The organism is Chloroflexota bacterium (assembly GCA_016219275.1).
In the GTDB taxonomy this organism is placed as follows: domain Bacteria; phylum Chloroflexota; class Anaerolineae; order UBA4142; family UBA4142; genus JACRBM01.
Genome location: JACRBM010000073.1, coordinates 1 through 42,515 on the forward strand (window position 1 = coordinate 1; position 42,515 = coordinate 42,515).

A 42,515-nucleotide genomic window follows, 5' to 3' on the forward strand; every position below is an offset into this window, starting at 1 on the left:
ACTCACTTTTTGTCATTCTGAGGAGCGGCTCTTGAAAACACGCAACCAAGTGAATTCAAACAAGCGACGAAGAATCTCGCCAGTTGCTTGAGCGATCCTTCGCTTCGCTCAGGATGACAAAGCGAGTTTTGCGCTTTTGCCTTTTTTGGCACGCGATGAGCGGTAGTCGCGGCGATGTGATCAAAGCGTTTGCAGAAGATTTCAACAAGACCAACAAGCATGGGATTACCGTCAAGCCCGAATTCACCGGCTCGTATGCCGAGACGGTCACTAAAGCGCTCGCGGCATACAAGACCGGTAAGCCGCCGCACATTGTGCAAGTGTACGAAGTCGGCACGCAAACGATGCGCGATTCCAAAGCGATTATCCCGATCCACACGCTCAATCGCGGCGATGTAGATTTCGGCGATGTCGTTCAACCGATCGTCAAGTACTATAGCGTCGGCGGTCAAGTCGTCTGCATGCCGTTCAACAGTTCGACGGCGATGTTGTACTACAACAAAGACATCTTTAAGAAAGCCGGACTGGATCCGAACAAACCACCCACGACCTTTGATGAAGTGTACGACTACGGAAAGAAAATCGTGACGAGCGGCTCGGCAAAGGGCGGTATTTCGTTCGGTTGGCCCGCGTGGATTTTTGAACAGATGTACGGCACGCACAATCAGTTGTTTGCGAACCAAGACAATGGACGAAGCGGTCTCGCGAACGAGGTTTATATCAACAACGCGTTCGGCGTCAAGGTGCTGACGGAATGGCAAAAGTGGTCGAAGGACAAGGTGCTCGTGTACGGCGGTCGCGAGTACGATGCGAACGCGCCGTTCCTCGCCGGCGAGTTTGCGATGCTCGTCCAATCCACGTCGAGTCTCGGCGGCATTCAAAACAGCGCCAAGGGCAAGTTTGAAATCGGCACGACATTCTTGCCGCGAATGCCCGGTTATCCAACTGGCAACACTGTCGTCGGCGGTGGTTGTCTGTGGGTGATGAAAGGTCGTTCCGATGCCGAAAACCTCGCGGCGTGGGAATTTCTCAAGCATGTCAACAAACTGGACAACCAGATCACCTGGCACAAAAAGACCGGCTATTTCCCGGCTACGAACGTGGCGGTGCAATCGCTGATGAATGAGGGTTGGTTCGCCAAAGAACCAAACTATCTGACCGCGTTCATGGAAATTCTGGTCGGCGTGGACACACCCGCCGGGCGCGGTGTTCTGCTCGGTAACTTTGTCGAGATTCGCGATGTCGTCGGCGCGGCAATCGAAGAAGCGGTTGTGAATATGAAAGACCCCAAGACCGTTCTCGACGCGGCGCAAAGCAAGACGAATCAAGTTCTCAAAGATTACGCCGAAGTCAACAAGTAGTCCAATAGTGCGATAGTTATCTAGTGCGATAGTTGGGTGACAACTATCGCACTAGCCCACTATCGCACCATCGAACTAAACTATGCAAACGCGTTTCCCCAACAAAATTCTCCCCTATCTATTGCTCTCGCCGAGCGTGATTGTCGTGCTCATCTTTTTCGTCGTGCCGAGCGCGCAGAGCATTTACGCCAGTTTCTTTCGCAGTAACATTTCCGGCACGCGCCAGATTTTTGTCGGCTTGCGGAACTTTGAGCAGTTGTTCACGACGAGCGAGTACCTGAATTCCTTGCAGGTCACGTTGCTCTTTGCGCTTTTTGTCGTCGTCGTGGGCTTGTCGCTCAGTCTGTTCATCGCGATGGTCGCGAATCAACGCCTGCGCGGGTTTACGATTTATCGCACGCTGTTGATTTGGCCCTATGCGCTTTCGCCGAATATCGCCGGCACGATCTGGGCGTTGATGCTCGAGCCGACGATTGGGATGGCGACGAACGCGATCAACACGCTCGGTCTTCATTTCGATTGGCGCGGTAACGCCACGCACGCGTTGTTGTTTATCGCGCTGGCGGCGACCTGGAAGATGCTGGGTTACAACATCATCTTTTTCCTCGCCGGGATTCAGGGCTTGCCGACTGAAATTCTCGAAGCCGGTTCGGTAGACGGCGCGAATGCCTGGACGAAATTCTGGAAGATTACGTTTCCGTTACTCTCGCCCACCACATTTTTCCTGTTGATCATGAACACGCTCTATGCGTTCTTTGAAGGGTTCGGCTTGATTCACGTCACGACGAACGGCGGACCGGGGTACGCAACCGACTTGCTGGTCTACAAACTGTATCGCGACGGATTCATCGCGATGAACACGGGGTTTGCGTCGGCGCAATCGGTGGTGTTGCTCTTTATCGTCGCGTCGTTGACGCTGTTGCAATTCCGCTACGCCGGACGGCGCGTATTCTACGGAGCATAACGTTATGAGCATCATCCGATTGACTCGCGCCACGCTCGCCCATGCCGTTATGTTAGCGGCGGTCCTGCTGACGCTGTTCCCGATGCTGTATGCGATTTTGGTAAGCACGCAGACGGCGCAAGAGTACTATCGCTTTCCGCCGAATCTCCTGCCCGGCACGGGCACGCTCCAAAATTATCAGATCGCGTTCGACCGTGCGGCGCTGTTGCGGCTCGTGTTCAACACGACCTTTATCTCGCTAGCGGTCGCGGCGGGCAAAATGATCTTGAGCGTAACGGCGGGGTTTGCGTTCGTGTATTTCGATTTTCGCGGCAAGATGTTTTTCTTTGGCTTGATCTTTCTCACCCACATGTTGCCGGTGCCCGTCCGCATCGTGCCGACGTTTCAATTGATGGATCAATTCGGCTGGGTCAACACCTACTGGGCGCTGACGATTCCGTTTTTTGCCAGCGCGACCGGCACGTTGCTCTTTCGCCAACTGTATATGACGATTCCCCCATCGCTCGCGGACGCCGCGCGCATAGATGGCGCGGGACCGCTACATTTCTTGTGGAGCATCATCATCCCGATTTCGCGAACGAATTTGATGGCGCTGTTTCTGATCGAGTTCATTTACATGTGGAATCAGTACCTGTGGCCCCTCGTGATTGCGAATGCAGAAACGACGCGCGTGATTCAGGTCGGTTTGAAGCAATTGATCGCGACGGATGCGGCAGTGGATTGGAACATTGTGATGGCAGGCACTGTGGTCGCGATGGTTCCGCCGCTCATCGTCTTGCTGCTGACGCAAAAGAGTCTCGTGACCGGTCTGTCACTCTTTGAAGAAAAGTAAAGGCGCGGCGCGCACACCGTCGTCGTCCTCCCCGGCGTCACGCGGCGCGAGCATCCGGCGAGCGCGCCGGTCAAGCCGGATTTCGGGTTGGAGCGTGCGCGCGGGGTTTTGGAATTATTGTAGCCGTAGGGAGAAACCTTGCACAGGTTTGCAAACCTGCGCAAGGTTGCCTTGTACCTTGCCTTGTTTGCGCGCGACGTTTGTGCTATAATCATCCCAGACGACATCCTTGGAGGTCGCGGTGGATTCCGAAGCTCTGCTCGTTCGACGCAAAATCATCGGCGTGTTAATCCGCGCCGCGCGCGAAAAATCGCATCGCACGGTGCAACAGGTCGCGCAACGACTCGGCGTCACTGCCGCGCGCGTGCGGCAGTACGAAAACGGCGCGCGCGATGTAACGCTCCCCGAATTGGAATTACTCGCGCTCTTTTTCGAAATGCCCCTCAGTTATTTTTTGGATGCGTCCTCGCTAGTGCAAGAGGAATCGCCTTTTCCGCCCACGCAAGAAGAAATTCGCAAACGCAAAATCGCGCTCGGCGCGAAACTGAAACAGGCGCGGGTTGCCGCCGGCAAATCGAAGGAAGAGTGCGCCGAACTGCTGGGATGCAAACCGGGCACCATCGCGCGCTATGAACGCGGGCTGGGCGACGTATCGGTGACGTTGCTGGAACTGCTCGCGGAATTTTTGGGCGTCAAGCTGTTTTATTTTGTCGAAGATACTAAAACTGTCGAACGCGGCGGTGTGCTCGATCTCGAAAAACTGGCGCGCTTGCCGAAAGACGTGCGCGGTTTTGTGCTCGATCCGTCGAACCTCGCATACCTCCGGATGGCGATCAAGTTTGGCGATTTGCCGACGAACAAACTGAAAGAACTGGGCGAAATTTTGCTCGTGGTGCACTAGCGGTTGTTTTAGGAAAATAGTTAACCTTGCGAAGGTGTATTAACCTTCGCAAGATTTTTGGAGTATGCTGTGTCCGCGCAGGCGCTGTACGAACAAGGCAAACAATTGTACGATGCCGGCTCGTTGCACGAGGCGATGGCAGCGTTTCAACGCGCGCGCGCCGAATTTTTGACAGCGGGCGAATTGGCGCAAGCCGCCACCGTCGGCAACGACCTGGGCGTCGTGTACTACCTCTCCGGTCGCGGCGCGGAAGCATCGCAAGTCCTCGAAGATACGCTCGCCCAGTTCGAACGTCTGGGCGATGCGCGCGGGCAAGCCAAAGCCGCCGGTAATCTCGCGCAGGTGTTGAATCACGCGCACGCAACCGAGCAGGCGGAGCGGTATTACAAACGCGCCGCCGACTTGTTTCACCAACTCGATGATCGAATGCTCGAGTACGACACGCATCGCGCGTTGAGTCACATGCTGTTGATGACCGGACGTTTTCTCGAATCGCTCGCCGCGTACGATCGCGCGCTAGCGGCAAAGGGTGGCGCGGGTTTCCTGCGCGCGATCATCCAGATTCCGTTGCGAATCATGGGCGTGCGGTAATCGTGAAATCAAGACCCGAAGGGTCGCTTGCGAGCAACCCTTCGGGTCTTTTCTATTTCACCGTGAATTCTACTTTGCGGTCGAGTGTGCCGTTCACGAAAATCTCGACGCGGAATTTGCCGGGGGGCCAACTCCCGGAGGGCTGGAGCGTGAAATCAATGTTGCGCGTGCCATCGGCGGTCAGTTCGGTTTGATCAATCAGCGTGTTCGGCGGCGCAACGGTTCCAACATCCGTCGCGTACCACATCGCTTTGACTTTTGTGTTTGCCGACGCGTTTTGAATCGCGACGATCGCGTGGAAGGTGGCGGTTGGATTGAACTCGGTTGTTGGGTTGATCGGATCGCGTGTGTCCGATCTTGCATCGGTCGCCAGGGTTACACTTTTGACGATGCTAGACGACTTGGGCGCAGGAGTCGGCGCGAGCGGTGCAACCGTGAAATTCACGACGCGATCTAGCGCGCCGTTCACAAACACTTCGACGCGATATTTGCCGATGGGCCAAACGGTCGTGGGTTTGAGCGTGAAATCAATATTACGCGTGCCATCCGCCGTGACATCGGTTTGATCAATCACGGTGTTGGGCGGGGCGGCAGTGCCGACATCGGTCGCGTACCAGACGGTTTTGAACCGGGTATTTGCCGGCGCGTTCTGGGTCGCGACAATCGCGTGGAAGGTCGCGCTCGGTTGAAATTCGGTCGTCGGGTTGATGGGGTCTTTGGTGTCCGCTTTAGCATCCGTCGCCAGCGTCACACTGCGAACCAACGTGGACGGTTTTGCCGCCGGCGTTGCGGTGACCGCACGTGGTGTTGCTGTTGCGGGTACAGGCGTCGTGGTTGGCGGACGCGGCGTTGCCGTTGGTGGTACTGGCGTCGGTGTGGGCGCGGTCACGGAAAATTGGAGGGTGCGCTCAGTTTTGCCGTTGAGTTGCACATCCACTTTGTAGCTGCCCGGCGGCAAACGTCCCGCGTCCGGCTTGAACGTAAAATCAAGATTGCGCGTGCCGTCCGCTTTCAGTTCGAACTCGCCGATCTTGCTATTCGGCGCGCCGGCGTTCCCAATGTCAATCGCCGTCCACACTACTTTGACCGACGTGTCTTTTGGCGCATCCTTGATCGAAATGACCGCGTGAAAAACGGCTTGGTCGGGCGGAAACGCGTCGGTGATGCCGACCGGGTCAACGTTGTCGCCCTTGACTTCGCGCGCCATCACGCCGTTCGTGATGCTCGCGGTCGAGAACGAAAATTCGCACGCGAGCGCGGGCAGCGCGAGAATCGCGAGTAAGATCGCGAACGCGCGAAACGCATACAAACGACGAAACATAGCTTGTCCTCCTGGCAAGTTGGAAACTTGCGTTTCAATTTTGCGCGCGATTGTAGCGAAAGAGACGCGCGCTGTCAATGGGTGAAATAAAAAAACCTTGCGAAGGTTCTCAACCTTCGCAAGGTTGATCGTGTTCTATTCTTCGTCTTCTGCTTCCTCTTCGCCCGCGCGTTCCTTCTTTGCCTTTTCAATAATCTGGGAGGCGATATGACTGGGCACGGGATCGAGGTGGCTGAATTCCATCGTAAAGTACCCGCGACCCTGGGTCATCGAACGGAGGTCGGTCGCATAGCGTTGCATTTCGGCGAGCGGCGCTTGCGCGGTGACGACGCTCCACGCGCCTTTCTGATCCATGCCTTGCACACGCGCGCGTTTCGTATTCAAGTCGCCGAGCACGTCGCCCATAAAGTTTTCCGGCACGGTGATGACGAAATTCATCACGGGTTCGAGCAACACGGGACCGGCAAGCGGCATCCCGCTCTTGAACGCCTTGTGCGCCGCCAACTTGAACGCGATTTCGGACGAGTCTACCGGATGGTACGAACCGTCGTACAACACCGCGCGAAAATCAATCGTCGGAAAGCCGGCAAGCACACCCTTGTTGAGAATTTCGCGCATCCCTTTTTCGACTGCGGGGATGAACGAGTGGGGCACTGCGCCGCCAAACACTTCTTCGGTAAATTCAAACCCTGTGCCGCGCGGCAACGGCTCGAACCGAATCCAGGCATCGCCGAACTGACCGCGCCCGCCAGTCTGTTTCTTGTGACGACCTTGCACTTTGGCGGTCTTGGTGATGGATTCTTTGTACGGAATTTTCGGCACGCCGGTCAACAACTCGACGCCAAATTTTTGTTTCAAGCGACGCACCGCGACATCCACGTGCGAATCGCCCATGCCCGACATGATCGTTTCGTTCGTGTCGTGCTCGCGATACACGCGCAACGTCGGGTCTTCTTCGACGAGGCGTTGCAACGCCGTGCCCATCTTGTCGAGGTCGGTCTTGGTTTTTGGCGTGAGCGAAACCGAGTAGACTGGATTGGGGTACGCCACCGGCGACAACGCGAGCGCGTGCGCCTTGTCGCAGAAGGTATCGCCCGTCGCAGTCTCTTGCAGTTTTGCGACCGCGCCAATGTCGCCCGCGTTAATTTTCGCGACCGAAATTTGTTCCTTGCCGCGTAACACGTAGAGTTGACCGATGCGTTCGGTCGCGCTCGTGCGGGCGTTGAAGGTACTCGAGTTCGATTCCAGCGCGCCCGAGTAGACGCGGAAATAGGTGAGCTTGCCAACGTACGGGTCCGCCATCGTCTTGAACACGAACGCGGCGAGATTACCGGTTTCACTCACGGTGAGTTTCTCGTCTTTTTGCGTCGCGAGGTTCTTGGCGGTGACGGGCGCGCCTTCGAGCGGCGCGGGGAGATAATCGGCAAAGAATTTGAAAAGGTACTGCACGCCGATGTTCTGGGTCGCCGACGCGCACAAGACCGGCACGAGCGTGCCCGCGCGGAGACCCAGTTTCAAGCCCAGGCGAATTTCGTCCTCGGTCAGTTCTTCGCCGTTCAAAAATTTCTCGATCAACTTGTCGTCCGCTTCCGCGGCGACTTCGGTCAGTTTGACGCGTTCATCTTCGAGGCGCGCGGACAAATCGCCGGGCACCGCGCCTTCTTTTTCGCCGATGAATGCTTTGCGATTGACGACGTTGACTTCGCCTTTGAAATTCGCTTCCTTGCCGACCGGAATTTGCAATGAGACGACGCTCTTGCCGAAGCGTTCGCGCAATTGCGCGAGCACGCGATCATAATCCGCATTCTCGCGGTCGAGTTTGTTGATGATGATGATGCGCGGTAGTTTCATTTCGTCGGCGTACTGCCACACTAACTCGGTGCCTACTTCGACACCGCTCACCGCGTCCACCATCACGACGACGCATTCGGCGACGCGCAACGCGCTTTTGACTTCGCCGGCAAAGTCCATATAGCCGGGCGTGTCTAGCACATTGATCTTGTAGCCGTTCCATTCGCAGGGGACGAGCGAGGTGTTGATCGAAATCTTGCGGCGTTGTTCTTCGGGGTCAAAATCCGAGACGCTGGTGTTGTCGTCTACCTTACCGAGCCGCGTCACGGCGCCAGTGTTAAAGAGGAGCGCTTCGGCGAGCGAGGTCTTGCCAGAACTCGAGTGTCCTACCAAAACGATGTTGCGGATCTTGTCCGCCTTGTACTCATTCATAGGGCTTCACTGCCTCCATAAAAAGGTTACAAACAAAGGCAGAAGGATAAAGGATGAAGGATGAAACACTATTGTTTTTCATCCTTCATCCTTCTGCCTTCATCCTTTGATGAACATTATACCACAACATCAAAACCGCGCCAAAATGTTGCTTTCACTGGGCGAACGTGATAAACTGCGGGCGGTTGTTCGCGATCAGCGCGTACATCGTTAGGAGTTCGAGATATGGTCGAAATCGTTAAACGCAAGAGTTTCAAAAATCGTGATGCTTGGCACGCGTGGCTGGCAAAGAATTACGCGCGCGAAACTGAACTGTGGGTCGTGCTCTACAAAAAGAATAGCGGCAAGGCGAGTGTCTCGTACGATGAAGCCGTCGAAGAAGCGTTGTGCTTTGGCTGGATTGATGGTATCGCCAAAGGCATTGACGGCGAGAAATACGCGCAGCGATTTTCGCCGCGCCGCAAAGGAAGTATTTGGTCAGAGTCGAACAAAAAACGCGTCGCGAAAATGATCGCGCAGGGACGAATGACGGATGCGGGACTTGCCAAGATTCACGAGGCGAAACAAAATGGCGAATGGGACAAGGCGACGATCCGCGAGGACACGACGAACATTCCGCTCGAACTGAAACGCGCGCTCGCGGCAGACAAACAAGCGCAACAGAATTTTGACAAACTCGCGCCATCGCACAAGCGGCAATTCATCTATTGGATTACCGAAGCCAAGCGCGAAGAAACGCGTGCGCGGCGCATCGCGATGACAATTCAAATGGTGAAACAGAATCAAAGACTGGGGATTGATACGCGGATGAATCCGAAACAAAAGACGAGTGATGCGTGATGCGTGATCAGATAGCAGTACGCTCAGCGCGCCAGCGCGCGATTGAACGCGAAATCAAACGATTGGAACGGCGACTTGTTCCCTTGCGAATCTTGAGCAACCAAGTGTCGTGGTTGCGCGTCGGCACCTTTTTTGCCGGGCTGGGCGCGGCGGTAAGCATCGGCGCGCAAGTAAACGCGCTCGCCGGGTGGAGCGTGTTTGCCGTCGCCGCGATGATTTTTCTCGCGGTCGTGTTGTATCACCAACGATTGGAACGCTGGGTGGACACGTTCACTACATCGCGCGCGATTCGTTCCGACCAACTCGCGCGGATGACGCACGACTGGGAGCACATGGCGAACTTGACGTTTGCCCACGCGCGCGCGAAAACACTCGCGCTTGACCTCGATCTCACCGGACCGCGTTCGTTGCACCATTTACTTGACACGACACTGTCGCGCCAAGCGAGTCAACTCCTTGCCGATTGGCTGACCCAGGATCATCCGGCGCTCGAGCAAGTTCACGCGCGCCAGAGTATCGTGCGCGAGTTGGTTTCGTTCGCGCGCTTGCGCGAACGATTTGGGCTTACGTTTCGCCTGGTCTTGCGCGAGCCGTTGGAGGGCGAGAAACTGGTGCAGTGGTTATCGGTGGCGTTTGACGCGCATCGTTTGAAATGGGCTTTGCCTGCCGCGACCGGACTGGTCGCGCTCAATTTTATTCTCGTCGCCTTGAACCTTTGGGCTGGTTTCCCGGCATACTGGATTTTCTCTCTTTTGTTCTATCTGGCGTTTTACATTTTCAATCAAGCGTGGCTCACCACGATCTTTGGCGCGTTATCGCGGATGTCCGCGGAACTCGACCGGTTTAGCGTGATTCTCAATTTTCTGGAGAATGTTCCACTTGGCTCGCGCGAGCATCTCGCGCGCTTGTGCGCGCCGTTGTGCGATGCCGCGCATCCGCCATCCGCGTACACGCGCAAACTCAGACTCGTCGCGGTCGGCGTGGGTCTGCGCATGAATCCCGTGTTCGGGCTGGCGCTCAATCTCATCGCGCCCTGGGATTTCTTCTTTGCGTATCTCACGGTTCGCTCCCGCGCTCAGGTCGTCGAGTTGTTCCCGACGTGGATGCGCGTGTGCTACGAGTTGGACGCGTACATGGCGCTCGCGAATTTTGCATACCTGAATCCCGCGTACACGTTTCCCGACATCACGCGCGACGCCCAGCCGATTCTCGCCGTCCAAAACCTGGGTCATCCTTTAATTCCGCACGCGCAGAGCGTCCGCAATGATTTTCTGTTCGACGCGCTGGGCGAGTTGGCGATTATTACCGGCTCGAACATGGCGGGGAAAAGTACGTTTCTCAAATCAGTCGGTATCAACCTGTGTCTCGCGTATGCCGGCGCGCCGGTCGTCGCCACGCATTTTCGCGCGTTCCCATTTCGATTAGCGACCTGCATCCACATCACCGACTCGATCACCGATGGGTTCTCGTACTTTTACGCGGAGGTCAAATGCCTCAAGCGTTTGCTCGAAGAACTGAAAACGCGCGATGATTCGCCGTTGCTGTACCTGATTGACGAGATTTTTCGCGGCACGAATAATCGCGAACGATTCCTGGGTAGTCGTGCCTACATTCAAGCGTTACTCGGCGAGAATGGCGTTGGGCTGTTGGCGACGCACGATCTCGAACTGGCTGGGCTTGCCGAGCAACGTCCGCAGGTACGCAACTATCATTTCCGCGATGAGGTTGCCGACGGCAAATTGGTGTTCGACTACAAGATTCGCCGCGGTCCCTGTCCGACGACAAACGCCCTCAAGATCATGCGGATGGAGGGCTTGCCGATTCCAACCGGTTCGTGAATAAAAAATATACGACGCGGACCGATACCTTCGCCAATTAATTTTTTCATCCGCGAATCTCGCGAATCTTCGCGAATTTTTTGTTTCATTCGCGTTATTTGCGGATCAATTTGTGATTTTGACGAAGGTATTGGCGGACGAGTGCAGATAAAAAACTGATCCGCGTTCATCCGCGTTCATCCGCGTCCCATATTGCTTTTTTCGATAGGTGAACCAAGTTCCTATGCCAAACCGATCCTCTCGCGCGCACAGAACGCGCGGCACGTACACGCTCGTCATCCATCTTTCGCGCGCCCAAACGATTCGCGTCGGCGCGCTCAGCGAGTTCAAGTTTCCGCGCGGCTATTATCTCTACGTCGGCAGTGCGATGAACGGTTTGGCGCAACGCCTCGCGCGCCACGTTCGCCCCGACAAGAAAATGCACTGGCACATTGACTATTTGCTCGCGCACGGGCGTATCAAGGAAGTGTGGGCGCATCGAAGCGAAGATCGCTTGGAGTGTTTGTGGGCGCAAGCCGCGCTCGCCATGCCGGGCGCGCGCGTCATCGCGCCGCGTTTCGGCGCGAGCGATTGCAGTTGCGCGACGCACTTGATCTATTTCGCGAAACGTCCCATGAATTTGTCCGACGACTGATGCTGGTTTCAGGTCTTTGATTCGCTCGCAAGCGCGTGATATAATATCAACAGTCAACGAGGTCACCAAGTCTGAAATAAGCCGCTTTCTTGGTATCGTCATGTGCAGTATGGCGAATTCAATGCAGAGATCGCAATCGAAACCCTGGATATTCTGAAAGGTGATTTGCCGCGTCGTGTTCTAGGACTCGTGATTGAGTGGGCTGTTTTGCATCGTGCGGAATTGCGGCAAGACTGGGAACGCGCACAGGCAAAACGCGAGTTGAATTCGATTGAACCGTTGACATAGGGAGATAAAAATGCACCGAGTAATTAAAGTTCTGCCACAACCAGCATGACTGTGCGAATTCGTTTTGCCGATGGGTTAACCAGGCATCTCGATCTGCGTCCGTTCATCGGCGAAGGAATCTCCGCGCCATTGGCAAGCTGGGATTATTTCAAGCAAGTCACTGTCGAAGAAGGAGGCGGGATCACCTAGCCCAATGGCTATGATTTCTGCCCGGAGTTTTTGCATGATTATGTTCCAGAGTTGAATCCGGCATAGTATCTCATTCGTTCGCTCTGGGATTATCTGGCGACTGACGACGGTGGGCTGACGACTACTTTTGCCAAATCGCGCCGAGTGTGCTAAACTATCAACCGTAATCGCCCCTGTAGCTCAGTGGATTAGAGCAGTGGCCTCCGGAGCCATGTGCGGGAGTCCGAGTCTCCCCAGGGGTACACGCAAAACCCGCTTTCCTTTTTTCAGGGGAAGCGGGTTTGTCAATTTTTATCGGCGGTCAGTGGTCGGCGGTCAGTCATCAGATGTGCCCCTGCCGAATCAGATTCCACAACGCGGCATAACCAATTGGCAGTGGAAGCCAGAACGCGAGTGCACGCGAAATCAACAGCGCAGTCATCGCGATGGCTTGCGGCATTCCGGCGGTTGCCGCGAGCAGAACGATGCCCGACCCCATGATCGCAACTTCACCCGGCGCGGCGCTCAACGTCGTCAAGAAACTCGCCGAAGTGTAAACCAGGATCAGCACGTCCCAACCGATTGTCGCATCCACCGCGCGAAACGCGGAATAGAGCGCGAGCAAGCCGGCAAAATTCCGCACCACATTCATCGCGAGCGAAATCGTCGCGGGGAGCGGATAGCGCACCGCGAGCGTCATCCCATCGTAAAAATCGCCGATCCATTTGAGCACGCGTTCCGGGTGAAATACCGCGCGATGCAGCACGCGTCGCGCGAGATGATCCAATCCGCGCGCACACCACAACGCGACGCGCTCGACCCAGGTTCGTCGCGTGTAAAGATACAGTAGTACGACGACGAGCAAGATGCCGCCAATCGGCAACGCGCCGATATAGCGTTCCAGCGGCAACGCGGCGCGCGTAGACGCGAACAGCGCGATACCAACGAGCAGGGTCGGCACGCCGACGATCAACCCATTGATATTCTCGATGAGGAAAATCGCGGCGACCGAGCCGGTCGTCACTCCATGCCGCCGCAGACAGAGCAATCGCACGAGCATTCCCGGCGCGCCGCCGGTGGACACCATGCGATTCGCCGCCGCGCCGGCAAAGAACGCTTGCACCAGCGGCGACAGCGGCACGTGGCGCTCGAACATGCGCGCGAGCGCGCGCGTCGAGTTCGCACTCGCAACATAGCGCAGGACCTCCGCGCCGATGGCTAACGCGATAAATCCTGGGTTCGCGTGACGCAACGCGGCGAGCACACGATCCACCCCGACCAAGTGTGGCACCAGCAGAAACACGATCACGGCGACGATGCCGAGTTGAATCCAATGGCGGCGTTCGACCCAGTGTCGTCGTACGGTAATGCTCGGATTATCCATGACCCTCGTATCGCCTCAAGTACGCCACCGCTTCGCCGCGTTCTTCGTCCATCACAATTTCCAGGTGACGACCATTCGCGACCGTGGGAACTTCAATCACTTTGATGTATTCGGCATACGCCGCATCGCCGGGCAACAACGGCGCTAACACATTGGGCGCTTGCGTAAAGAACGCGCGATTGAACGACGTGCCTGGCTCGTGCGGGAATAACGGCAGTGGATAGATGTGCGCCTCCACCAAATCTTGGAAAAAGTGCGTGCCGTATGACACATCGGGAATGCCTTCCCCACGCGGCAGCGCGATCTCGACGAGCACGCGCGTGTTGTTGATGTCCGCGTACCCCACTTTGAGACCCAGGTCCATGTTCGCACTGCCCCAGCGCCCCGGACCCATCAAGATGAACGTTTGTCCTTCGAGCCGTTGATTCAAGCGTCCGATCACGCGCGCAAGTTCGAGTTTCAATGTGGGGTCGCCGAGCTGGCTGTACTTTTCCGGATGCACGTAGACGATGTACCGAATCCGCTGCACGAGTCCTTGGGGGACGAGCCGATTCGTCGAAAAGACCTGGTCGGTTTCCGGAATGTTCGCGGGCAGTTCGATGCGGGTTCCCGTTTCGTAACTTGTATGCGGACGGCACTGCAAGATGTGCACTCGCACGCGCGGCTTGTCCGAGTTTTGCAAAATGTCTGCTGTGAACTCGACATCCACCGGGAACGCGTACTCGCGTTCCAAACGCTGGAGTAAGGTTTTCATCACCGTCACAAAATCAGTTTTCTGCAAGAGACCATCGAACGTGAGCAACAGATTTTCCGCGCCTTCGAGCAGCGGGTCCGCAAACAGCGATTGAACGTAATCGCCCTTGTCTACCGAAACCAGGTACGGCAGGGCTTTGTCGTCGGTTGAAAAGATGGACGCAATCGGACTGGTGGTCAGGATGTTGTTTTCGAGATCAATCAAATCAATGAAGCGTTGCGAATGCTTGCGTAATTCATCCGCGCCGACTTCGGGGCGCAAGCGCGGGTGGCTGAGCGCGACCATGCGCGGGAAATCCGCGCCGACGCGTTCGACCGCGCGCGTGCCCAAGCCCCAGACCAGGCGCACAAAGCCATCCTCGCGGCGGATTTGCGGATTCCACCGGAACGGATTGCGACTGTACGCCACGCCCGCGAGCGTGGGAAACAAATACCGGCCGCGGCGCTCGCCTTGCACTTCTTGAATCAAAATCGCCATGCGCTCGTCGTAATCAATCAAGCGCATACGTTTGCGATACGCCAGCGCGTCTGGGTTGAGCGCGCTCGCGTAGGTGCGTTTGATCGCCGTTGCCAACGCCGCAAAATTTTGTTCGAACGTGCCTTGATTCGGGCAAAAGAAACTATCGTACTTGCCGGCGAAGGAGGTGCCGAAATTGTCTTCGAGCAAACTCGACGAACGGACGATGAGCGCGCGCTTGCCCACCTGCGCGAGCAACTCTCGCAATGGCTCGCTCATTTCTTCCGGCAAACGCGATTCGAGATACGCCTTGACAATGGAAGGATACTCGGCTTCGATTTGTTCGAGCGGCTTGTACTTTTGATCCACGGAAAAGAGCAAGTTGTTGTGCGAGTTGAACTCGTACAACATACTTGACCCGATGTACCACGAGTTCGGTAAAACGATTGCCGGCGCGTGCGCGCCGCTTTGTTCTGCGACGCGTTGGAGAATCTTCCATGCCAGCAACATCCCTGCCGCTTTACCGCCGATTTTGCCGTCGCCGATGCGTCGCTGACGAATCTCTTTCAAGTCGTGAATCGTGAACCATTCCTTCGCAATGCGGATGAATCCCAGGTGATCGGTCATCAATGTTTTGAGGACGACGACGACCATTTCTTGGATGTGGTGTTGCGCTTGCGCGCGCTCGCTCTGCGGCAGCGCCTCGTAGCGTTCGCCTTGCGCGAGGACCATATCAATCGGCGCGAGTTCCGGGTTGAAGGTCAGAAACACTTTTTGGCTTGGGTTGCGCTCGGCGACGATGCTCTGGACGATTCCTTCGAACAATTCGTGGGGCAGATTATACGCAAAGTAGAAATCGGTGAGATAGTCACGTGTCTGTTGCTTGCGCCGTTCCCACACATCCGCCGGTTCTTGGATCAGCGGGTTATCGAGACCTTCGAGGCGTTGCGTTTGCTCCGCTTTGGTGCGGACTTCAGTTTCGAAATTCGTCCGAGTGATCACGCCGCGTGTGAACAACTCCTCGCGCATGCGCGCGCGAATCTTCGGCGCGAGAATCGGATACTGGGTAATTTCCAAATACAATTTGAGTACTTTGGGTACTTTGAGTGAATCAGGAGGCATTGTGTCTTGCTCCGGCTAGAAGAATGTAACAAGGATACAGACGCTCACCTATTTCCTTGTCAACCTGTGTCCTTGTCTACTGCCATTACAATCGCGTAATCAACACCTTTTCGATTTTCGGTCCGCTCATGCCGGTGATCGTCAATTTGAGATTCTCGAATTTGAACTGCTCGCCTTCTTTCGGAATGTGGCGGAGCGTGTGCAACACAAACCCGGCGACGGTTTCGTACCCGTCGCTTTCGGGCAGGTGAATGCCGAGTTGTTCGTTCATTTCTTCGACTTGCATCTGCGCGTCCACTTGCATCGTGTGCTCGTCAATCGTCTCGACGAGCGGGTCTTCTTGTGCGACCTCGTCGCTCAAGCGTCCCACGATGCGTTCGACCAAATCTTCGAGCGTGACCATGCCGGCGGTGCCGCCAAATTCGTCAATCACAATCGCGATGTGAATTTTCTGCGACTGCATCTCGGCGAATAGGCGTCCGACGCGTTTCGATTCCGGCACGTAGAGCGCGGGTCGCACATGTGCGCGTACCGCCGCGTCAAGCGCGCGCGCGCCCTGGGACGCAATCGCGCGCAACACATCTTTGATCGCGATAAAGCCGGTGATGTTGTCCGAAGTTTGCGCGTAAATCGGGTAACGCGCGTGACGCACCTCGCTGAACGTTTGCAGAAATTCGGCGATGGTCGTGTTCTCTTCGACCGCGGTCATTTCGTTGCGCGGGATCATCAACTCGCGCACCAACCGATCTTCGAACTCGAACACGTTGTGCAACATTTTTTCTTCGTGTTGCTCCAACTCGCCGGATTCGGTGCTCGCGCTGACGAGCATTTTCAATTCTTCGATGGTGTGCCCCATCTGCGCGTCGGTCGGCAATTGCAGATGAAACAAACGCAAGATCGTCGCGGCGCTGTGGTTCAACAGCCACACGAACGGACGAAAGATGTTTCCAAAAATCAACGTGGGTAAACCGACCGCCAACGCGATGCGTTCAGTGTAGCGCAACGCAATCGCTTTGGGTAGCAACTCGCCAAGCAGAATCACCAAATAAGTGATGATGAGAAACGTGACGACGGACGAAAGTCCGGGAATCGCAATGCCAGCAAATATCGGCGCGATCATGCTTTCCAGCGTCGGCTCTGCGATCCACCCCAATCCCAGCCCCGCACCGGTGATGGCAACCTGTACGGTCGCGATAAAACCGGTCGGATCGCGCAACAAGGTTTGCACCACGCGCGCGGCGGAATCGCCTTCCGTTGCGAGTTGTTCCACGCGGGTACGCCGCACACTGATCAATCCGATTTCTGCCGCGACAAAAAACGCGTTCGCGAAAATCAGTGCGCCAACACTGGCGAGTTTGAGCACGATAAAAAGCGGCTCGTCCATTCCTCCCCCAGTTACTTGCTTGCTTGCCCAACTTGTGTTAGTTTAGGTCTTGAATATTTTTACCACGGAGTACAAATCTGTGTTCTCCGTAGTACGATGATCGAGTGTATCTTCACTTACATTTTACCACAAGGGTTTCACTTTGAGCAAAGCATCCGCGCCGGGCAAAATCATTCTTTTTGGCGAACATGCGGTCGTTTACGGACGCCCGGCGATTGCTATGCCGGTACTTCAGGTGCGTGCCGAAGCGACTGTCACCGTAACGCGTGATGACGATGTGACGATTGACGCGCCGGACATTGCGCGCGCGTTCACACTGCGCGGCGCGGCGGACGACGATCCGCTTGCCGCGATCATTCGCGCGACGTGCACGCATCTCGGCGTCGCGTCGGGCGGATTCAACGTGCAAGTTCGTTCGACGATTCCGGTCGCGCGCGGGTTGGGGAGCGGCGCGGCGGTGTCGGTTGCGGTCGCGCGCGCGCTTGCCGTGCATTTCAGGCGCGATGTATCACGCGACGACATTTCCACGCTCGCGTATAAAGTCGAACAATTGCATCACGGCACGCCGAGCGGCATTGACAATACGGTCATCGCGTTCGAACAACCGGTGTACTTTGTGCGCGGTCAGCCCATCGAATCGTTTCGCGTCGCGCGACCATTCACGATAATCATCGCGGACACCGGCGTTCCCGCACTGACCAAAGTCGCGGTTGGCGATGTGCGCCGCGCGTGGGAACAAAATCGCGTCGAGTACGAAACCATCTTCGACCACATCGGCGCGATTGCGCGTGATGCGCGCGCGGCAATCGAGCAGGGGAATGCGGACGCGCTCGGCGAGTTGATGAACGCGAACCAGGCACTCTTGCGCGCGATTGACGTGTCGTCGCCGGAAATCGAAACGCTCGTGGACGCGGCTCGGCGCGCGGGCGCGCGCGGCGCGAAACTCTCCGGCGGCGGACGCGGCGGCAACGTCATCGCGCTCGTGGACGGGGTTACCCAAGACGCAGTGGTGCGCGCTTTGCGCTATGCCGGGGCGCGCGATGTAACGGTGACGCGGGTGGAATGAAGATGCCGCGACTTTCCGTGATCATCCCCGCGCTCAACGAAGCGCAAACCTTGCCGCAACTTCTGCGCGCGTTGAGAATGCAAACGTGCGCGCCGGACGAAATCATCGTCGCGGACGCCGGCTCGACCGATGGCACCATCGAGTTGGCGCGCGAGTACGGCGCGCACGTCGTGCCCGGTGGCAAGCCCGGCGCGGGACGCAACTCCGGTGCACGCGCCGCGACCGGCGACGTGTTCTTGTTTCTCGACGCGGATGTGCTGCCCGCGCGCGAGTTCATCGCGACGGCGCTCGACGAATTTACCGAATCGAACTATGTAGTCGCCACGACGTTGATCGCGCCGCTTGAAGACGCATTGCCGGACAAGGTGATGGTCGAGGTGGCGAATCTCTATCTTCAAGTTGTGCAACCGTTTTCGCCGCACGCGCCCGGCTTTTGTATTATCGTCCGCCGCGCGGTGCACCAAGCGATTGGCGGTTTTGACGAAGCGATTGTGATGGCGGAAGACCATGATTACGTTCAACGCGCGGCGAAGTACGGCGAGTTTGGCGTACTCACACGCGCGGCGATTCCGGTTTCCTTGCGGCGTGTTGAAAAAGACGGTTTGTTGCCGCTCGCGTTCAAATACGCGTGGTGTGAAATGTACGCGCTTGCCGGCAAACCGATCTACTCGGTCCCGTTCGAGTACAACATGGGCGGCTTGCCGCTCGACGTGACGCGTACCGCGCGACGCATCGTTGACATCGCGCAACTGCGCGAGCAACTGGGTCAATTCGAGAACCCGATTCAACGCATCAGCGCGGTTGGCTTGGCGCATCTCGAAAAACTCGCGCAGTTCGACTGGCGCGAAATCGCGCGCGAACGTTTCCAACTGCAACTCGATCCGCCCGACGCGGCGATTTTGCATCGCTATTTGTCGCGCCGTCTTGAATTGATACGCGCGTCCGGGCGACCGTTGCGCGAGACGTTGAACAAATTGCAGACGCGTCCGATCAAGGAGAGCATTCGTTTGCTCGACCTCAATGCGTGGGTGAATGAACAGCGCGAAATGATTCGGCGTTGGACGCGGCAATGAGATAAATTTTGGGACGCGGACAAGCGCGGACAAGCGCGGATGTTTATTTTTATCCGCGTTTGTCCGCGTTAATCCGCGTCCTATTTTCAGAGAAGTTGTTCATTCGCCGTTGGCGCACCAGCGGTCGAATGAAAATCCAGACACCCCACCCTTCCCTCCCCTTTGCAAGGGGAGGGTTAGGGAGGGGTATTTTCAAGGGAACGAAATGAATTTTGAAACGTTCTTTGCCAACACCGATTTGATTCTGACCGAGGGTTCGGTCTACGAACGATTGCGCCGGCATCCGGCGATCCAGTTCGATCCGTTTCTCGCGCACGCGACGCTCGTCTACGATCCTGGGTCGGCGCAGATTTTGGAGCAGGTGCATCGCGAGTATCTCGACGTTGGACAACATTATCATCTGCCGATGCTCGCGCTCGCGGACACTTGGCGCGCGAGTCGCGAGCGCATTGAGCATTCCGCGTTTCATGATCGCGCGGTGAATCAGGACAACATACGCTTTTTGCGCGCGATTTGCGCGAGCTACGCGAGTACGGACGCGCCCATCTTTGTCGGCGCGGATATCGGACCGCGCGGCGATGCGTACAAACCGGCGGAGGCGCTGGATAAGGAGCGCGCCGCATTGTTTCACGCATACCAAATCGAAGCGATTGCCGAAACGAATCCTGATTACATTCTCGCGGCGACCTTGCCCGCGTTTTCCGAAGCATTCGGCATTGCGATCGCGATGGCGCGCGTGGCATCGCCGTACATCCTGAGTTTCGTCGTGCGCTCCAACGGACAAATTTTGGACGGTACGCCGTTACATCGCGCGATTCAGGAAATTGATTCAAGTGTCGCGCGACCGCCGTTCGGATACCAAGTGAACTGCGTGCATCCGGCGGTTTTCAGTCAGGCGCTCGTGAACGACGAGATCGCCAAACATGCGCTCGCATCGCGCGTGATTGGTTTGCAGGCGAACACGTCGTCCAAGAGTCCCGAAGAATTGGATGGATTGGCGGAATTGGATTCGGAAGAGCCAGAACCCTTCGGCGCGCTGATGGCGGGCATTCATCGCGAGTTTGGCGCGCGCATTCTCGGCGGATGTTGCGGCACAGATACGCGCCACATCGAAAGCATCGCGCGAAATGCGCGTGCGACTAAAGTCATAGACGCGTCCGCCGTTTGACGCGATAATCGGGCGAACGAAAAACCTTCGCAAGGTTGAATGCGATAATCGCGCAAGTCAACTTTACCGAAAAGGAGAACCATGAGTCAAGATAGTGTACGCTGTTTGCACTGCGGACGAACGAGCGGCGAGGTGCCTTTGCTCAGTTTGCATTATGCCGACAAGCAATTCTGGATTTGTCCGCAAGGATTGCCTTTGCTGATTCACAAACCTCAGCAATTGCCGCTGCTCGCCGGCGCGTGGACGGAGCAAGACGCGCCCGCGCCGCATCACGATCACTAGGCGCGGCAATGATCACATTCAAGTGCGCGGCGAGTTGTTATGGCGCGCCGCTCACGTTGTGCCTCGTCGCTTGTCCCAACCAGCCACACCTGGGCGAGCCGGGCGAGATCGAATGTGATGACTCGGCATCGCGCCTGGACGATTCCGGGGACGAATTGATGCGCGTGGTTTTTCTCGACGCATCGTCCAAACCCGGCGATCCGCGCGACGACTGAACGCGCGCGAATTCAAAAGGCAGACACGCGTATCATACGCCGTGTCTGCCTTTTTGTTTTCAGATGTGCTATAATTGGCGCGCTCCGAGGGAGATGAATGGATGAATCGAAAACTTGTTTGGGCAATCGTTGTCCTGTTATGTGTGTGCGTGGTCGTTGCCGGCATCGGCGTGTGGGGTTTTTCGTTCGCGTCTCAAGCAACGCCGACGAATATCGCGCGCGCGACGGCGACGCGATTGATTCTGGATGAACGTCGGACGCCGGTGATCGTGCCGACGATCCCGCCGCCCAATCAGCCGACGCTTGTTGCGCCAACGGCGACGCGCGTCCCGCCGGTGACACCGCTCGTGGCGGTGTCCATTGACACGGCGACCGCGCTCGACCGCACGCTGATTCCATCGCGCAATTTGTACGAGATCACGCCGCGCCTGCGCAAGAATCTCACGTTGCTCACGCCCGTACCGACGCCGGTCGCGCGCTTGCGTCAGGTCGGTCAGCGCGAAAACTTTTTTGTGAGCGAAGATATGGCGACCGGCAAATATCGCACGGTGCCGGCGACGTTGCAGATCGTTTCGCAACGCGCCTACGTCTGGGTCGAAGATGGCATCACGACCGATCTTGTCGCGCTGAAACGCGCCGCCGACGTCTTCGACACAAAAATCTATCCGACGAATGAAAAATATTTTGGCTCGCCAAAAGCTGGGTTGGACGGCGATTCGCGGATTCACATTTTGAACGCGCGCTTTCAAGATGCCGCCGGTTACTTTAGCAGTGTGGACATGCACCCAATTGGGATTTCTCAATACAGCAATCAGCGCAACATCATTTTCATGAACTCGGACGCGGTCAAGCCGGGTGATTCGGAATACCAAGCCGACCTCGCGCACGAATTTCAACATTTGATTCATCACTATCAAGCGCGTTACGCGACGGGCTGGATTGACGAAGGCATGGCGCAACTCGCGACCAAAGTGAACGGTTATCCGGTTGGCGGTGTGATCAATAATTTTGGGCGCACCCCGAATACTCAGTTGAATACCTGGGCAACCGGGCAGGACGCGCTGGCGCATTACGGTGCGGCGTACATCTTTTTCGGATACATTGCCGATCGGTTTGGAGCGGACGCGATTCGCGATGTGATGCTCGCGCCGCGGGAAGGGATCGGCGCGGTGCAAACGATGCTGGATCGCCGCGCGAATGGAATGCGCGTGGACGAGTTGTTCGCCGACTGGGCGATTGCCAACTATGTCAACGATCTCGGCGTCGCCGGCAACAAGTACGCGCATCCCTCCGAAGGCGCGTTTCGCATCACGCGCGAGCCGGTGTTGAATGCGTACCCGGATGTGCGGACGAATCAACAACGCGAGTACGCGGCAAATTACTTTACACTGCAACCCGCGGTCGGCGATGTGACGGTCTATTTCACCGGCACGACGACGGCGAAATTGATCGCGGCGGACGCGCACAGCGGCAGGTGGGTGTGGTACTCGAATCGCGCCGACCTGGCGAACATGACGCTGACGCGCGAGGTGGACTTGACGCGCGTATCCGGCAGGGCGACGCTGCGCTTTTGGACCTGGTTCGATATCGAGAAGGATTACGATTACGGTTACGTCGAGGTGTCGAGCGACGGCGGCAAAACCTGGGACATTTTGCCGGGCAAGAACACGGTGACGACCAATCTGAATGGCGCGAATTTTGGCGCGGGATTGACCGGTAAGTCCGGCGTCAAGGATGACGCGTTGCCCGCGCAGTGGACGCAAGAAGAAATGGATTTGTCGGCGTATGCCGGCAAGCGCGTGTTATTGCGATTCGAGTACATCACCGACGACGCGTACAACACACCGGGCTGGGCGATTGACGACATCACGATTCCGGAAGCCGCGTTCACCGATACGATCGAGAGCGGCGCGAGCGGCTGGGATGCCAAGGGATTTCTGCGGAGCGACAATGTGTTGCCGCAAAAGTACATCGTGCAAGTGATCGAGCAAGGCGCGACGACGCGCGTCAAACGCGTGACGCTCGACGCGCAGAATCGCGGCAATTATACGATTGCCGGTTTCGGCAAGGATGTTACCAAGGCGACGCTCGTGATTGCGGCGTTCGCGCCGACGACGACCGAGCCAACCGAGTACCAATTCGGCGTCGCGCCGAAATAATTGACCGCATCGTGAGAGTGTGTTATGATTCCGGCGCGCGAACGTGATAACGGCAGTTCCCGCGCGCGACCGGCAAGCTGTTGAGTCACAAGCAGGGGTGCATGTGTGCCCCTGCTTTCTACTTTGGCAATGTCAGCAGCGCGGGCAGACCTTCCAGGTTTCCAAAACCTGGAAGGTCTTGCCAAACTACGTACTGGATTTCACCATGATCATTTTTAGCATTGGCACGCTCTTGCTCCTTGCTTTTCTCGCGTGGGCGACGTACCGCACCGCGCAAGTTTTGCGCGCCGTAAAATTCGAACAGAACCTCTTGCTGATGCCGGCGGAAAATATGTTGCGCGTCGTCCTCATCGTGATTTGTTTCGGCTTGGCATTGATCAGCGAACAACCGTCCGCGGTGTTCGGCTGGCAAACGCACGATTTCGCGCGCGATGTCGTCCTCGGTTTGGCGGCGGGTTTGATCGGCGCGTTCAGTTTACCCATCATCACGCGCGGCGCGATCGCACGCTTTGGACGCCGCATCTATTCGCCGGTCGTCGTGTTGAGCGTGCTCCCGCGTCAGCGCGATGAGTGGTTTGCGATTCCGTTCGCGCTCGCGACGGCGGTTCTGCTCGAAGAGTTCTTGTTTCGCGCGCTCTTGCTCGGCGGATTCGCGGCGTTCGCGCCGCCGCTCGCGCTCGCGCTTGCGTGGTCGGTGTTGTTCGGCGCGATGCACGTGTCGCAAGGCGCGCTCGGCATGATCGTCGCCGCCGCGCTCGGGTTTCTATTTTCGATTTTGTTTCTGCTCACGTCGAGTTTGCTCGCGCCGTTTCTCGCGCACTACGCGATCAACCTCTGGCAAATCGCGTGGGCGGCGCGCGATAAAACTTGGTTGGAGAATTATGACACAGACCCAGGCAGTCATTCTTGATCTCGATGGTTTAATGGTGGACAGCGAACCGTTGCATTCACGCGCGTTCTCCTTGTTTCTCGCGCATCACGGCATTCAGCACGAGTTCACCGTCGAAGAGTACGGCAAATATTTTGTGGGCATCCCGGTCGCCGACAACACGCGTTGGTTGATCGAACGATTCAACTTGCCGATGTTGCCGGACGCGGTGCTCGCGCAACGCGAAGCGATCTACGAAGACCTGATCGCCGACCCGGCGAATCTGATCGCGATGCCCGGCGTGTTCGATGTGCTTGACGAGTTGTGCGCGAGAGAGGTTCCACTTGCCGTCGCGTCCGGCTCGCCGCGTCAACAAGTCGAAACGATTTTGCGCGGGCTGGGCATCGCGCCGCGTTTCCGCGCGGTGGTGGCGGGAACGGATGTGCCGCGTTCCAAGCCCGCGCCGGATGTGTACTTGCGCGCGGCGGAACGTCTTGGCGTTGCGCCCGCGCAATGTGTCGCGCTCGAAGATAGCGCGACCGGCGTGACCGCCGCCAAAGCCGCCGGGATGCGCGCCATTGCAGTGCCGAACCAGTACACCGCGCATCAAGATTTATCACACGCGGACGCGCGGGTAGACAGTCTGTATCGCGTGATGGATTGGATTTGACGGCGGTCGTCGGTTATTCGTCGTCTGTCCTCTTGTAACCTTTTTCCTCCTTGTGCGTAAGTAGGGGTGAGGTAAACGTTGGAAGACACAGTGCTCGTCCAGCGCGCTCAACGGGGCGATCAACACGCGTTCGCGCAGTTGGTCGAACAGTACCAGACGCCGGTGTACAATTTAGCGCACCGGATGCTGGGCAACCCAAACGACGCGGAAGATGCCGCGCAAGAAACCTTCTTGCGCGCGTACACGCAATTGAAAAGTTTTCGTCTCGAAGACAAGTTCGCGACGTGGCTGCTTTCGATTGACGCGCACTATTGCATTGACCGCTTGCGTCGCCGGCGCAAACTCCAGTGGCTTTCGCTCGACGAGGATGCGCTAGGCGATGTGTTGCCGAGCGATGCGCCGACGCCCGACGACGAATTGTTTCGTCACGAGGACGAACGCGCGGTCGTGGAACTGCTCGATCAACTCGCGCCGCCGAGCCGACTCGCAGTCGTCTTGCGCTACTGGCACGACCAGTCCATCGAAGATATTGCGCGCACGACCGGCGATTCGGCGAGTGCGGTCAAAGTGAAACTGCACCGCGCGCGCCATGTGCTCGCCCGCGCCTGGATGAACACGACGGATTCCGTCAACGCACCCTTGCTCCGCGTCCCAGGAGGTCAACGATGATGACTCCCCGCAAAACCATGTTGTCACCTACGCCCGGTTTTACCGCGCGGGTGATGACGCGCATCGAAGCGTACGAACGCGCGCGCGCGCGCCGCCGTGCGGTGATCGGCGTAATTGTGCTCGTCGTCGCGGCGCTCGTTGTGTTCGCACTCATCGCGGTTTCAGTCGCGGCATGGGTGTTCGCGCTGGCTGACCAAGCCGGTACGGTTGCGTCAGGCATCACGGCGCTCGTGGCGGTGTTCGAGAACGCGCGCGGTGTACTCGACGCGTTCCGGATTGCCGGGACGACCATCACGCGCAACGTCAACGAGATGGTCTGGGTCGCGTACGCGTTGATCGCGTTGACGATGACGATGGTGTGGACGCGCGTGGCAATCGGTTTTCCAAGGTTCGCCTCCATTTCATTGCAGGAGGAAAAACGATGAAACGCATTTTGGTGGTTTTGGTAATGTTGGTGTTCGTGGCATTCGCGGCGACGCCGGCGTTCGCGCAGGGATCGCGCGCAGGCGACCGTGTGTGTACGAGCGGCTCGACCGTGATTCGCGCAGACGAGACAGTGAACAGCGTGTTATTGTTTGGATGTGGCGCGCGGATCCAGAGTGGCGCGCAAGTTCGCCGCGATATTGTTTCGTCCGGCGGCGATGTGGTGATTGAAGACAAAGCCGTTGTGCAGAACGATATCGTTGTGTTCGGCGGCAATCTCGACATCGCTGGCGAGGTGCTCGGTGATGTCGCGGTGTTCGGCGGCAACATCACGCTCGAATCTACCGCGGTGATCGGCGGCAACGTCGCGCCGATTGGCGGCAACTTGGATCGCAAAGAGGGTGCGGTCGTGCGCGGCACTGTTTCGCGCGGGACATCGGGCATCACCCCACCGCGCGCCCCGACGCCGCCGACGCCGTTTAGCTACAATTGGTTTGCTAACCCGATCAACGTGTTCTTTGGGTTTGTCCGTGTTGTCCTGGGTGTGATTGCGCTCGCGGCGGTTGGTGCGTTGACGGTCGCGTTCTGGCCCTCGCAAACGAAGCAAGTTGCCCAGGTCGCGCAAGGTTCGGCTCTGCCGAGTCTGGGTGTGGGATGCTTGACCTGGATCGCTGTGATCGTACTGTCGTTGTTGCTGGTGATTACGATTTGCGGTATACCCTTTGCGGTGTTCGTCTGGCTCGCGATCATCATCGCGACGCTCGTGGGCTGGGTCGCGCTCGGCTGGCTGGTCGGCGAACGCGTGATGAATGCGTTGCATGTGCGCCAGGCGGACAATGTTGTAATCGCGGCGGTAGTCGGAGTATTCTTGCTCGCATTGCTGAGCGCCGCACCGATCATTGGCTGGCTCGCCGGTTTGATCGTCGCGATAATGGGACTGGGTGCGGTCGTCCTGACGCGATTCGGCACGCGCGCGTATCCATCGCTCGCGCCGGCAACCGTGACGCCAACGCTGCCGACTCCACCCGCGCCGCCGGTTGCGCCCACACCGCCGGCTCCGCCGCCGCCCGCGCCGGCGACAGAGTCATCGGAAACGGGCAAGGTGGAATCGTAGAATGTCGGGGCGATGCAGGCATCGCCCCGACAATTTATTTTTGTGGTAAAATGTTTAGCATGATGGAAACACTGAACGAACGATTTGCAAAACTCGGCGCGCGATTTTTCGAACGCGACGGCGCGACACTCGTGCGCGATTTCGGCGATGTGGCGAACGACTATGCCGCACTGCGCGAAGCCGGCGTCGCGTACTTGCCGCCTTTCGGCGTGCTACGCGTCGAAGGCGCGGATCGCATCGCGTGGCTGCACAAACTCGTCACGCCGAATGTTCAAGCGATTGCGCCAGGAAATGGCGCGTACGGCTTGCTTCTCAACGCGAAAGGTCACATTGCCGCGGACTTTGTCGTGCTTGTCCTGAACGACGCGTTGTTGTTGTACACGAGCGCGTCTGCAAAAACGAAACTCGCACGTGATTTACAGCGTGCGATCTTTCGGGAAAAGGTCACGCTGACCGATGTGAGCGACGCGTACGCGGTGTTCACACTGCAAGGCGCGAACGCGCCCGGCGCGTTGCACCAAACACTCGGCGGCATGTTCCAACTTGCGCCGTACCAATTCTTCGCGATGAAATTCTTCGACCAGGAACTGATCGTCGTCCAAAATCCGCGCGCGGGCTTCGGCGGGTACGATCTGCTCGTGCCGCGCGAGCACGCCGAAATCTTTTACGATTTGGTGACCGCGCGGACTGCCGCGCCCATCGGCTTTGACGCGCTGAACGTCGCGCGCATCGAAGCCGGGGTTGCGTGGTTCGGCGACGATTTTGACGAGACGATGCTCGCACCCGAAGCGCGACTCGACGCGTTCATCGCCGAGAACAAGGGGTGTTATACCGGGCAAGAAGTCATCGCGCGCATCAAGAATCGCGGACACGTCAATCGCTTGCTCGTGCGGATGCAAATCGAAGGTGAAACCGTGCCCGAACGCGGCGACTTGATTTTCGCAGAAGACAAAGAAATCGGCTGGGTCACGAGCGCCGTCTGGTCGTTCGAGCGCGAAGCGCCGCTCGCGTTTGGTTACACAAGACGAGAAATCGCGCAAGATGGCGCGCGCGTCCAAGTCGCGCGCGGTGAGGGGCGACTGAACGCGACGGTGGTGATGTCGGAATGAACGACCCAAAGACCGATGTAACTACTCAGCAAGCCGCGTGCGCGTGTTTGCTGCCGCGCATCTGGCTCGCGCTCTACATTTCGCTGACATGCACCTTGAGAAAATCTACAGTTCTATTCCACGCCAGTTTCGCGGATTCGGCATGGTAAGCATCTGCTCGGTCACGCTCAAAAAACCAATGCGTAGTGCCCGCGTAAGAATAGAATTCGGCTGGCTTGTCTGCTACACGGAGACTCTTCTCAAGTTTCTTGACTTTTGAAGTTGGTTCGTAATCGTCAGTCTCTGCAAGATGAAACTGAAAGGCAGAATGGCTTTGAGCATAGTCGTCGTTTCGGGTGGCATAAAACACAACTGTCGCGACAACCGGATTGGGCTTCTGGTCGGCTAACCAGAGTGCCCAATACCCGCCAAGCGAAAATCCAATAACCCCAATCTCGCGCGTGTTTGTTCCGCTGATGGCTTGCAGCTGCCTCGCGGCTTGGGTGATTTCTTTCGCGACGACATCTTGTTTGAGATTGGAGCTGAGGTTCTCTGCTTGTTCGATTGTTGAAGCCACCGCGCCGTGATATAAATCGGGCGCAAGCACAACAAAACCTTCTTTCGCCAGACGGTTACAGAAATCCTTGATAAACTCATTCAAGCCCCACCACGCGTGCAAAACCAATACCTGCCTGCCTTTTCCAGACTTTGGCTTGACAAGGTAGTAGTTCGCACTGTTCCGTATAGGTGGTTGCGATTTCTTTTGACTCATTCGTGTCACTCCTATCTCTTTGGAAAGGCGTGTCGTACGTTACCACCCGCCGATCCCGCCGCAATGTGTCTTGCGAAATGCAAGCACGTTTGCCAGCGCAAACCACACACGCCAAAAGGCGCGTACGTGGCGGAATCGGCGGGCAGGTGTTTCCAGATGTTCAGTCTTATCGTCACGGAATCATGGTTCTGGTAGCGACAACATTTCGGTTTCAGGTATTGTCTTGGAATAGGTTTGTCCACGATAAACGTAGGTCACTTCTAGTTTCTTTACTACGCCTGGCGTAGGATCACCCCCAAGCTCTTCGTTAGTTACACTTATTTGAAGCTTGCCATCTTTTATCTTTGCTCGCAGCACGGGGGCAACATCCATCCAGCCGTTGTTCGCTCCATATTTTGCCGAAAGAATGGCGAGGTCACTTTTCGCTGAAGGAGCCGTCGGGGTTTCGAGGAATTTGGCTTCTGCTTCCTCTAATTGAGTTATGGGAGCAAGCTTCGTCATGAAATCAGGATTGAACACAACTTTCCATATGCTGATTATCAGCCCAAGTGTGTCGGCAAATAGAGCAGCCCCTGCAAGGGAAACAACCGTAATTGAAAAGGATGCAAAGTTGAAAAGTATGTATGATGAGACTATCATGATTCCTGTCAGGAGAATAACCGATGAGTATCCCATGACTAGCCGCAGAAGAAACCAGCGGTTCTCATGTGCTTTATGCTGGTCAAAGGTCTCCCGCTCTTCCCGCAGTCTTTCCTTGATGCGTTCGATCACAGGTTGAAACGATGCTTCTGGAGAAATCTCTGTCATGGTAGTTGCCTCGTAATGAATAGGTATTTGCAAATCACGGCTGTGGAGTCACGCGACTCTTGAACAAGCGGAATGTCTGGAAACGTTAGAGCCGCACGACGGCGCGCGCGCTTCGACGTCCTGGTGTCACGCGCTTTCCCGCGCGCGCTGTTGGGCGGCGTATGTTTCGCGATGGGCGTCCACTCTATCGGCTATCTGAATACCCACCTTTGCCATCCCAGGACATTCAAACGGAAATCGCCCATCGCGAAACTTATATTTCACGACATTCTGGTTGACGTGAAGCAATTTTTTCACGCTCGAATTGCCTTGCTTCCCGCACTCGAAGGTGCGGGAAACCAGATTCGGTTTTCGTCTCAAACGATAAAGACCCATCAGGTTTTCAAAACCTGATGGGTCTCTCATTGTTACGTCTTCGCTTCCTGCGCCAGGATGATCGCCTCGGCGATGTCCTTCATTGGCTTGCGCGTGTTCATGCTCATCTTTTGAATCTTGCGGAACGCCTCTTGCTCGGTCAATCCTTGTTGATCCATCAAGATGCCCTTGGCGCGATCCACCAACTTGCGCGTTTCGAGCGTTTCCTTCAGCCCGCCCATTTCTTTTTCGAGTTCGCGGAACTCTTGAAAGCGCGCGAGCGCAATGTCAATCGCCGGCGCGATCTCTTGTTCGCGGAACGGCTTGACGAGATAGCCGACCACGCCGGCTTCCTTTGCCCGCTCGACCAAATCGCGATGACTGTACGCGGTGAGCAGTAACACCGGCGCGATCTTTTCCTGGGTCATCAGCTTCGCCGCCTCGATGCCGTCCATGTCCGGCATCTTGATGTCCATGATCACGACATCTGGTTTCAATTCACGCGCGGCATTCACCGCGCTCAAGCCATCGCCGGCTTCGCCTACGACCAAATAGCCGAGATTGGTGAGCATCTCGCGCAAGTCGGTGCGAATGACCGATTCGTCGTCGGCAATGATTACTCGGGTTCGTTCCATTCTTCGCCTCCAAGCGGAATCTTGGGAAAGCGCACGATGGCGGAAACGCCATGGTCGCTTGTCATATCGAATTGACCTTTGAGGTCCTGGGTCACTAACATTTGAACGATTCGCAGACCGAGCGAATCGAGTCGTTCTAGATCAAAACCGGGCGGCAGTTCTTGCCCGTCGTCGTGCACGACGATCCGCACCGCATCGCCGTCGTCGTGAAAGGTCAGCGAGATCGTGCCGCCTTCCGCGCGCGCATCATAGCCGTGCTCCAACGCGTTCTGCAACAACTCGTTGATGACGAGCGCGCAACTCGTCGCTTGGCGCGCCGGCAAGTACATATTCGGTCCGGCAAGTTGCAGCGCGAAATGGCGCGCCGGATCGAGAACGCCGGCTTGCATCTGCGTCAAGATGCGTTGCGCGACCTCGCGAATATTGATCACGCGCGAATCTTGCGCCGACAAGAATTCGTGAATCACCGCGATGCTGAGAATGCGATTGACCGCTTCGCCGAGCGCGCCCTTGGCTTCGGTCGTCTGCATGCGGCGCGATTGCATCCGCAATAGCGACGCGACGGTTTGCAAGTCGTTCTTGACGCGATGATGCATCTCTTTGATCATCGTCGTCTTGACGAGCAGTTCGCGCTGGCGACGCCGCGCGTCGGTCGCGTCGTGAATCAGCAGAAACGCGCCGGCGGGTTGCGCGCGCGTGCCGCTGAACAGCGCGCCGCGTTCGTACCGCACAAGCGGAATTGCCTTTTTAATCCAGGTGCGCCCGCGCTCTTCGATTTCGAGTTGCGCGCACGTGCGTTCTTTGATCGCGCGGCTCACCAACTCGTCGTCGTGCATTTCGAGATAACTGAGCAGTTTGCCGGCGAGCGGTTCGCCGTAGCCGATGTTGCGATACAAATTCACTGCGATGCCGCTCATGTAACGAATCACGCCCTCGGCGTCCATCAACAAAATGCCGTCGTGTTCGCCGAACGGCGCGAGCGTTTCGATGCCCAGCGGCTCGCCGCGCAGAGTCATCTGTTGAAACAACCTGAGTCCGCGCTGAAAAAACTCGCTGCGCCGTTTGAGCCGTTCGCTTTCGAGCAGGTTCGTTTCGATCAACAAACCGCCGATCACTTTGCCGGTCGAATTCTCGATCGGGTACGCTTCCTGGACGACCGGCGCGAGCGCGCCTTCGGACGATGTGTGATCGGAAATCGCGTAATCGCGCTGTGTGCGGATGTACTGTCGTTCGGTCAGGGCGCGAAAGAGCGCGTTCGCGTTCGCGCGATTCAAGTCGCCGCCGGCGAGCGTCTCGCGATGAATCGGCACGACCGAATGCGGTCGCGCCTGCGCGAGGATTTCGACGCGCGCGTTGCCGCGCAACGCGCCGAGAAAAATATCCGCGCGACTCAGGTCGGCGAGCAGAGGAATCACACGCGCGCTGTTCGCCAAAATCGTGTCATCGCGGGTGAGCGGTTTGGATTCCTGGACTTGGACTACGCTGTCTATTTGTCCCATTTCATCTACAAACGGTTTGGAATAAAATAAAGCCGAGGTGATGCGCCTCGACTTTTCATTTACGAGTCCAAGATGCGACCTCTCGGCGCTGAGGGGAGGCATCCAAGACTAGGAGTGTCGGGGCGAGAGGATTTGAACCTCCGACCACTTGTACCCCATACAAGTGCGCTACCGGGCTGCGCTACGCCCCGATTTCCGCCGACGATTATAGCAAAGAGTGGTTGATTTGGCAAATAAACGACACGGAATTTTACACGGTGTTTGCAAATGATTCATCTGTCTTTCATTGTGTAGAGATAGAGTGACGCGTAAAGACTCGTACTCATCGGGAGAAAAAAATGAAGAACCCACTATTCGCTGTTTCGGTTTTGATCGTGATCACAGCTCTTGCCGCGTGTAGCGCGCCTACGCAACCACTCGCGCCAACCGCCCTACCGACGAGCCAACCGGCAAGCCCAACGGTTGCGCCGCCAACCATCGTCCGCGCCAACGATCCAACTACCCAACCACCCAGCACCCCAACTACCCAACCAACCAACCAACCAACTAAACAACCCAACATCATTTTCATTCTCACCGACGATTTGGACGCGGCGTCCATTCCCTTCATGCCCAAACTCAAATCGTTGATGACCGACCAGGGTACGACATTCACCAACTTTTTCATCAACATGCCGCTCTGCTGTCCCTCGCGCACCGAAATTTTGCGCGGACAGTACGCGCACAACACCCAGATTCTCGGCAACACGCCGCCGTCCGGCGGATTTCAAAAATTTTTCCAACTCGGCGAAGAGCAATCCACGATTGCGACGTGGTTGCAGAGCGCGGGTTATCGCACGATGCTCGCCGGCAAATATCTGAACGGATATCCGGATCGTTCCAACTTGATGTATATTCCGCCGGGCTGGACGGAATGGTACAGCGCGATGAAAGGGAACGCGTACGGCGAATACAACTATACCTTGAACGAAACCGGCAAACAGGTTGCATACGGCAACAAGCCGGAAGATTACGGCACCGATGTGTACGCGCGCAAGACCGCGGATTTCATTACGCGAACAGCCAAAGACGGGAAACCATTTTTCGCGTACGTGTCGGTGTACGCACCGCACGGTCCGGCGACGCCCGCGCCGCGCCACGAAAAAATGTTTCTCGATGTCACCGTGCCGCGCTCGGCGAATTTTAACGAAGACGATGTGAGCGACAAACCGGCGTACATCCGCAATCGTTCCAAACTGACCGCGCGTGAAATCACGCGCTTGACCGAGGACTATCGTAAGCGTTTGCAATCGTTGCAAGCGGTGGACGACATGATCGAAACACTCGTCAACACGCTCAAGACGACCGGGCAACTCGACAACACGTACATCTTTTTCACATCGGACAATGGTTTTCACCTGGGCAATCATCGCCAGCTGACCGGCAAGGTCGCGCCGTACGAAGAAGAAATTCGCGTGACGATGATCGTGCGCGGACCCGGCGTACCCGCCGGCAAATCGCTCGACTACTTGACCGGCAACATTGACCTCGCGCCGACTTGGGCAGACCTTGCGGGCGCGACTGCCCCAGGTTTTGTGGATGGTCGTTCGCTCGCGGCATTGTGGAGGAGCAATCCGCCGCGCGAATGGCGACAATGCTTCCTCGTCGAGAATGGTTTGATCACTTCGCAGATTCAAACGCGCGCCGCGCGCCAAGTGGTCAACACACCGCCCGAGTTGCTCGAACCGCCGGACGCGGATGACGAGGAGGCGGCGACGCCGACTGCCGCCAACCGCGCGCCGCTCGGCGTGCCATCGTATCGCGGTCTGCGCACAAACGATTATCTCTATGTCGAATATGTCACCGGCGAAAAAGAGTTGTATAATATCAAAAGCGATCCGTACGAATTGCAGAACCTCGCGGCAAAAGCGGACGCTGCCTTGTTGACTCAACTCGCTGCGCGGCTCAAGCAGATGACGACGTGCGCGGGCGCGAATTGTCGCACGACCGAAAACGTCTTGTTCAAGTAACGGATCGTAGGGCAATAGACATTATCGGGAATAAGACCTTTCTCGCCAAGCCGCCAAGAACGCCAAGTTTTTTTAAGATGATTCTTTGCGTGCTTTGCGTCTTGGCGAGAGGTAAAAGTTGTTTCCGATAAAGTCTAATTTTCCAGAATTGCCAAACAAAATCCGCGTGTGGCGAAGATAGGGTGAAAAGAGATCGCGTATGAAACAGTTTGCTCTCCTAGTCCTGGTTTTGATCGCGACGGCGTGCGCGACCTCCACCCGCGCGCCGACCACCTTACCTCCACTCACACCGGTTCCACCCACGTTGACGGAACTCGCCCCGACCCAAGCCGCGCCCGGCGAGGTGGTGCGCGTGATCGGCAAAGGCGGATATCTTTTCACGCCGCCCAGTGGTTACAACGAATCCGCGCGCGACTGGCAACTGGTGTTCGATGGCAAGCCGGTCGCGCGGCTCAATTGCATGAGCAATCATTGCGAAACGCAAATGACGGTGCCGACAGACGCGACCGCGGGCGCGCACGAAATATCCGTCGAAGGTGGTTCGAAACTCGCGTTGCAAGTAGTCGTGAAAACCGCGCGCGCGACACCCAAACCGGTTCCCTCGCCGCAATCCGCTGACGCGCCGAATTCGTACTGGGTGACGAATCCGATGAGCAACGCGCACTTGTTCGTCCAACTGATCGTGCCGAAAAACACGGGCGGCAAGTTGCCGACGCTCGTTCTCGTTCCGGGTGGAATCGGGGCGAGCAACAATTTTACTGATTTGCCGTATCGCGCGCAAACGTTTGCCAATGCCGGATTCGCGGTCGTCGTGTTCGACCCCGATGGACGCGGCAAGAGTAGCGGCGTCGAAAACTATGACGGGCGCGCGCACCAGGACGGTCTCGCCGCGATTCTCCGATTTGTCGCGACCCTGGATCAGGTGGATGCGAAAAAAATCGGACTCGTCACGTACTCGTACGGCATTACGATGGGAACCGGCGCGCTCGCGCGCCATCCCGATGTGCCGGTGAAATTTTTGATAGACTGGGAAGGTCCGGCGAATCGCAATAACACGACCGGGGGTTGTCGCGCCAATACGCCGGGCGGCATTCAATGGCAGTCGTGCGCCGACGAAGGATTCTGGCGCGAGCGCGAAGCCGTGAATTTTATTGCCAGGGTGCGCGTACCGTACCAGCGCATCCAATCCGAAATAGATCACGTTCAGCCGGACAATTCGCACGCGCTCGCGATGGTCAACGCGGCGGCGCAAGCTAAACTGCCATTCGTGCGCTTGAACGACGATTCGCCAAATCAAATCTATGATCCTGCCGCGCCGCCCGCGATGTTGCCCGAACTTCAAGACCGCAAACTCGAATCGCGCATCATCAAGTACGCGCAAGAGTTGTTCGCCCGATAACGCCGGGCTGACAAATCTTGCGGATCGTTTCGTAGGGGCGTTCAATTGAACGCCCCTTCTGCATAGTATGTGAATTGACGAAGCGGCAACAAGAAATTTACGCGCCGATTACACGCGACTCAGGTCGCTCTCATTTGCGGATGAGACAATCCGCGCAAGAGTTGTCGTGGGAAATGCGAAATGCGAATTGCGAGTTGCGTGAACCATAAACGCGTTCGTCACACATCGCGCCTCACACATCACTCGACGGAGACACAATGACCAGGACATTCCTTGCTCTCAGCGGACTTGTTCTCATCGCGACCGCGTGCGTCCCCACACCAACGCCGACCGCGCAGCCAACGCCGACAGCGACCGCATCATCTAATTTACGCGCGCAATCCAATACACCAACGGCAACTCGCATCGCCGCGCGCGCGCAGGTTACGATCACGCTAGGCGCGGCGATGGACGCGCCGATCAATCGCTTGCTTGGCGTGAACATCGGACCTGTGCCCGCCGGGTCGGATCCGAAAAACGCTGACCTGGCGAACGCGTACAAACAAATCGGCGTCAACCTGGTTCGCACGCACGATTTTTACGGACCGCTTGACATGGCGGTGATGTATCCCGATCGCGCGCGCGATCCCGCCGATCAAAAATCGTACGATTTCACCAAGAGCGATGCGATATGGCGCGCCATCGTGAACGGTGGATTCGAACCGTACTTGCGCCTCGGCGATTCGTACAATAACGCCAAGCCGCCGGCGAACGCGCAGGAACGCGCGAACTGGGTCAAGGCGGCAGTCGCGGTGATTCGGCATTATCGCGAAGGCAAGTGGAATGGATTCACGACCCAGTTTCGCTACGTCGAAATCTGGAACGAGCCGGACAATCAGCAATTTTGGAGCAAGCCGCGCACGGCGCAAGAGTATTTCCAATTGTACGACGAGACCGCGCGCGCGCTCAAGCAAACCTTCCCCGATCTGATCGTCGGCGCGCCGGGATTGACGCCGGCGGGCGCGCTCGCGCCGCAGGGCAAAAAGTGGACCCAGGATTTTCTCGATTACGTGAGACAGAAGAACGCGCCGCTCGATTTCTTTTCCTGGCACATGTACTCGAACGATCCGAACGATTGGGCGAACGCCGCGCAATTTTATCGCCGCGAACTCGACGCGCGCGGATTTACCAAGACGGCGCAACACGTCACCGAGTGGAACACCCAGACCAAATCCGACGCGATGAAAGGCGCGGAGGCAACCGCGCTGCGCACCAGCGGACAAGGCGCGGCGATTCTCACCGCGGCGTGGATCGCGATGCAACAAAACGGCGTCGCGGTCGCGACGTTTTATCGCGGTCCCGATCCGGCGCTGGACGCGCCGACGTTCTATGGTATGTTTTACGCGGACGGCAAACCGAAACGAATCGCGCTCGCGTTTTCGCTATGGACCAAACTCGCCGATCATCCGCAACGCGTGAATGTGTCCGCCGCGCCGAACACCTCGCTGTGGATGCTCGCCGGAAAAAACGATGCGGGCGAAAGTGCGTTGCTGATCGCGAATCCAACTGCCGCGGCGACCACGTACTCGATAGCGGGCGCGGAAAATCGCGCGACCACGATCTGGCAGGTGAACGACGCGAGCGCGCAAGTTCAATCGCTCGCGTCGCCGGGAGCCGTGATCGAAATCGGCGGCAACACGATGCAACTCGTGATCCTCAAAAAATAAGGAGCATCCATGAAACGCACACTTGTTTGCGCAATGCTCGTCCTGGTTTTCGTTGTCGCGTGCAATTCCAGCGCGCCACAATCCACGCCGGTTCCCGCCGAAATCAAACCGGCGGCGACGGATAACCTGGGACAACCAGCGCAGAAAGTTCCGCCCCAGTCGCCCGCGCAAAAACCGGGTGGGACGCCGCTGCCCAAACCCGGCGCGAATTTTACCCCGCCGGCGAAACCTGGGGCGAACATCACGCCGCCGCCGCTTGCCGATAGCGTCGCAAAAACGTACTCGGTGACGAATCCGACGACGAACGTGAAATTGTACGTACAAGTGTTCGCGCCCAAAGATGCCGCCGGCAAAAAATCTCCCACGCTTGTCCTCGTCCCCGGCGGCACTGCCGATACCAACGCATTGATCGGCGACGCACTGCGTTTCTCAAGCGCGGGCATCCTCGCGGTGATTTTCGATCCGGATGGTCGCGGCAAAAGTACGGGACAAGAAGATTTCAACGGGCACAAGCAACAAGACGGTCTCGCCGCGGTCGTTCGCTTTGCCGCGACGTTGCCCGAAGTGGACGCACAACAAATCGGCATTGCGACGTACTCGTACGGCATCACGATGGGTAGCGGCGCGCTCGCGCGTTACAGCGATCTCCCGGTAAAATTCTTGATGGACTGGGAAGGTCCGGCGGATCGCAACTATACGACGACGGGTTGTCGCGGGACTGGCGCGAATCGAATTCAGTGGCAACCGTGCACGGACAATGTTTGGTGGGCGGAACGCGAGGCGGTGAATTTCATCGGCAAAATTCGCGTGCCGTACCAACGCGTCCAATCGGAAAAGGATCACGTTCAGCCAAACAACAATCACGCGCTTGACATGATCAACGCGGCGATCAAAGGCGGTGTTTCCTTCGTGCGGCTCAACAATCTCGCGCCGAATCAAACGTACGATGTAAAAAATCCACCCCCGATGTTGCCCGAAATGACCAACCCGCAATGGGAGCAAACGCTGATTCAATTCGCGCAAGAGTTGTTCAAACGATGAAAAGTGATGCGTGACGAACGCGCTCACGCACCACGCATCACTTTTCGGAGGCATAATGACCAGGACATTCATTACTCTCTTCGGACTTGTTCTCATCGCGACCGCGTGTAATGCCGCGCCGACTACGCGACCACCTGACCAAGCGACAACACGACCATCCGACCACGCGTTACTCAAACCGGGTGATTACGACCGCGCGCTCACCCATGCCGGACGCGAACGCACGTACACGGTGCACTTGCCGCGCGGCATCGGCGACGAACATTCGTATTCGCTCGTGATCGTTTTGCACGGCGGCGGCGGCAACGACGATAACGCCGCGCGTATGACCGGGTTTAGCGCGCTCGCGGACAAGGAAGAATTCATCGTCGTCTATCCGAATGGAACCGGACGATTGCAAGATCGTATTCTCACCTGGAATGCCGGCAACTGTTGCGGTTACGCGCTCGACAACACGGTGGACGATGTGGGATTTATTCGCGCGCTGATCGAACAATTGCAACGCGAGTACCCGATCAATCCGCAACGCATTTACGCGACCGGGATTTCAAACGGCGGAATGATGTCCTACCGACTCGCGTGCGAACTGTCCGACCAACTCGCGGCAATCGCGCCGGTCGCGGGCGCGCTCAACGTCGAATGCAAACCCGCACAGCCCGTCGCGGTGATCGCATTCCATGGCACAGCAGACCAACACGTTTTGTACAACGGAGGCGTTCCAAAAATCCAAGCCGACTCGCATCCGCGCGAGGACAAGTCGGTCGCGTACGCGATGTCGTTCTGGGTCAAGCAGAATCAATGCAACACGCTCGCGCAAAAATCGGAACGCGGTAAGGTGAGCACTGAATCGTACACGAGCTGTCGCAATAACGCGGATGTGACGTTGTTCACGCTGAAAGATTTCGGACACGCTTGGCCCCGCGGCGCGCGTGGAACGGTGTGGGCGGACGATCCGAAGGCGGATATTTCCGCGACCGATGTGATGTGGGAGTTTTTCAAGCAACATCCGAAACCGTAACGCAAATTTCCAATCGGAGATAGGATCCAGGTTTCTTCGAGAAACCTGGATTCTGATGAAGGTATTGAAGGAGCAGCCATGTTTCGACCACGCCGCTTTTGGCGACCGCGCCCGATGTTGTGGCGCGGCAGACCGCTGGGACGACGCATCTATGGAATGGGGTGTTCGCTGATCGCCTTCCTGGTCCTCGCGTGTATCGTCGGAATGTTCTTGTTGAATGTTTTCGTGCGCGGTATTCTGCGATAAGCAAGACACCCATCCCGGAGCGACTATGGAAATCACTGCCAATGATGTAACGATTACGCCGATCACGCGATCAACCGTGACCGCGCGCGTGTTTCAATATTTTTCTCTCAGCGCGATTCTTTGCCTCGCGCTCTTTTTGCATTTCTTCCGGCTCGACCAAGAAGGATTCGCAAATCTATACTATGCCGCGACGGTAAAGAGTATGCTGATGAAGTGGCACAACTTTTTCTTCGCGTCGTTCGATCCCGGCGGGTTCGTGACCGTAGACAAACCGCCGCTCGGTTTGTGGATTCAGGCGTCGAGCGCGACGATATTTGGATTCAGCGGTTGGAGTTTGCTTTTGCCGCAAGCGATTGCCGGCGTATTGTCGGTCGCGCTGTTGTATCATCTCGTCGCGCGCGTGTTTGGCGTGTGGGCAGGCGTGATCGCCGCGCTCGCGCTCACCGTGACGCCGATCAGCATCGCCGCGAATCGCAACAATACGATGGACAGCCAACTCGTGTTCGTGTTGCTGCTCGCCGCGTGGATGGTGATGCTGGCAATCGATCGCGGGCAATTGCGTTGGTTGCTCGCGAGCGCGATTCTGGTCGGCATCGGCTTCAACATCAAGATGCTCCAGGCATTTATGGTGCTACCCGCGTTCTGGCTCGCGTATCTGATCGCGGCGCGCACGAAATGGTATTGGCGCGTCGCACATCTTGCCGTCGCGACCATCGTGCTTGCGTTTGTTTCGTTCGCGTGGGTGGTCGTCGTTGACCTCACGCCGGCGGATCAACGCCCGTTCGTCGGCAGCAGCAAAGATAACACCGAGATGGAATTGATCGTCGGGCACAACGGCTTGGCGCGACTTGGCGCGATGGCAAGTTGGCTCGGTTTGCGAAACGCGCCCATGCCAGGGCAACGACCACAAGCCGCGCAACCGGCGATCAAACCACAATTCAATCCACCGCCGGGTCAACTCGCCCAACCCCCGCGATTCCAACCGCAACCCGGACAACCCGCGCCCAACGCGCCCGCGCCCGGCGGCGGTCCGACGAGCAACGAAACCGGCGACCCAGGAATTTTCCGGCTATTTAACAAGCAACTCGCTGGACAATCCAGCTGGCTTTTGCCGCTCGCGTTGCTGGGAATGCTTGTGCTCGCCATCGAATTATTTTTGGCGCGTCACGATTCACGCATCACGCATCGCGCGTCAAGCAACACGTTCCAATCCTGGTTGCTCTGGTCCGGGTGGCTCGTTCCGCAAATCATCTTTTTCAGTTTCGCCGGCTTGTTTCATCGCTACTATCTCGAAATGCTCGCGCCCGCGCTCGCCGCGCTCGTCGGCGCAGGCATTGCCGCGATGTGGCACGCGTACGCGCGACGCGAGTGGCGCGGCATCTTTTTGCCCATCGCGATTCTTGCGACGGCGGCAGTCCAGGCGATCATTCTTTTGCAATTTGCGCAATGGAATGGTTGGTTGATGCCGGTGGTGATGGGACTGGGCGCGCTCACCTCCAGCGCGTTAATGATTTTGTTTCTGTTGCCGCGCCATCCTGCCATTCAAATCGCGCAATGCGCGTTTGCCGTTGCCGGCGTGCTGGCTCTGCTGATCGCGCCGACGGTGTGGTCGTTCACGCCGTTGATGAGCGCGGATTCCGGTTTGCCGTTCGCCGGACCCGAACTCGCGACGCGTCCCTCGCGACCGGCGAATCTGCCGAACGAAAATCGGCTGATCGAGTACTTGCGCGCGAATCGCGGCGGCGCGAAATTTCTCGTTGCGACGATGAACGCGAATACTGCCGCGCCGCTCATTCTCGCGACCGGCGAGCCGGTGATGACGCTCGGCGGTTTTGGCGGGAACGATCAAATTCTGACGCCGGAGCAACTGTCCGCGCGCGTCGCGCAGAACGAGGTGCGTTTCTTTTGGCTCGCGTCGCAAGCAAATCAGAACGCCGATCTGACGCGCTGGGTGAGCGAGCATTGCGCGCGCATCGTTCAGCCCAACCAACCCCAACCCGCGCCGAATCCGGGCAGCGCACAAACGTTGTACGATTGCGCGCGCCCGCGATAACCAATTGATGGAGCACTGAAATGAAACGCCTTTGGATTCTCCTTTTCCTTTTTGCATCAAGTTTGATGTTCGCTGGTTGTCAGCGCAACCGGAATGATTCTGCCGCGCCATTGCCTACGGCTGAGATGCGCGCGAGTGGTGTTGCGCCAACCGTCGCACCACGCGCGATTGAAACGCCCGTCGCCTCACCAAGCGCGCCGGTGACCCAGGAAATAGACACGCGACCGGGCGCGATGAATCGCGATGTGACGTACTGCGCGCCGGACGGCATCGCGCTAAAGATGGACCTCGCGTACCCCAAATCGTTTGCGAACAAGCCCACGCCGATTGCCGTGTTCATTCACGGCGGCGGCTGGACGAGCGGCGACAAGAGCGGCGGCGGCGGAGTGGACGCGCGCGAGTTGCTCGCGCGCGGGTACATTGTCGCGTCGCTCGATTATCGGCTTGCGCCGCAGTACAAATTCCCGGCGCAGATCACCGATGTGAAATGCGCGATTCGCCATCTGCGCGCGCACGCGGCGAAATATCAACTCGACCCGAACCGGATTGGTGTGTGGGGTTCAAGCGCGGGCGGGCATCTCGTCGCGCTGCTCGGCACGAGCGATGCGAGCGTGGGATTCGACGTGGGCGAGTACCTCGATCAATCGTCGCGCGTGCAACTTGTTGTGGACTTGTTCGGTCCCGCCGATTTGCCGGCGATGTTCACGTCGAACGCGCAAGTGGTTGGCAATCGCGTGTTCGGCTCGACCTCGCGCGACGATCTAGTTTTGGTCAAGGCAAGTCCGGTGACGTACGTTTCCAAAGATGATCCACCGTTTTTGATCTTGCAAGGCGATCAAGACAAGACTGTGCCGCTGGCGCAATCGCAAATTTTGCACGACAAGTTGCTCGCGGGTGGCGTGCCGTCCACGCTCGTCATCGTTAAAAATGGCGGTCACGGTTTCGCACCAACCGGCGGTGCGATCAACCCGACGCGCGCCGAGTTGACCAAGACGCTCGCGGATTTTTTCGACAAGCATTTGAAAAGGTAGTGGATCCCCACCCCAGCCCTCCCCGTTCGGCTCTCCCCCTGCGAAAGCGGGGGGAGTTGGAGAGGGTGCCGAACGGGGGAGGGCTGGGG

39 protein-coding genes and 2 tRNA genes are annotated in these 42,515 nt (G+C 57.3%); 31 read left to right on the forward strand and 10 right to left on the reverse strand.

Annotated elements, in window-relative coordinates; translation table 11 throughout:
* Nucleotides 1-113 precede the first annotated feature (113 nt).
* The 5 genes from HY868_20875 to HY868_20895 all read left to right on the forward strand — a co-directional run bounded on the left by HY868_20875 (nt 114) and on the right by HY868_20895 (nt 4,649).
* Nucleotides 114-1,361, forward strand: coding sequence for an ABC transporter substrate-binding protein (locus tag HY868_20875; GenBank protein MBI5304601.1), 1,248 nt, complete (start codon nt 114-116; stop codon nt 1,359-1,361).
* Between the two features lie 82 nt (nt 1,362-1,443).
* Nucleotides 1,444-2,325, forward strand: coding sequence for a sugar ABC transporter permease (locus tag HY868_20880; GenBank protein MBI5304602.1), 882 nt, complete (start codon nt 1,444-1,446; stop codon nt 2,323-2,325).
* A gap of 4 nt (nt 2,326-2,329) precedes the next feature.
* The gene (locus tag HY868_20885) at nt 2,330-3,157 is read left to right on the forward strand and encodes an ABC transporter permease subunit (GenBank protein ID MBI5304603.1); all 828 of its coding nucleotides are present in this window, start codon (nt 2,330-2,332) and stop codon (nt 3,155-3,157) included.
* A gap of 241 nt (nt 3,158-3,398) precedes the next feature.
* Entirely contained in the window at nt 3,399-4,058 is a 660-nt protein-coding gene (locus HY868_20890; protein ID MBI5304604.1) for a helix-turn-helix transcriptional regulator, read from the forward strand.
* 69 nt (nt 4,059-4,127) lie between these two features.
* Nucleotides 4,128-4,649 (forward strand): tetratricopeptide repeat protein, encoded by a 522-nt coding sequence (locus tag HY868_20895; protein MBI5304605.1) that lies wholly within the window; start codon nt 4,128-4,130, stop codon nt 4,647-4,649.
* A 52-nt stretch (nt 4,650-4,701) separates the two neighbouring features.
* Here HY868_20895 and HY868_20900 read toward each other — a convergent pair whose 3' ends face one another.
* Both HY868_20900 and fusA read right to left on the reverse strand, forming a co-directional pair.
* The gene (locus HY868_20900; protein ID MBI5304606.1) at nt 4,702-5,970 is read right to left on the reverse strand and encodes a hypothetical protein; all 1,269 of its coding nucleotides are present in this window, start codon (nt 5,968-5,970) and stop codon (nt 4,702-4,704) included.
* A gap of 135 nt (nt 5,971-6,105) precedes the next feature.
* Nucleotides 6,106-8,193: an elongation factor G gene (gene fusA, locus HY868_20905; GenBank protein ID MBI5304607.1), complete on the reverse strand. Its 2,088-nt coding sequence runs from the start codon at nt 8,191-8,193 to the stop codon at nt 6,106-6,108.
* Between the two features lie 225 nt (nt 8,194-8,418).
* Here fusA and HY868_20910 point away from each other — a divergent pair, with 225 nt between their 5' ends.
* From HY868_20910 to HY868_20935, 6 genes are all read left to right on the forward strand, one after another.
* Nucleotides 8,419-9,033, forward strand: a complete 615-nt coding sequence (locus tag HY868_20910; protein MBI5304608.1) for a YdeI/OmpD-associated family protein — start codon at nt 8,419-8,421, stop codon at nt 9,031-9,033.
* Nucleotides 9,033-10,871: a hypothetical protein gene (locus HY868_20915; protein MBI5304609.1), complete on the forward strand. Its 1,839-nt coding sequence runs from the start codon at nt 9,033-9,035 to the stop codon at nt 10,869-10,871. The genes HY868_20910 and HY868_20915 overlap by 1 nt, the downstream gene beginning before the upstream one ends.
* Before the next feature lie 223 nt (nt 10,872-11,094).
* Nucleotides 11,095-11,505: a GIY-YIG nuclease family protein gene (locus tag HY868_20920; GenBank protein ID MBI5304610.1), complete on the forward strand. Its 411-nt coding sequence runs from the start codon at nt 11,095-11,097 to the stop codon at nt 11,503-11,505.
* A gap of 102 nt (nt 11,506-11,607) precedes the next feature.
* Nucleotides 11,608-11,793: a DUF4160 domain-containing protein gene (locus HY868_20925; protein ID MBI5304611.1), complete on the forward strand. Its 186-nt coding sequence runs from the start codon at nt 11,608-11,610 to the stop codon at nt 11,791-11,793.
* A gap of 45 nt (nt 11,794-11,838) precedes the next feature.
* Nucleotides 11,839-11,982, forward strand: a complete 144-nt coding sequence (locus tag HY868_20930) for a DUF2442 domain-containing protein (protein MBI5304612.1) — start codon at nt 11,839-11,841, stop codon at nt 11,980-11,982.
* A gap of 169 nt (nt 11,983-12,151) precedes the next feature.
* Nucleotides 12,152-12,224 (forward strand) — tRNA-Arg (locus tag HY868_20935).
* 80 nt (nt 12,225-12,304) lie between these two features.
* Here the strand turns inward: HY868_20935 and HY868_20940 are convergent.
* The 3 genes from HY868_20940 to HY868_20950 form a co-directional block, all read right to left on the reverse strand.
* A complete protein-coding gene (locus HY868_20940; protein ID MBI5304613.1) occupies nt 12,305-13,345 on the reverse strand; it encodes a flippase-like domain-containing protein in 1,041 nt (346 codons plus the stop codon).
* Nucleotides 13,338-15,677, reverse strand: coding sequence for a PEP/pyruvate-binding domain-containing protein (locus tag HY868_20945; protein ID MBI5304614.1), 2,340 nt, complete (start codon nt 15,675-15,677; stop codon nt 13,338-13,340). The genes HY868_20940 and HY868_20945 overlap by 8 nt, the downstream gene beginning before the upstream one ends.
* Nucleotides 15,678-15,762: 85 nt before the next feature.
* Nucleotides 15,763-17,061 carry an HlyC/CorC family transporter gene (locus HY868_20950; GenBank protein MBI5304615.1) on the reverse strand — a complete coding sequence of 433 codons (1,299 nt, stop codon included), beginning with the start codon at nt 17,059-17,061 and terminating at the stop codon, nt 15,763-15,765.
* Nucleotides 17,062-17,203: 142 nt separating this feature from the next.
* On the opposite strand from HY868_20950, the gene mvk reads away from it, so the two are divergent.
* The 12 genes from mvk to HY868_21010 all read left to right on the forward strand — a co-directional run bounded on the left by mvk (nt 17,204) and on the right by HY868_21010 (nt 27,877).
* Nucleotides 17,204-18,127, forward strand: a complete 924-nt coding sequence (gene mvk / locus HY868_20955) for a mevalonate kinase (protein ID MBI5304616.1) — start codon at nt 17,204-17,206, stop codon at nt 18,125-18,127.
* A 2-nt stretch (nt 18,128-18,129) separates the two neighbouring features.
* Nucleotides 18,130-19,200, forward strand: coding sequence for a glycosyltransferase (locus HY868_20960; GenBank protein ID MBI5304617.1), 1,071 nt, complete (start codon nt 18,130-18,132; stop codon nt 19,198-19,200).
* Nucleotides 19,201-19,405: 205 nt separating this feature from the next.
* Complete coding sequence (locus HY868_20965) at nt 19,406-20,368, forward strand: homocysteine S-methyltransferase family protein (GenBank protein MBI5304618.1); 963 nt, start codon at nt 19,406-19,408, stop codon at nt 20,366-20,368.
* A gap of 81 nt (nt 20,369-20,449) precedes the next feature.
* The gene (locus tag HY868_20970; protein MBI5304619.1) at nt 20,450-20,650 is read left to right on the forward strand and encodes a hypothetical protein; all 201 of its coding nucleotides are present in this window, start codon (nt 20,450-20,452) and stop codon (nt 20,648-20,650) included.
* 8 nt (nt 20,651-20,658) lie between these two features.
* Nucleotides 20,659-20,865 (forward strand): hypothetical protein, encoded by a 207-nt coding sequence (locus HY868_20975; GenBank protein MBI5304620.1) that lies wholly within the window; start codon nt 20,659-20,661, stop codon nt 20,863-20,865.
* A 101-nt stretch (nt 20,866-20,966) separates the two neighbouring features.
* Nucleotides 20,967-23,024: an immune inhibitor A gene (locus HY868_20980; GenBank protein ID MBI5304621.1), complete on the forward strand. Its 2,058-nt coding sequence runs from the start codon at nt 20,967-20,969 to the stop codon at nt 23,022-23,024.
* A gap of 205 nt (nt 23,025-23,229) precedes the next feature.
* Nucleotides 23,230-23,934: a CPBP family intramembrane metalloprotease gene (locus tag HY868_20985; protein ID MBI5304622.1), complete on the forward strand. Its 705-nt coding sequence runs from the start codon at nt 23,230-23,232 to the stop codon at nt 23,932-23,934.
* Nucleotides 23,906-24,562, forward strand: a complete 657-nt coding sequence (locus tag HY868_20990) for an HAD family phosphatase (protein ID MBI5304623.1) — start codon at nt 23,906-23,908, stop codon at nt 24,560-24,562. Before HY868_20985 ends, HY868_20990 begins: the two co-directional genes overlap by 29 nt.
* Nucleotides 24,563-24,640: 78 nt before the next feature.
* Complete coding sequence (locus tag HY868_20995; GenBank protein MBI5304624.1) at nt 24,641-25,231, forward strand: sigma-70 family RNA polymerase sigma factor; 591 nt, start codon at nt 24,641-24,643, stop codon at nt 25,229-25,231.
* The gene (locus HY868_21000) at nt 25,228-25,656 is read left to right on the forward strand and encodes a hypothetical protein (GenBank protein ID MBI5304625.1); all 429 of its coding nucleotides are present in this window, start codon (nt 25,228-25,230) and stop codon (nt 25,654-25,656) included. The genes HY868_20995 and HY868_21000 overlap by 4 nt, the downstream gene beginning before the upstream one ends.
* On the forward strand, nt 25,653-26,768 hold the full coding sequence (locus tag HY868_21005; GenBank protein ID MBI5304626.1) for a polymer-forming cytoskeletal protein: 1,116 nt from the start codon (nt 25,653-25,655) through the stop codon (nt 26,766-26,768). The genes HY868_21000 and HY868_21005 overlap by 4 nt, the downstream gene beginning before the upstream one ends.
* Nucleotides 26,769-26,818: 50 nt before the next feature.
* The gene (locus HY868_21010) at nt 26,819-27,877 is read left to right on the forward strand and encodes an aminomethyl transferase family protein (GenBank protein ID MBI5304627.1); all 1,059 of its coding nucleotides are present in this window, start codon (nt 26,819-26,821) and stop codon (nt 27,875-27,877) included.
* 73 nt (nt 27,878-27,950) lie between these two features.
* Here HY868_21010 and HY868_21015 read toward each other — a convergent pair whose 3' ends face one another.
* The 5 genes from HY868_21015 to HY868_21035 all read right to left on the reverse strand — a co-directional run bounded on the left by HY868_21015 (nt 27,951) and on the right by HY868_21035 (nt 32,114).
* Nucleotides 27,951-28,628 (reverse strand): dienelactone hydrolase family protein, encoded by a 678-nt coding sequence (locus HY868_21015; protein ID MBI5304628.1) that lies wholly within the window; start codon nt 28,626-28,628, stop codon nt 27,951-27,953.
* 180 nt (nt 28,629-28,808) lie between these two features.
* The gene (locus HY868_21020; protein ID MBI5304629.1) at nt 28,809-29,435 is read right to left on the reverse strand and encodes a DUF3395 domain-containing protein; all 627 of its coding nucleotides are present in this window, start codon (nt 29,433-29,435) and stop codon (nt 28,809-28,811) included.
* Nucleotides 29,436-29,842: 407 nt separating this feature from the next.
* Entirely contained in the window at nt 29,843-30,424 is a 582-nt protein-coding gene (locus tag HY868_21025; GenBank protein MBI5304630.1) for a response regulator, read from the reverse strand.
* Nucleotides 30,406-31,923 carry a histidine kinase N-terminal domain-containing protein gene (locus HY868_21030; GenBank protein ID MBI5304631.1) on the reverse strand — a complete coding sequence of 506 codons (1,518 nt, stop codon included), beginning with the start codon at nt 31,921-31,923 and terminating at the stop codon, nt 30,406-30,408. Before HY868_21030 ends, HY868_21025 begins: the two co-directional genes overlap by 19 nt.
* 117 nt (nt 31,924-32,040) lie before the next feature.
* Nucleotides 32,041-32,114 (reverse strand) — tRNA-Pro (locus tag HY868_21035).
* Nucleotides 32,115-32,261: 147 nt separating this feature from the next.
* Between HY868_21035 and HY868_21040 the strand changes: the two genes are divergently transcribed.
* From HY868_21040 to HY868_21075, 8 genes are all read left to right on the forward strand, one after another.
* Nucleotides 32,262-33,932 (forward strand): sulfatase, encoded by a 1,671-nt coding sequence (locus HY868_21040; protein ID MBI5304632.1) that lies wholly within the window; start codon nt 32,262-32,264, stop codon nt 33,930-33,932.
* Between the two features lie 199 nt (nt 33,933-34,131).
* The gene (locus HY868_21045; GenBank protein ID MBI5304633.1) at nt 34,132-35,331 is read left to right on the forward strand and encodes an alpha/beta fold hydrolase; all 1,200 of its coding nucleotides are present in this window, start codon (nt 34,132-34,134) and stop codon (nt 35,329-35,331) included.
* A gap of 257 nt (nt 35,332-35,588) precedes the next feature.
* Nucleotides 35,589-37,037 (forward strand): hypothetical protein, encoded by a 1,449-nt coding sequence (locus HY868_21050; protein MBI5304634.1) that lies wholly within the window; start codon nt 35,589-35,591, stop codon nt 37,035-37,037.
* Nucleotides 37,038-37,046: 9 nt separating this feature from the next.
* On the forward strand, nt 37,047-38,078 hold the full coding sequence (locus tag HY868_21055) for a hypothetical protein (GenBank protein MBI5304635.1): 1,032 nt from the start codon (nt 37,047-37,049) through the stop codon (nt 38,076-38,078).
* Nucleotides 38,079-38,133: 55 nt separating this feature from the next.
* A complete protein-coding gene (locus tag HY868_21060; GenBank protein ID MBI5304636.1) occupies nt 38,134-39,096 on the forward strand; it encodes a polyhydroxybutyrate depolymerase in 963 nt (320 codons plus the stop codon).
* A gap of 78 nt (nt 39,097-39,174) precedes the next feature.
* Nucleotides 39,175-39,342 carry a hypothetical protein gene (locus HY868_21065; GenBank protein MBI5304637.1) on the forward strand — a complete coding sequence of 56 codons (168 nt, stop codon included), beginning with the start codon at nt 39,175-39,177 and terminating at the stop codon, nt 39,340-39,342.
* Between the two features lie 25 nt (nt 39,343-39,367).
* On the forward strand, nt 39,368-41,395 hold the full coding sequence (locus HY868_21070; GenBank protein ID MBI5304638.1) for a glycosyltransferase family 39 protein: 2,028 nt from the start codon (nt 39,368-39,370) through the stop codon (nt 41,393-41,395).
* Between the two features lie 20 nt (nt 41,396-41,415).
* A complete protein-coding gene (locus HY868_21075) occupies nt 41,416-42,426 on the forward strand; it encodes an alpha/beta hydrolase (protein MBI5304639.1) in 1,011 nt (336 codons plus the stop codon).
* Nucleotides 42,427-42,515 lie beyond the last annotated feature (89 nt).

Coding starts and splice junctions, on each gene's coding strand:
- HY868_20875 (MBI5304601.1), top strand. CDS start 114: ATGACAAAGCGAGTTTTGCGCTTTTGCCTTTTTTGGCACGCGATGAGC.
- HY868_20880 (MBI5304602.1), top strand. CDS start 1,444: ATGCAAACGCGTTTCCCCAACAAAATTCTCCCCTATCTATTGCTCTCG.
- HY868_20885 (MBI5304603.1), top strand. CDS start 2,330: ATGAGCATCATCCGATTGACTCGCGCCACGCTCGCCCATGCCGTTATG.
- HY868_20900 (MBI5304606.1), bottom strand. CDS start 5,970: ATGTTTCGTCGTTTGTATGCGTTTCGCGCGTTCGCGATCTTACTCGCG.
- fusA (MBI5304607.1), bottom strand. CDS start 8,193: ATGAATGAGTACAAGGCGGACAAGATCCGCAACATCGTTTTGGTAGGA.
- HY868_20910 (MBI5304608.1), top strand. CDS start 8,419: ATGGTCGAAATCGTTAAACGCAAGAGTTTCAAAAATCGTGATGCTTGG.
- HY868_20915 (MBI5304609.1), top strand. CDS start 9,033: ATGCGTGATCAGATAGCAGTACGCTCAGCGCGCCAGCGCGCGATTGAA.
- HY868_20920 (MBI5304610.1), top strand. CDS start 11,095: ATGCCAAACCGATCCTCTCGCGCGCACAGAACGCGCGGCACGTACACG.
- HY868_20930 (MBI5304612.1), top strand. CDS start 11,839: ATGACTGTGCGAATTCGTTTTGCCGATGGGTTAACCAGGCATCTCGAT.
- HY868_20940 (MBI5304613.1), bottom strand. CDS start 13,345: ATGGATAATCCGAGCATTACCGTACGACGACACTGGGTCGAACGCCGC.
- HY868_20945 (MBI5304614.1), bottom strand. CDS start 15,677: ATGCCTCCTGATTCACTCAAAGTACCCAAAGTACTCAAATTGTATTTG.
- HY868_20950 (MBI5304615.1), bottom strand. CDS start 17,061: ATGGACGAGCCGCTTTTTATCGTGCTCAAACTCGCCAGTGTTGGCGCA.
- HY868_20960 (MBI5304617.1), top strand. CDS start 18,130: ATGCCGCGACTTTCCGTGATCATCCCCGCGCTCAACGAAGCGCAAACC.
- HY868_20965 (MBI5304618.1), top strand. CDS start 19,406: ATGAATTTTGAAACGTTCTTTGCCAACACCGATTTGATTCTGACCGAG.
- HY868_20970 (MBI5304619.1), top strand. CDS start 20,450: ATGAGTCAAGATAGTGTACGCTGTTTGCACTGCGGACGAACGAGCGGC.
- HY868_20975 (MBI5304620.1), top strand. CDS start 20,659: ATGATCACATTCAAGTGCGCGGCGAGTTGTTATGGCGCGCCGCTCACG.
- HY868_20980 (MBI5304621.1), top strand. CDS start 20,967: ATGAATCGAAAACTTGTTTGGGCAATCGTTGTCCTGTTATGTGTGTGC.
- HY868_20985 (MBI5304622.1), top strand. CDS start 23,230: ATGATCATTTTTAGCATTGGCACGCTCTTGCTCCTTGCTTTTCTCGCG.
- HY868_20990 (MBI5304623.1), top strand. CDS start 23,906: ATGACACAGACCCAGGCAGTCATTCTTGATCTCGATGGTTTAATGGTG.
- HY868_21000 (MBI5304625.1), top strand. CDS start 25,228: ATGATGACTCCCCGCAAAACCATGTTGTCACCTACGCCCGGTTTTACC.
- HY868_21005 (MBI5304626.1), top strand. CDS start 25,653: ATGAAACGCATTTTGGTGGTTTTGGTAATGTTGGTGTTCGTGGCATTC.
- HY868_21010 (MBI5304627.1), top strand. CDS start 26,819: ATGTTTAGCATGATGGAAACACTGAACGAACGATTTGCAAAACTCGGC.
- HY868_21015 (MBI5304628.1), bottom strand. CDS start 28,628: ATGAGTCAAAAGAAATCGCAACCACCTATACGGAACAGTGCGAACTAC.
- HY868_21020 (MBI5304629.1), bottom strand. CDS start 29,435: ATGACAGAGATTTCTCCAGAAGCATCGTTTCAACCTGTGATCGAACGC.
- HY868_21025 (MBI5304630.1), bottom strand. CDS start 30,424: ATGGAACGAACCCGAGTAATCATTGCCGACGACGAATCGGTCATTCGC.
- HY868_21030 (MBI5304631.1), bottom strand. CDS start 31,923: ATGGGACAAATAGACAGCGTAGTCCAAGTCCAGGAATCCAAACCGCTC.
- HY868_21040 (MBI5304632.1), top strand. CDS start 32,262: ATGAAGAACCCACTATTCGCTGTTTCGGTTTTGATCGTGATCACAGCT.
- HY868_21045 (MBI5304633.1), top strand. CDS start 34,132: ATGAAACAGTTTGCTCTCCTAGTCCTGGTTTTGATCGCGACGGCGTGC.
- HY868_21050 (MBI5304634.1), top strand. CDS start 35,589: ATGACCAGGACATTCCTTGCTCTCAGCGGACTTGTTCTCATCGCGACC.
- HY868_21055 (MBI5304635.1), top strand. CDS start 37,047: ATGAAACGCACACTTGTTTGCGCAATGCTCGTCCTGGTTTTCGTTGTC.
- HY868_21060 (MBI5304636.1), top strand. CDS start 38,134: ATGACCAGGACATTCATTACTCTCTTCGGACTTGTTCTCATCGCGACC.
- HY868_21065 (MBI5304637.1), top strand. CDS start 39,175: ATGTTTCGACCACGCCGCTTTTGGCGACCGCGCCCGATGTTGTGGCGC.
- HY868_21070 (MBI5304638.1), top strand. CDS start 39,368: ATGGAAATCACTGCCAATGATGTAACGATTACGCCGATCACGCGATCA.
- HY868_21075 (MBI5304639.1), top strand. CDS start 41,416: ATGAAACGCCTTTGGATTCTCCTTTTCCTTTTTGCATCAAGTTTGATG.